We start from the raw sequence: 57671 nt of genomic DNA, 5'->3' as shown, positions 1-57671 counted from the left end.
GCATCCGGGTGTCTGAGGTAAATAATTTGGTAGGGGACAATTTAAACGGCAGTGCCACCATAACCGTTATTGGCAAGATGGGTGTAAATTATGTCAACGTATTTTGGGATACCACTGCTGGAAAGAAATCCATAAAATTGGGCAATTATGTGACGCTGGTTCCTTACACCGGTGATCCACAATATGTGGAATCTGTGGGTGGTCTTCACCTTGATATGACAGAGCCTGAGGTGGAAAACAGGTATGGTGCGGCCCAGCTGCTGGATGCATCCGCTACCAAGGCTTTGTGTGGTGTCAGTGATGAAAGCTGGTATTATCCGAATATCGGTCTGGTAGTAACCTTTGATCCTGTTACCTTTACCGCTGACCGCCTTATTCTGCTAAAGGGTGCTTCCTCTGCATTTGATATAAGCGTATTGAATGCTGATTCCCCACTTTATAAATACTCCGCCATTTATGGCTGGTCCTTTACACCGGCTCCGGGGGATATTGTAGATATGGGGTATGGACAGTCCATGAACTTTAAATACTATCCTCAGGCTGTAATGCTGCAGCTTAACTACGTGAATTAACAAGGCAATGGGGACTTGGCCCTGCCAATAGGAAATAAGAAAGGACAGCCCGCGGGCTGTCCTTTTTGCTGTAAAGATTTATTATGCTTATTATCGTTCTACCTCTGCCAGCTTCAGCTTTGGCAGGCGGGGGATAAGGCCCAGCTCATGGGCATATTTGTAGAATACCATGAGATTGTCCAGATATTCCTCCGTGAGATTCCACTTGATGACCTCCAGATATTCATCCAGCTGCTGGAAGGAAAATGGCTTGTCCTCCAAAATTGAATTGATGGCGTCAATCTTATGGGCGTAGCCGTGACGGAGCCCCTTGTACAGACGGTCATAGAGGAGCTGGAGGGCCTCCGGGTGGTCCTTGGCAAAATCCTTGTGTACTGCCCACACGGCATATACCATGCAGCGGCCTGTGAGCTTTTTCCATTCAACACCCATATCGTAATAATGGAACCTTGCCTTGTCCTTATGGTGATACACGTCTAGGGCATCGTCACCTATAAAGAGAGCTGCGGTGCAGTCATCAGGCACCGGCTTGTCCGGGGAGAGATGGCGCACACAGTATTCCGGGGCGGCATCATAGGATTTATTGAGTACAATCTTTACCAGAGCGTGGGAAGTGGCTGATTGGGCAGTCAGTGCGATTCTGTCCTGGTTAATATCCTCAATAGGCTTTTTGGATACCAGAATAATGCTGCGTACAGGACCGTCAGCCCGGACACACAGATCCGGCAGGATAAGAAGATTATCAAAGTTTTTGGCATAAACAATGGAGGATACCTCACTGGCATCCAGCCTGTTGTTTATAAGGTCGTTATTCATAACAGATGGGACACCGCCCTTGATGTCGATGCCTTCACCGTAGCCACACTGGGTCAGGCTGTAGGTTATAGGCAGGACATTCAGAAAGTGAATATGTCCCAGACGTGGTTTCTCCATAAATACCTCCTATGATACAGAGTACATGACAAAGACTATTATACCTTCAAAAGACAATTTTGTTTAGTGATTTGTCTTATGTTTTAATGTATACATGAAAAAGGGCACAAAAAAACTCCTGAGAATCAGGAGTTTTTATCAATTAATCGTCTTTATTGCTGTCCTTGTTCTTCAGCATGTTGATGACCTTGCTGCCGGTGTTATGAATACGGCGGAGAGGCGCAACCTTGGTCTTGGTCTTTGGCTTCATATCTGTATTGGTGCCAAAGTCACCACGCTTCAGGATAGTGGTCTTGGTCTTTTCCGGCTTAAACAGCTTTCTGATGGAGCTGAAAATTTCCTCAGGAGCAGCATCCTCCTCACAGATAAAGGCATCTGCGGAAACATACTGGAGGTCCGGGAAGGCGTGAACCGTAATATGGCCCTCGTCAAAAAGCAGAACAATGGCAATATGGTCATCTGACATAATCTGGCTGCTGGAGGACAGAATATCAAGATTGCTTTCCATCAGCAGGGTTTTTAATGTAGCCTGTAAGGCCTGCACATCATCAAAGCAGGAATTTTTGCACTTGTACATGTCAACTGTAAGGTGACGGGCGATTATACTCAAGTAAAATACCCCTTTCGAAACATATTTATCTACATAATTATACAATAGTTGACTTTTATAGTAAAGAAATTGTAAAGAATAGTTATAGTTTAAGCCTTATTTTCGGTGTCCCTTTTTCCCTTGACATGCAATGCAAGAAAACAGATAAGGGCAATGGTAAAGCCTACAATACTGGTCATCTGGGCGGAGGTAAAGGCCCACAGCACCGGATTTGCATAGTCCCCCCGGAGAAATTCCAGGCCAAATCTTACCAGACAGTAAAGCATAACGTAAAGGGAGAAGGCCTGTCCCTTTGCGTGAGGAAAGGCACGGAACAGCAGGAGCAGGGCAAAAATTACGAAGTCCAGCTGTCCCTCCCAGATTTCTGCCGGCCATAGGGGCTGATTGCCATAAGTGTGATGGGCAAGGGTAGTGGCCGGATAGAGAATACCAAAGTCTCCCCCCGTTGGTGCCCCAAAGGCATCACCGTTCAGCAAATTGGCACAGCGTCCCAGGCCCTGACCGAAGACAATAGCCGGTGCGGCAATGTCCATCATGGCCAGAATATCTATGTTGTGACGGCGGCAATACAATATGCCGGTGGTAACTCCCAGCACAATGCCCCCCTGAATGGCCATGCCGCCCTGCCATACGTTCAATATTTCCGTAAGATGCTGGCTGTAATATTCCCAGTCGAAAAAAAATACATCCCAGAGGCGGGCACCCAAAAGACCGCTTAAACCGCAGTAAATGCCCAGATCCACCACATGGCTGTGATAGCGGCCGTCCTGCCTGGCCAGAAAGTATCCTACTCCAGTGGCCAGAATGATGCTGAGACTGAGTACAAGCCCGTAGGCCCGCACGGGGAAATCACCTATATAAAACAAATACTGATGCATATTATCCTCCAAATAAATTCAGACTAATTATATTATACGCCAGTGGTCAAGGAAAATAGCCAAAACAGCCGTAATAATGTATAATCTACATATATTTGCGTAAAATAGATTGTCACACAAGGAGATTTTGTTCATGAAAATAATCGCCGGATTGGGTAATCCAGGTGCAGAATATGCCAGAAACCGCCATAATGTGGGCTGGATGATGGTGGATGCCCTGGCTGAGAAGCTGGGAGCTGATGGCTGGAAGGAAAAGGAAAAGGGACTGGTGGCAGAGGCCCGTATCGGTGCAGAAAAGGTGCTGCTGGTCAAGCCCCAGACCTATATGAATAACAGCGGTGAATGTATTGGCCCCCTTATGCGGTGGTACAAGCTGGAGCCGGAGGATTTAATCGTCTGCCATGATGATATGGACATTCCGGCGGGCACCATCCGCATCCGCAAAAAGGGCGGTGACGGCGGCCATAATGGCATTAAATCCATCCTTGCCCATATGGGGGATGAAAACTTTGGACGGGTCCGTATTGGCATAGGACGTCCATTGCCGGGCTGGACCGTGGTAAACCATGTACTGGCCAATTTCCCCGAGGAGGAAGTGCCAAAGATTCAGGAGGCCATTCAGTATCTTATTCCGGCCATTGAGTGTATGGTAAATGAAGATATTGATAATGCCATGAACAAATACAACCCGAAGAAACAGAAGAAGCCAAAGAAGAATTGGAAGGAGCAGTCCAATGAAGGAGCTGCTTCTGCAGATACAACAGATAATAATGAGGTAGCAGAAAAGGTGGCCGCAGATGGGAAAGAATAAAAATACCGATCAGATAATTGCGCTGTACGCCGATGAAAACGGGGAAATCTTTGATGCACCGGGCATTCTTGCTATGGGCCGTGAGGGGGATGAAATTCGCCCTCTGACTCCGGAGGATCTGATTCCTCTGCCGGAGAGTGCTGACCTAATGTTCCTGCCGGAACGCCAGGCCATAGGCATGACTCAGGAGGGGGAAGTGCTGGCCCTGACCGGAAATGCGGTATCAGCCATTTTGCCGGCGGGCTACACCCGGACCATGATGCCGGCCTTCCAGCTGGAGGAGGATGCCAGCCGCCTGCCTTTGTATGGTTACACTGCAGTGTGCGTTTATAAGGACCAGCTCTACGGGGCGGCCATTTATACCGACGAAAATCATAAGTGGGACCCGGAGCATTATAATACAAAGAATCTGAAGCGTCTTGTAAAACAGGTGAAGAAGGACCTGCCGGATAATCCTCTCATTGACCACTTGGCCAACTGCTCCCTGGAGTGGCATTGCTGCACGGCGGAAAATATTTTCTATCGCCGTTGGGAGTGTGGTATTCCTACCTCCCCTGTGTGCAACGCCAACTGCTTTGGCTGTATTTCCCTGCAGCCGGCAGAATGCTGTCCGTCACCCCAGAGCCGGATAAAGTTCCGCCCGACCCCGGAGCAGATTGCGGAGCTGGGCATTTATCATCTGGAAAGTGCCCCGGAGGGCATCATCAGCTTTGGACAGGGCTGTGAAGGAGAGCCGTCACTGGCGGCCAAGAATATTTCAGCCGGCATTAAGATAATTCGTTCCAAGACAGACAAGGGCCAGATTAATATTAATACAAATGCCGGTTATACTGAGGGCATCAAGAGCATTGTGGATGCGGGCCTCGATACCATGCGGGTCAGCATTATCAGCGCCATTCCGGAGAGCTACGATGCCTATTACCGCAGCAACTACAAGCTGGAGGATGTGAAGGCTTCCATTCGATATGCCCTGGACCATGGCATATATGTGTCCCTCAATATGCTGTATTTCCCTGGCTTTAACGACCGGGAGGAGGAGCTGGCGGCTTGGAAGGACTTCTTTAGGGAGCTGCCGGTGCAGATGATACAGGTGCGGAACCTTAATATTGATCCGGATGCCTTTTTGGAGATAATGCCGGAGCAGAAAACAAAATTTGTGGGCACCAGAAGGTTCCTCAAGGAGCTGAAGGAGGAATTTCCTCAGCTGGTTATAGGAAGCTTTAGCCATTATGTTGAAGGATAATAACTTATTTCAAAAAAAATAAAGGATTTTTGATTTTTTAGTGGAATAAGAATTAGTGAATACGTAGAACCGTTTGGAGGGATAGCTTATGACAGCAGAACAGGATTGGACTGAATTTAAAAGAAAGTTAAAGGCAAAGACTGAAATAGACCTGGATTTGTACAAGGCACCGCAGATGCAGCGCCGTATCATGAACCTGGCAAAGCGAAATGGTTATGATACCTATTCCGGGTACTTTGACAAGGTTGTTCAGGACCATGATGAGTTTGCAGCATTTATCGAGTATCTGACTATCAACGTGTCTGAGTTCTTCCGTACTCCTGACAAGTTTGCCAAGCTGGAGACAGATGTTATTCCTGACCTCCTGAAGCGCAGCAGTAAGCTGAACATTTGGAGTGCCGGCTGTTCTATCGGTGCTGAGCCTTATTCCTTGGCCATGATTATGAAGACACTGACTCCGAATATGCGTCATCGTATTTTGGCAACTGACCTTGATATTGAGATTTTGGGCAAGGCCAGAAAAGGTGAGTATACTGACAATGAGCTGAAGGCCATTGATCCGGAGCGCAAGAGAAAGTATTTCACTCAGGATGGGGATAAGTATCTGGTTTCCCAGGAGATTAAAGATTGCATTGAGTTCAAGCGCCATAATCTTCTTAAGGATAATTTTGAATCCGGCTTTGACCTTATTCTCTGCCGTAACGTGGTTATTTATTTCACCGAGGAAGCAAAGGATCAGCTGTATGCCAACTTCTTCAAGGCCTTGAAGCCGGGTGGAATTTTGTTTGTCGGTGCTACTGAGGCTATTTTGAATTTCCGTAAGTTGGGTTATACCAGCTTCCAGCCATTCTTCTATCAGAAGCCTCTTGCCTGATGTTGTAAGTTAACACGGGAGAAATGTGATTACAATGATTGCCAATCCAAAGATAGAGACTATGGACCGTTTCCAGCTGGAGGATTATCAGCTGGAAGCCCTGAAGAAGCGTGTGAAATGGGCTCATGAGAAAAGTGCCTATTATCAGCGGGCCTTTGAGGAGGCGGGAGTGAGTCCCCAGGACATACAGACCCTGGAGGATATCCAGAAGCTGCCTTTTACGGAGCGAAGTGTGCTGAAGGAAGTATCGGTTTTTGATCTGCTTACACTGCCTATGAGCGGTGTCCTGCGCATATCAAGACAGGGTGATGCGGAAACCTTTATTAAGATGTACACCAGCGGCGATGTGGCCCGTCAGATGGAAATGATGACCAGGGTGCTTATAGCCTATGGTATCAATGATACTACGGTGGTAGGCCTTCTGGGTGAGGCTTCGGACAGCCGCCTGATGGATGTACAGTATGCCCTTGAGGGTATCGGTGCTTCAGTTATGCTTATGGGCAGCAATATGGACAATATTGTGGAGCTCATGACAAGATGCCATGTGGATGTGCTGATTAGTGATTTCCGTCTGGTGACCCAGTTCATTGTAAAGCTGCAGGCTGATGGTGAGAATGCCCAGGACCTTTATCTTCCGTCCATAGTATGTTTGGAGGAGACCCTGCATAATCCTATGCGGGCCTATCTGGAGCGTCGAATGAATGTAAGGACCAACACGGTTTACAATTCACCTGGCTTCGGATGTGCCGGCATCATGTATCAGTGTCCGGAGGACAAGGGCTTCCACATTCAGGAGGATTATTTCTATCCGGAGATTGTGGAATTTGGCAGTAATCAGGTTATTACGGAGCCACACCGGGTAGGTGAGCTGGTGCTCACATCCCTCGCCAACGAGGCTATGCCGATTTTCCGCTTGCGTACCGGTCATGCGGTACTGCGGATAGATGATGAATGTGTATGTGGGCGCACAATGATGCGGGTGGCAGAGCCGACTGAGTATGAGGGCAATGCTTCAAATTAAAAAAAACAGAAATGAGGGCCAGTTGCTGGCCCTTTTTTTTGACGGCTAAATTTTACTGAGCTGTGTTGGACAGCTATAATATGATATATGATAATCACTTAAAACAGGGGGGCAGCGCAATATGCTGGAAATTATTACAGGCAGGGCCGGCAGCGGCAAGACGGCCTATGTTCTCGGGCAGATATACAAGGAGCTTATGGCAAGACCATTGGGGCCTGCCATTATTCTGCTGCTGCCGGAACACATGACATATAAGGTGGAGCGTCAGCTGGCAGCCATGATGGAAAAGCAGGGCAGGGGCTATATGCGGTGCCAGATCTATGGCTTTAAGCGGTTTGCCTACCATGTGCTGCAGGAAACCGGCGGTGCCCTGGAGCAGGGCATTACGGATATGGGGCGGCAGCTCCTTTTGAAAAGCATTTTGGATAAACGCTACAGCCAGCTGAAGGTTTTTGGCAGGGCATCCCGTCAGCGGGGCTTTGCCAATGTGCTCAGCAGCATTATCAATGAACTGAAGGGCTATGGTATTTCTCCTGAGCTGTTGCAGGAGGCCGGTGACAGCATTGATGATTCCCGGCTGGCCAACAAGCTGTCTGATTTGGCAATGCTATATGGCGACTATAATGATGCCATGGCAGGCCGATATAACGACGGCAAGGATATAATGAGCATTCTGGCGGAGCGGCTGCCTATGTCAAAGATGGTGGCAGGGGCTGAAATATGGCTGGACGGCTTTTTGTTTTTTAATCCTCTGGAGCTTAAGGTGCTGGAGGGCTTATTCACCTATGGAGCCAATGTACATGTGACCTTCAATATGGATGATATGGCTTCACCACAGGGGCAGTGGGCCAATCAGGAGGCCTCAGGCCTGTTTAACCGTGCCTATATCAGCCGCAACCGCCTTTTGCAGCTTGCCCAGAGACTGAATATTTCCGTGGAATACCGGCATTTTGCCGAGACAAAGCGGTTTGCTAATCCTGTGCTTAAGGCCCTTGAGGCCGGCTTTGACAAGCGTAGAATGGAGCCGGTGGCTGGGGCAGCGGACATATCCTTGGTGGAGGCGGCCACCTGCCGTCTGGAGGTAGAGGCTGCAGCGGCTGATATTATTCGGCTGGTCAAGGAAAAGGGCTATAAGTGGCGGGATATCGGTATTCTTATCCGGGATGAGGACTCCTATGGGGATATTCTCAATTTCGTATTCAAGGACTATGAAATCCCATTTTTTAGTGACAAAAAGCGTCAATGTGCCAATCATCCGGTGGCGGAGCTTATTCGCTCAGCTATTGCCATTACTGAGGGCTGGTCCTATGACGATATGTTTTGCTGCATAAAAACAGGGTTTTTCCGCCTTACGGCCCAGCAGACAGATTTGCTGGAAAATTATTGCCTGGAATTTAATTTGAAGGGCAAAAAGGTATGGCGGCGGCAGGAGCCTTGGGAGTATTTCTCACGTTATTCCATTGATGAGGAAAATGAGCAGGCGGACAGTAAGCAAATGCTGAGAGCTGCCACTGCGGACCAGCTGCGGCGTCAGGTGGCAGAGCCCTTGGGCAGGCTTCAGGATGCCCTTAAGGCTGCGGCTGATACTAGGGCCATGATACAGGCCATATATCAGTTTATGACGGATATTGAGGTTCCGAAGATTTTGCAGGAGTGGTCTGACCAGGCGGAGCAAAGTGGTGCACTGGATGTGGCAAGGGAGCATCAGCAGGTCTGGAATGACATAATGGAAATGCTGGACCAGCTGGTGGAGGTCAGTGGCGATACCAAAATGAGCATCAAGGAGCTTCGCCAGCTTTTGGAGGAGGGGCTTTCTTCTTTGGAAATGGCTCTGGTTCCCCCGGGGCTGGATTATGTCAATATTGCTTCCTTTGACCAGAATGCACTGGATAATATCAAGGCAGTGTATATTTTGGGAGCCAATGTGGGCATCATGCCGGGAAAATCCGTGGAGAATACGGTTCTTTCCGATGCTGACCGCATGCATATTAACCGGAACAATGTGATAGAGCTGTCTGTTTCGGGGGAAGAGGCCAGCTTTAATGAAAACTATCTCATTTACAAGGCCTTTACTCAGGCACGGGAATATATGTGGGTATCCTACTCCTTGTCCTCACCTGCCGGTGATGCCATGACCGGGTCGGAAATCGTTACCAAAATAAAGTCCCTGCTGCCGGAAAACAGCATTAAGACTATACCATTGGACTGGATTAGTAAATTTTCTGAGGATGACCAGCTGAAAATGCTGGCCAACAAACGGCAGACCCTGTCCTCTCTGGCCATTGCCCTTAGGGAGCTTCGGGATGCGGGGGAGCTTTCTGAATTGTGGCAGAGAGTATATAACTATCTGCTGGAGGATGAGGATGTAAAGGGAATGGTGGGGCTGATCCGCCGGGGTCTCTTTATGAATCCACGCCTTGATAAGCTGCCAAGGGATATTGCCAAGGAGCTTTATGCGGCCAGGGGAGTTCTCAGGGGCTCTGTTACCAAATTTGAGAGATATAACAATTGCCCATTCCAGTTCTTTGCCCAATACGGGCTCAATCTGAAGGAGCGGAAAATCAGCCGCTTCAGTAGTCCGGAGCTGGGAACCCTGCTTCATGCTGTTTTGAAGGAGTATGGGGAACGCCTAAATAAGGAAGGACGCCGCTGGGGGGATATTGCCCCGGCAGAGCGGGATGCTCTCTGCCATGAAATTCTTCACAGGCTGGCTCCACGCCTTAATAATGGCGTGCTTTACAACTCAAAGCAGATGGAAGCACAGCTCAGACGGCTGGAGTCTACAGCCAAATTTGCCCTGAAGCGTCTGGCTGAGTTTGACCATGTAAGCAAATTTCATCCTCAGCTGTTTGAACGTTCCTTTGGGGGGAATCATGGGCCGGAGGATACCCTGGAGCTGGTGTATAAGCTTCACGAAAATAACCGCCTTGAGCTGGTGGGGCAAATCGACCGCATAGATGTGAACGAGCAGGGGAGCCACTTCATGATTATGGATTACAAGACAGGCTATGCGGCCATTAATCTTGTGGATGTCTATTATGGACTGAAATTGCAGCTTCTCACCTACCTGCTGGTGGCCAATGAGCTGATGAAAAGGGGGCAGGACACCCCGATGATGCCGGCGGGTATGCTGTATTTCTTCCTGAAGCGGCCTGTGCTTACCATGAAAAATCACAGCCATGACCCGGAATTTATTCGTGCAGCTCTGGATGAGGAATTAAAAATGCCGGGGTGGGTGCTATTGGACAAGGATATTGCCGAGCAGATTGATAATACCCTGTATACCGACAATAAGAGCCGTTTTCTGAAGATATCCTACAAAAAGGATCTCAGCTTCAGCTTACCAAGCCTTAAAATGTTAAAGAGCCAGGAAGACTTTGCGGTGCTCATGGGATATATTGAGCTGATTTTGCAGGAAACAGGCGAACAAATCATGGATGGACGGATAGATATCCAACCGGTGAGGAAGGACAGTCAAACACCGTGCAAGTATTGCAAATATCATCCTCTTTGTGGCTTTGATGCCCGTCTGGAGGGTTATGATTATCGCCGAATCAGCGGCAGTGATGGGGAAATAATGGAAGCTATAACAAACAAGGTCAAGGGAGAAATTCAGGCCCAAAGTGAAAATAAGTCTGATGGAAAGGAGGAATAGGCGTGGAGTGGTCCAAGGAACAAAAACTGGCTATAAGCAATGATGAAAAAAATATTCTGGTATCGGCGGCGGCCGGCTCCGGCAAGACAGCGGTGCTGGTTGAGCGGGTGGTGTCCCACCTTCTGCGGGACCCGGAGCAGGATGCCAATGCCTGGGATGTGGACCGGCTGCTGGTGGTTACCTTTACCAAGGCGGCAGCGGATGAAATGAAGCAGCGTATCAAGAAGCGTCTGCAGGAAGCCATTGCCCAGGAGATGGACAAGAAAGAGGCGGATAAAAAAATGGTACGCCGGCTGGACCGTCAGCTTATCATGTTGTCCGGCGCTTCTATCTCCACCATTGATTCCTTCTGTCAGACGGTGGTGAAGAATAATTTTAATGCTATTGATATCGACCCTAAATTCCGTATTGCTGATGATAATGAGCTGATAATTCTCCAGCAGGATGTGCTGGAGGAGCTGTTTGAGGCCAGATACATGGCGGGGGATGAGGTGCTGGAGGGCTTTGCTGCCAAGTATGGCACTGATCGGGGGGATGGTGCCCTTTATGATATAGTGCTTAATCTTTATGAAAAATCCCAAAATCAGCCTTTTCCGGATTTGTGGCTGAACCGGCTGGCGGAAGACTATCTGCCGAATGGGAAGGAGATTTCCTCTATTGAGGAGACCAAATGGTGGCCGATAATGGACAGCGAGATAAGCTGTCGTTTGGCACCGGCCAAGGCCTGGTTGGCGGAACTGAAATCCATTGTGACAAATTTTGAAGCACCAAAGGTGCGGGGCAAATTTGAGGAAATAGTTGACGCCTACGATTTGGTGGTTACAGGCTTGGAAAACGCCATGGGACATGGCTGGCACCAAATGTTTGCGGCCATGTCTTTGATGAAAATACCTCGTACACCGGGGAATTTAAAGGACATGGAGCCGGAGGTCAAGGAGGCCTTTGTTGAAGTAGCCGGCAATTTGAAGGATATTTTGGGCCAGATTAATGCTCTGGTCCAGGATGATGAGGCTGTGCTGCTGGAGGAGCTGCGGGAGTCGGCCAAGGATGTTGCCTGCATTGTGCAAATAGTAAAGGATTTTGCTGTGGCCTACAGCAAGGCCAAAAGGGAGAAAAATATTGCAGACTTCAGTGATGTGGAGCACTTTGCCCTGGAAATTTTAAATTCTCCTGAGGCGTCTCCGGGTGAACTGAAGCCGTCGGATATTGCCCTGGAGCTTCGCCGCCGTTATCAGGAGATTATGGTGGACGAGTATCAGGATACCAATGAGGTTCAGGAATTTATCGTGCGGCTGATTTCCGGTGACGGCAATGCCAACACCTTCACCGTTGGCGATGTAAAGCAGAGTATTTACGGCTTCCGTTCTTCGGAGCCGGGGCTCTTCCTGAAAAAATACCATTCCTACGAAAAGGCGGACAACAACGACGGGGAGCTTATTACTCTGGGGCGGAATTTCCGCAGCCGGCGGGAGATTCTCTCTGCCATAAATTATGTATTTGCCCAGGTGATGACTCCCAATCCCAATGAGATTGAATATGATGAACGGGCCATGCTGAACGAAGGAGAGCCTTACGGTTATAAGGAGCCGGAGCATGGTGAAGTTTTCGGGGAAAATGTGGAGTTGGCACTGATAGATTTGGATGCCGAGAAGGAGGATGAGGATGAGAAAAAGCCTCTGGAATCCTTGGAAAATCCGGATGATGAAGGGGAGGAGCTGGAGGGCTTTGAGCTGGAGGCTCAATATATTGCCACCCGTCTGAAGGAGATAAAGGCCAGCGGCAAGATGGTCTTTGATAAGGATTGCCGGGAAAATAACGGCTATCGGCCGGTAACCTGGCGGGATATGGTAATACTTCTCAGAGCCACCCAAAATAAGGCGGATGTCCTGCAGGAGATTCTTCAGCAGAATGACATCCCGGTTTATGCCAATACCAGCGGTGGCTTCTTCCAGACTACGGAGATTCAGACCATGCATTCTTTGCTGTCGGTGATAGATAATGCCCAGCAGGATATTCATCTGGCAGCAGTACTGTTTTCACCAATAGTGGGGCTAAGTGCCACTGAATTGGCCAAGCTGAAGTCCTCCGCCAAGGGGGAGGATATGTATACTGCCCTGCTGGCGGCCAATACTCCTGAATCCCAGCTTGAGGCTGATATTAAGGAAAAGGTGGATGCCTTTTTAAACCAGCTCAGTGTCTGGCGGCAAATGGCAAGACAGATCAGTGTTCCGGAGCTTATATGGCAGATTTTCCGTGATACGGGCTATTATGATTATGTGGGGAGCCTTAAGGGCGGTATCCTTCGTCAGGCCAACCTTCGTATGCTGATAACCCGGGCCCAGGAGTTCCAGAACACGGATTATCAGGGGCTGTTCCGCTTTCTGCGGTTTATCCAGCGCATGACTGATATGGAAACCGACCTTTCCATGGCCAGAACCCTGGGTGAGGGGGAAGATGTTGTGCGGGTAATGACCATACATAAGAGCAAGGGACTTGAGTTCCCGGTGGTGGTCATTGCGGATATGTGCAAGTCATTTAATGACATGGATTTAAACAATAATGTGCTGATTCACAAGGAATTGGGCATGGGTATCAGATATGTGGACCCTGAATATATGACCAAATATGATACCTTCGCCCGGCAGGCGGTAAGGGTCAAGGGGAAGCGGGAGCTTCAGGCAGAGGAGCTTCGGGTGCTCTATGTAGCCATGACCCGTGCCAGAGAAAAGCTGATTATGGTAGGACGCAGCAAGGGCATGGCCAACAGAGCTGCCAAGTGGTGCCAGTATATTGATGCCACGGACAGGGTGTTGCCTGTTCACACCTTGCTGTCAGTAGATTCCTATGCAGACTGGGTAGCCAGGGCAGTGGCCCATCATCCTGATGGCTTGCCTCTGGTGGACTATTCCGGCACCACCAAAAATCGGGCAGCTATCCCCGATGCCATGGGGCAGGAATCCCAATGGAAGGTCACTGTGGTAAATGCCAATGATATTACTGGTGTCAATGAAATTAAGGACGTGGACAATGAGCTGATTCAGGCGGTGCGGGCAGGAAAGGAAATGCCGGTGACAGCAGCTGCTGAAGCGTTGTCCGCCCAGCTGCAGCTGGATTACGATTACAGAGGCACCCGGGAGGTTCCGGCAAAGCTGACCGTGTCTGAATTAAAGCGTCGCTTTGCAGAGGAGGCGGTGAAGGAAAATTCCATGGGAGACAGCCAGCAGCTGGCGGCTCAGCATCGTGAGTACATCTTCACCCGTCCGAGATTTATTCAGGAGGCTGAGGGCAAGGCAGGGCTGAAGGGCAATGAATATGGTACCCTTATGCACTCCGTAATGCAGCACCTGGATTTGAACGACAGTCTTGATTCTGATGATGTGAAAAAGCAGCTGGCAGGCATGGTGGCCAATGAAATCATGACTGAGGAGCAGGCTGGCTACATTAATGTGAAGGCCGTTGAATCCTTCTTTAAAACCGATATTGGCCGGCGGCTGAAAAATGCCTCGGAGCTTTGGCGTGAGCTTCCATTCAGCCGGATGCTGGATGCCGGGGAATACTATGACAACACGGAGGGAGAATACATTTTCAGCCAGGGCGTTATCGATGTGCTTTTTAAGGAGAATGATGGCAATTATGTGTTGCTGGACTACAAGACGGACAGCAATACGGAGCCGGAGGCAGTGAAAAAGCGGTACGCCCTGCAGCTGCAGCTTTATACGTCTGCTGCAGAAGCCATCTTGGGCATAAAGGTAGGAGAAAGATATCTCTACATGCTTCATGACAGCAGTTTGATATCCATGTAACAATTAAATGTTTTGAAAAGACTACAGTAAGTGCTTATTTTTACTGTAGTCTTTTTATTTTACCGAAAAATATCATAAAATTTAATAAAATATATTGAAAATATTTTGAGTAATGATAAAATAGTTAATAAAGATAGGTGCTATATTTAACAAACAAAAGGAAACAAAAATGAGAACGAAAAATAAGAAAGGATTAAAGGAATTATTTGATATTGCCCGACGAAGCAACACTTCCTATGGGAGCCCCATAGCCATTCCTGTGAAAACAGTCAATGACCGATCACCGGTGGTGGAGGTGGTGAACCACGTTATTCAGGATGCCCTGGAGCAAAACGCCTCTGATATTCATGTGGAGCCGGGAAGGACGGTGGGGCGGCTTCGCTACAGGATAGATGGCAGGCTGGAAACTCTTTATGAGGAGATTCCCATGGAGCTTTACGGCAATGTTATTTCTCGCATAAAGATAATGTGCCAGCTGAATATTGCAGAGAACCGCCTGCCCCAGGATGGACGCTTTTCCTATGACTTTAATGGTCAGGAAATTGATGTGCGGGTGTCCGTTGTGCCCCTTATCAACGGGGAAAAGGCAGTGCTTCGGCTGCTGAACCGGGCTGGGGGCTTTATGGATATTGACAGTCTGTATTTGCTCATGGAAAACAAGGAGAAATTTTTTGGGCTTTGTCATGAGGCAAGCGGTGCTGTTATTGTGGCCGGGCCCGTAAATTCCGGAAAAACCACGACACTGTACGGGGCACTTCATTATTTGAATGACAGCAAAAAGAACATTGTCACCATTGAGGACCCGGTGGAATATCAGATAGCGGGAATAAATCAGGTGCAGGTTAATCCCAAAATCAGGCTGGATTTTGAGGAGGCCTTAAAGGCGGTGTTAAGGCAGGATTATGATATTTTGGCCATCGGTGAGGTCCGCAGTGACGAGGTGGCAAATATGCTGGTAAAGAGCTCTCTGGCAGGTCATCTGGTATTTGCCACAATCCATACCTCCAGTGCGGCCAGGGTTATCTTTCGCCTTTTGGATATGGGGATAAAGCCCTTCCTGCTGGGTACGGCCCTAAAGGGGATTGTGGCCCAGCGGCTGGTTCCCAGGCTGTGTCCTCATTGCTGTGAGGCTTATGAGGTACTGGAAAAAAGCAGCATGGCCAAAACCCTGGGAGATGCCTATGAGCCGGGATTATGGCTTTATCACCGCCGGGGCTGCGATAAATGCAGGAGGCGTGGCGTTATGGGGAGAGTGGCAATACAGGAAATCCTTGTTATTGATAACCGGCTTCAGCAATGCATCAGCAACCGCCCCACCATAGGGGAGTTGGAGGAAGCTATAAGGGAGACCAATATGAGGTCCATGTGGCTTGACGGCGTAGAGAAGGCCAAGGCTGGACTGGTGGAAATAGAAGAGGTTATGCGGGTTTGCAGTGAATAGGGGTGGATAAAATGGGAGCTTTTGAAAAGGAATTTGAAAGGATACTGATCAGTTCGTCCCAGGAGGGAATATCCGATGTGTTTATAACCGAGGGGGCGCCAGTGTTTTGCCGCCGGGCAGGGCTGATGTTCAGGCTGGGGGATTATGAGATTACCAGGGATGATATCTGGTCAGTTTTTACAAGGATTACCCGCCGTGAGCATCAGGAGGATTTTCTGAAAAGAAAGGAGGCTGATTTTACATGGGAGCTTTCCGAATGGCGTTATCGGGTGCATATTTATCGTCAAAGGGGAAGGACGGCCTTTGCCTTTCGTGTGCTGCCAAAGGAAATTCCCCCGCTGGAGCGGCTGGGGCAGGCCGGGGCTGTTGAGCAGTTTATGGATTATGAGGATGGACTGCTGCTGATAACAGGGGCTACTGGCGCCGGCAAGACCACTACTGTGGCCTCCTTTTTGGCAGAAATGAGTACAAGGAAGGATTATCACATTCTTACTCTGGAGGACCCGGTGGAGTTTGTGTTTCCCCAGGGCAGATGTCTTTTCAGCCAGCAGGAGCTGGGAAGGGATTTTCTGGGGTATCCCGGGGGGATTATAAGTGCCATGCGGGAGAATCCCAATGTGATTATGATTGCGGAGCTGCGTGATGGGGAGTCCTGTGAGGCTGCTTTGAGTGCCGCGGCCTCCGGGCATTTCGTCATTGCCACCATGCACACTGGTGGTGTGGTGGAAACTGTGGAGCGCTTTATCAGCATGTTTTACGAGGAGAGGCAGAATTTGGCAAGGAGCATGCTGGCCTCGTCCTTAAGGGGGATATGTGCCCAAAAGCTGTTTGCGGGCCAGAGGGGACGTCAGTATTGCGGAGTGGAGGTATTGCATGGCAATAACGCGGCGGCCAATATTATCCGCAGGGGCAAATATGAGCAGCTTCAGTCTGTCATGCAGTCAGGGGGTGATCAGGGGATGCAGACCATGGAAATGGCCGTTGAAAGACTCAGGGGTGAGCAGCTCCGGGCTATGGACAGGGCTATATGAAAATATTTGAATATTCGGTGATAGACAATACAGGGAAACGGTCTGTGGGGATAATTCAGGCAGAGAGCAGAGAGGCGGCCTATGGAGAGCTGAAAAAGCAGAGTGTAGTTATTCTGGGGCTCAGTGAGAAAAAAAGGCCGCGGCTTATGGGAAAAATACGGGGGTCGGGGAAGGAGCATAAAATCAGGAAAAGCCATTTTTATCGTAAGGGGGCCCTGCTTATGAGGGCGGGGATTCCTATTGATGAGGTGGTGGGGCTGATGGAGGAGGAAAATGCCGGTGGCGGCAGGCTAAAGGAAAAGCTTGCCGGCGGCGTATCCCTGGCCGGTGCCATGTCAGCCTGTGGACGGCTGTTCAGCTCCCAGGAAATAGCCATGGTGGAGGCGGGGGAATATGGAGGCAATCTGGAATGGGTATTCAGCTCTTTGGCCAGTCATTTTGAACGAAGGGAAAAGCTTCAGCAGAACCTTAAAATGGCCATGGCTTATCCCCTGTTCCTAATATTTTTGAGCGTGTGCTCCCTGATATTTATTGTTACGGTAGTCCTGCCGGTGGTTCTGGATATATTTGTGGACTTATCCCTTGAGCTGCCCTGGCCCACACGCTTTCTCATGACAGTTTCCCATTTGTCATCTGGGGCGGCAGGATTGGTTTTGGCTGTTATTGTGCTGCTGGCTCTGGGGGTGACCCTTGCCCGCAGCAGGCCATGGGTGGCCCGGTGGCTGGATAAGGGGCTGTTGTCCTTTCCGTTTTTGGGCAGGTTGTGGTTGATGAAGGACATGAGTGTGTTGCTTGGTACCCTGTCCATGCTGCTGGACAGCGGAATCGTCATAGACAAGGCCATGGCCAATTGTGCTGCCCTGTGCAGCAACGGCTATCTGAGATACAGCTTTCAGCAGATGGCCAGCAGCCTGGCCCGGGGAAACAGCCTTCAAAGCTGTATGGCAGATGGGCTATATCCTGTGACAGTGCGAAGTATGGTGGCGGCCGGGGAGACCTCCGGGGAGCTTACGGCCATGCTGAGGCACGCCGGTGAATATTGCACGGAGGCAACTGAGAACAGGGTAAGGGTAATTGAAACCATGGCGGAGCCCGTAATTGTGTCTTTGTTGGGGATGGTCATAGGTTTTATAGTCATCAGCGTGGTATGGCCAATGCTGGAGCTGATGACAGGGTATATTTAAGGAGAGGTTTATGATGGGAAAAATAAGGGATGATTCGGGCTTTTCTATGCTGGAGCTGATAATTTATATCTCCATAGTGGGCATCATTATGGCAGTGGCAGTGCCCAAGTACAACAATGCCATTGCCATGGCCAATACGGCCAGAATACAGGCTGATCTGCAGGCACTGGACGGGGCCATTATGATGTACTACACGGATAATGGGTCGTATCCCGGTGAGGTCAGCGATTTGGGGGATTATGTGAAAAATGCCTCGGAGCTTCGTCCCCCCAAGGGAAAATATATGCTGAGAAATGGAGAGGTCGGGGAGTTGTCGGAGGGGGAATATACCATAGACAGTGAGGAAAATGAGGCCTTGTGTGACGGTCACAGACTGGCTGAGTTTGGCCGTCAGGACAGGCTGGCTGGTGGGACAGAGTGATGGAGATTTTGGATTTACTAAAAAAACACGCTTGGGAAATTATGGTGCTATATCTGGCAGTAACGTGGGTGGAGCTTTTCTTGTGCAGCTCACTGTTGGAGGATAAAGTCATGGGCCCCAGGTGGCTTCTCCCCTTGTTCAATATTGGCATAATTCCCCTGAGCGTCTTGGATTATCATTACAAACGGCTGTTTAACGGGCTGGTGTTCTTATTGGGTTTGCTGGGGATAATAGTTTGTGCAGTAGCCAGACATAATATGGTGGATTCCCTTATGGGGGCAATGACCTTTGGGGGCATTCTTTATCTCATACGCTGCCTTTCAGGGGGAAAGCTGGGGCTGGGGGATGTGAAGCTGGGGCTGGCTGTCGGTATATGGCTGGGGCCCCGGGCCTCTGTGGCAGCCCTTTATATCTCCTTTGCTTTGGGAGGCGTATACGCCATAGGTTATCTGTTAAAGATGGTGACAGCTGAAGGAGTGGAAGGCTTGTGGAAGGCAAGAGGAAGGGCTCTGCCCTTTGGTCCCTTTTTGGCTTTGGGAAGCTCAGTGGGACTGCTTTACGGGGAAAGCATTGCAGACATTTATATGAGTTTTTTTTGGCAGACAGTGGGAACAGCCTTATAGAGGTGCTTTTGGCCGCTGCCGTAATTGCCTTGGCTGTGGGTATAGCCATACCTTCATTGAAATATACAGACAGATTTAGGCTGGACTATGAAGCGGGTCTTTTGGCAAAGCGTCTGCAATATGTGAAGGAGGTATCCGGGGAGATGGATACTTTTACTGTGGATGGGCGTAAGGATTGCGCTTCTATGCCCGGATTTAATATAAAATCAGGCGGACAGGGCTATTACTATCACGTTAACAGTAAAGTCAAGGAGTCCTGGGAATTACCCCGGGATTTTCATATCACCTGCAACAGGGCGGAAACATTTTTTTATAAATCCGGTGAAGCCACCACCTGTACCTACATCCTGACCTTAAAGGATAAGAGTCGCAATGTGGTGGTGGACAGAGTGGGGCGGATACGGGTTGAGTAAGAATAATCACATTAATTTTGGGGAGCTTATCAGTGATATGGATGAGGGCTTCGTAATGATGGATATTTTGCTGCTGTCCCTGCTGCTGTTAGCCCTGTTGGGGATGGTCAGATACAGCTTTCTTGTACACGAGGATGCTGTCAGATTGGAGCAGCGGTTTATGGCAGAGGAGATTATGCAGGAATATATGGACAGGATGGAAATGGAAAATGACAGATGACAGGGGCTTTACCCTGCCGGAAATTCTGGTGTGCATGCCATTATGCCTTATGCTGATGACGGCACTGGTGGCGGCCTATGGGGTAATCAGCCAGAATTACATTAAGACTGCCAGCCAGTGGGCATATATTGAGGAGGTCAGGACCATAACGGATATTGTCCGTCAACGGGTTAGACGTGCCGATAATCTCAGCATCAGCAACAGCCATACCCTATGGGTCAAATACGAAGGCCTGACACAAGGGAACAATGACAGGCTCCAGTTTTATATCTCGCCGGGCAATAATAAAGGGGTATTCCTGCTGAATGGCCAGCCCGTTTCCAGTGACGACAGCAGGCGATACATAAATATCAGGGACATTGTTTTTGAACAGCCCCTGCCCCATAAGGTGATTATGAGGCTTACCCTGGAAAATAAGGCTACAGGCAGGATAAGCACAGTTGAAAGCAGTATGTATAGCCGGTTTATCTGGATGAAGGAGAGATATGGGGATGTTGGTGACGGGGAATGACAGGGGCAGTATTTCCGTAATGGCTGTTATTTTGGTGTTCACCGCCTCTGTTCTGGTGGCGGCAATGGAAAGCTACAACAGTATGGAGCACAGGCTGGTGGATAAAATCATAGCTCATAGAAGCCTCGGGCTGATGGCGGAGGAGGCACTTCGGCAGGAGTATGAACGACTGAGGTCGGACAGTGGGCTGATGACCGCCATCGTCAATGAACATAGACCCCTGCGGCCTTACGGAAATGTGCTGGCGGATGACAGGGGCCGCTGTGAGGTCTTTGTGGGTGAAAGGAAGGGCTATGTAATAATATGGGCAGTGGCAGAAAAGGGAAGGGACAGGGCACAGGCAGGCTGCTTTCAGGCCTTTGATGAGGCTGAAGAAAAATTTGTTTTAAAGGGAATGTTTTAATTGGCTCTGAGGGATGTATTTCGGAATAGTTATAGGGATATGGCAGCTGTTTTGTTTCAGGGGAATGCCGCTTATATGATGGGGCTGAGATGGCATGGGGGCGGTACTGTTTCCGTGCTATGGGCAGAAGCTCTGGAGGGAGAGGAAAGGGCAATTCATGACAGGCTGGTTGGCAGGCTTCTGAGCCGCAGTGAGGGCAGTAATGAGGTCATATTTTGCATAGGGGATGACAGACTGATAATGCAGACCCGGGAGCTGCCGGGGCTTACAGACAGGGAAGCGGAGCAGTCCGTTATGCTGGAGATGGAATATTCAGGGGAGGAATGCCAGTGGGCCCATAAATACCATGACGGAGTGCTGACCCTGAAGAAGCTGCCACTGGGTGATTATGGGGATTTGGTGGAGGCTTATAGGGGGGAGCTCACCATCTCCGGGGTAATGGCTGTGGAATATCCCGAGGATACTATTGATATTTCAGATGGAGAAATGCCGGAGGTGGAGTGGAGGACGCCTGTCACGGGGCAGCTTCAGGGGGAATATATGGCACTGCTGTATACTGCCTCCAGCTATATAAGGCGGCGGGGCTGCTGTTTTGAAAGAGTGCCTGATTTATTTTATCGATGGAACTGGCTTAGAATAGGCGCATTGCTTTTGCTGGTAAATGTTTTTGTGTCCTTGAGCATTGGCATAGGCGGCTTTTTAAAATGCCAGGAAATTGACGGGAAAATCCACGAATATAAGCAGCAGCTGGCCTTGCTGGAGAGTGTGAGGGATATGAAAAAGGATGCTGAGGACATGACGGGGGAAATCAGGAGCAGAGCCCGGATACTGGCTTCTGTAAGAGATAAGGGAACAGGCCTTTCCGGATATGCCTTTATGGTTAAATTATCCAGTGCAGCCGGCGGGGGAGTAACCCTCACGGAGGCAAGGGTTGAGGCGGATAAGCAGATTATGCTGAAGGGCAGGGCAGGTAATGTGGGAGAGCTGGTTAAATACATAAATGGATTTGGTGGGGAAATATCCATAGAGAAAACTCAGCAGGGTGAAAAAGGCGATGTGGAATTTGTTTGCAGGGGACAGCTATAAAGGACTGCCGGTAAAGGTTTATATTTGCGGAGCGATATTTGCCCTTAGTATCTTGCTTCTGCTGTTTAATATTTTTGTCCTGTTTCCCCGTACGGCAATGGAGATTGAGAAGGAACAGGGTGACTTGGAAAAATTGGGCAGGCAGGTGGATGAAATCAATTCCTTTCAGGGGATCCATGGCGATATGGAGGTGTATCTGGCCAATCTGTCCAGGGAATACAACCGCATGGAGGGGCTGCTGCCGGGTGATGAGTCCATTGCCGGTGTTGTTGGCGAGCTGCAGACTCAGGCAGAAGCAAGCCGTTTGGAATTAATACTGTTAAAGCCGGGAAAGAAAATCAGCCACGACAAGTACGGGGAGCGGGATATTGAGCTGGGAGTGCGTGGGGAATATTTCTCCATTATGGATTTTTTGCAGGCCCTGCAGCAGGGGACACGCTTCAACAAAACCAATTCCATCAGCATAAAATACTCGCCACAAGGACTTGAGTGTCATATTAATATCTCAATATTTTACTTAATAGGTGAAAAATAGGGATAAAATCTTGCTTTATGTAAACACTTATCATAGAATTAAAAAGTACATGTTTTTCAAAGAATAAAGGTTATGGGGTGTTTTATGAGCAATTTCAGATTTTTGACCTCCGGTGAATCACATGGCCAGTGTCTTACGGCTATTGTGGAGGGGATTCCCGCAGGACTGAAGATAGATATTGAGAAAATCAACCGGGATTTGGCCCGCCGTCAGCAGGGCTATGGCCGGGGGGGCCGTATGAAAATTGAAACGGACAAGGCGGATGTGGTTTCCGGTGTACGCTTCGGGGAGACCATGGGGGATCCTGTTACCCTGCGGGTGGTGAACCGGGACTGGCAGAACTGGACCGACCGCATGTCTGTATTTGGTCCTGAGTTTGGTGACAAGGTTACAGCAGTCCGTCCGGGTCATGCGGATTTGACTGGTGTACTTAAATATGACAGAAACGATGCCAGGGATATTTTGGAGCGGGCCAGTGCCAGAGAGACGGCAGCCCGGGTGGCTGTAGGCGGTCTGTGCAAGGAGTTCTTGAAGGCCTGCGGCATTGAGGTGGTATCCCACGTAACCAAAATAGGCGGTGTTTCCGTCGATGAAGCAAATATTGACAGAAGCAAAATCGGCAGCGGTGATTCTGAGCTTAATTGCTATGACTCTGAGGCCGAGGAAAGAATGAAGCTGAAGATTCAGGAGGCCATGAAGGCCGGGGATACCCTGGGAGGCGTTTTCGAGGTCATTGTCCGTGGGGCACCTCTTGGTTTGGGAAGCCACATCCAGTGGGACAAGCGTCTTGATGGCAAGCTGGCCTGGGCCATGATGGCCATTCAGGCAATCAAGGGCGTGGAAATCGGAGCCGGGTTCCAGTGCGGTGAGCTGCCGGGAAGCCAGATTCACGATGAAATGTTCCTGGACAAGGACAACAAGGTATACAGAAAGACCAATAGGGCCGGTGGCCTTGAGGGCGGCATGACAAATGGTGAGGAAATTTGTATCAAGGCCTGCATGAAGCCGATTCCAACCCTGATGCAGCCACTTAATTCCGTAGATATTGGCTCAAAAACGGAGGTTGCTGCCTGCAAGGAACGCAGTGACTGCTGTGCTGTTTCCGCTGCATCGGTGGTGGGCGAGGCAATGACAGCTATTGTTATTGCTGAAGCTGTACTGGACAAATTCGGCGGGGATGCCATGGTGGATTTGTTAAGTGCATTGAATAATTACAGGGACAGGGTTCAGGGTGGCTTATGATAAAAAATGTTGTGCTGATTGGCTTTATGGGAGTAGGCAAGTCCAGCACCGGCCGTATGCTGGCCAATATGCTGGGATTCAAGTTTATCGACATGGACAAGGCCATTGAGAAAAAATATCGCATGACCATTCCTGAGATGTTTGAGAAGCATGGTGAGGCGTATTTCCGTGAAAAGGAAAAGGAAATGTGCCGGGAGGTATCCGCCAGAAAAAGTGTGGTAATTGCCACTGGTGGCGGTACAGTCAAGGATCCTGAAAATGTGGCGATTTTAAAGCGCACCGGTAAAATAGTATGTCTGTCCGCCAGTGTGGATTCTATTTTGGAGCGCACCTCGGCCAGAGGTACAAGACCTCTTTTGGATGCCATGGAGGACAGGCGGCAGGGGATAATTGACTTGCTGGCAGAGCGTCAGCCCATGTACGCCCAGGCGGATTATACCCTGGATACCACGGGTTTATCACCTTTGCAGGTGTCCAAGGATATTATTGCTTATATGAAACGGCGCTAAGATGATTTACGATAACAAGGAGACAATGGCATGATTTCTATTGATCTTGAAAATATGCTGGTGTGCCGCAGTATTTTAAAGGACAAGCTGGTGCAGGAGCTGATGGCGGCCAGCCGGGAGCCTAAAAATTTGGCCCTCAGCCATGCCTTTGCCGGCCATCTGGTGGAAAAGGCGGAAAATGAGGGCTGGAGCGGTAATCTTATACGGGCCTTGTTCCTTCACCTGCTCAGCCAGGAGGGCTGTCTGGCGGCCAAGATGGCCGAGGCCTCCAAGGGGTCCGTGGGGGAAAGCCTGAAAAAGGCCTTTGTGCATGATGTGACCAAGCTGATGCCCCTGCTGTTCAACCGGGCCAGCAGCATTGTCAACATAAGTATTCTGGATGATTATATTCCATCTATTCCATATACCTTGGAGGCTACCGGCTTTCTCGAGAAGCAGCTTGTGGGCTGCAAAACTCCGGAAAAAGTGGCGGAGGCCTTTTTGGCCTTTTACCAAAAGTATGGCTATGGGGAAATTGCTTCCCATCAGGCCTTTGCCTGGGACAGCAAGCACCAGAAGCTGCAGGGTATCCGCCATTTTGAGGCCATGGATTTTGAGGATATTATTGCCTACAAGCGCCAGAAGGAGCAGCTTATCAATAATACGGTGGCCTTCATTAATAAGAAGCCGGCCAACAATGTGCTGCTGGTGGGAGCCAGGGGCACCGGCAAATCCTCCGGGGTGAAGGCTTTGGCCAAGACATATTACAGCCAGGGGCTGCGGCTTCTCCAGATGCAGAAGACCCAGCTGAACGAGCTGCCGAAAATCATGGCTACCCTGCGTCAGTACGCCAGCAAGCGGTTCATTATCTTTTTTGATGATCTGTCCTTTGAGGAATCCGACAGCGATTACAAGTATTTAAAATCTGCCATTGAGGGCGGTGTTGAATCCTGTCCGGAAAATGTGCTGATTTATGCCACCTCCAACCGCCGTCATCTCATCCGTGAGACATGGAGGGACAGGGCAGATGGTCAGGACGAGCTGTTCAGAAATGACAGTATAAATGAAACCATATCTCTGTCAGACCGTTTCGGGCTGATTATTACATATCTGGAGCCAACCCAGGATGAATATCTGGATATAATCGACCACTTCCTTGGTCAGGAGGGAATTCATCTGGAACGTGAGGAATTAAGAATTTTGGGGCATAGATGGAATCTGGAGCATTCCGGCAGAAGCGGCCGAAGTGCCCGCCAGTTTGTGACCCATTACTTGGGACAGATGAAATAGCATTTAAAAACCAAATAAAAAAGGCTTTGATTGTGCGTTGCCGCATAGTCAAAGCCTTTTGTTATGCTTGAGTGATATGTAACAGAGTAGTGCTGCTTAATGATGCTCATTAAGGGTATTTTTGCAGAAATCAATGAAGGATTGGGCTGCCTTTGATATATAGCGTTCCTTCTTCCAGGCCAGACCCAAATCTACATATATTGGATCCTCGAAAGGCAGAATCTTGATGCCCGGTGAACCCTTAACAATGAAGTCCAGCAGGAAGGAAATGCCCACATTGCTGCTGACCAGACCCTTGATGGTTTCTATCTGGTTGGACTCCAGTACAATGTTAGGGGATATATTTGCCATTTTCAGCTTGTTCAATACCATGTAACGCAGGAAGGAGCCTTCCTTCAGCATTATGAGATCCGCCTCACTAATGTCGTTAATGTTAATTGATTTCTTGCTGGCCAGGGGATGGTCCTCAGGCACGCAGGCCACGATCTGGTTTCGGGCCATAGGCAGCAGCTGAAGGCTGGAGGAAGCATCTGACAGGATAACGATGCCAAAATCAAGCTCGTCCCGTTCCAGCTGTTCGCGGATGGTCATGGAGCCTTCCTCATAAAGATAAATGTCAAGATGAGGGTAGAGGTGCTGGAAGCTGGAGAAAATTCTTGGGAAAAGGTAAGCGCCGATCATGGAAGGAATACCAATCTTGATGGTGCCCTTCTGCAGCTGCTTGTAGTCGTTTACCTCCAGTACGGCATCCTGAATGTTTCTCAGGGCCAGCTCAATGCGGTTGAGAAAAATAGTGCCCTCAGGAGTGAGTGAAAGCTGCTTCTGGCTCCGGTCAAAGAGCTGTATGCCCAGCTCCGCTTCAAGCTTCTTGATGGCTACGGTAATGTTTGGCTGGGATACATTCAGGCGCTCCGCAGCCCTGGTTATATTTTTTAACCGGCTGGCCATCTGAAAATATTCCAATTGTCTTAATTCCATTAGTAATCACTCCGATATAATACATAAGGATATTTCTGTGCGATAAATCAAAATTATCCGCTGATTATTATATCATATATTTTGCAAATATTAAATACTTCTTATATTAGTATAAGGAATATTTATTATTCTGTAATATTTACCAATATTTAGGCATTTAGTTTTTTGGTTTTTTGGAAAATTTGGTGTATAATGAATATATATTTATCGGTAGAGGTAGGATTTTTTTTACTTTTATTGAATATACACATTGTAAAGTATATTTGTTTTCTCTTATACGTATTATGTAGGGATAGAAACGGAAAAATGCAATCTATATATGTTTGTCCAGTTAGCAGCATGTAATGGGTTGAATGGGGGGAATTATTTTGGAATTAGCTACAATAGTTGGCTTGGTTATGGGTCTTATATCCGTATTCGTAGGTATGGTAATTAAGGGTGCTCCTATTTCGGCGTTGAATAACCCTGCGGCATTCCTTATCATCATAGGTGGTACGGCGTCATGTATTTTTATCGGCTTCCGTATGGATCAGGTGGTTAGATTCCCGAAGCTGATAGGCATGACCTTTAAGAAAAATAATCTGCAATCTTCCAGCGAGCTCCTGCAGCTGTTTATTGAGTTGTCCCAGTTGGCCCGTCGTGAAGGTATTCTGGCCCTGGAAAGTAAGGTTCAGGAGATTGAGGACCCATTCTTCCGCACTGGCCTTGGTATGGTTATCGATGGTATGGAGCCGGAATTCGTAAGTGATGTACTTGATGCGGAGCTGTCAATTATGCAGGCCCGTCATACAGAGAACCGTTCCATGTTTTCACAGGCCGGTACCTACGCACCGACACTGGGCGTACTTGGTGCCGTAGTAGGTCTGATTGCAGCACTTGGTAACCTGAACGATATCGATAAGCTGGGTCATTCCATCGCGGCGGCATTCGTTGCTACAATACTTGGTATATTCACCGGTTACGTATTGTGGCTCCCATTCTGTAATAAGCTGAAGATTTTGTCTGAGCAGGAAATTAATCAGAAACGTATGATTATCGAGGGTATATTGTCCTTGCAGGCAGGTGACTCTCCTACAGCAATAGAAGCTAAACTGATGGTATTTATTCCTCAGACGGCTCGTGAAGGCTTGAAGAAGGAGGAATAGTTCATGGCGAAGAAAAAAAGACCAAAGCCTCATGAAGAAGAAGCATCCGAGGCGTGGCTTCTGCCTTATTCTGACCTGATGACACTGCTCCTGGCCTTGTTTATCTGCTTGTTCGCAATTTCCCAGACTGATGAAACCAAGCTGACTCAGATGGCTCAGGCCTTCAGCTCGGCCTTTAATCTGGGCGGTCCGTCCTTCTTCCAGGGCGCCGGCCCGTCATCCACCAGCTCCCGTGATTATCTGTCCGATGAGGATGGCGGTGCTGAGGCATATCTGGCGGAGAATAATCAGCTGGAGGCTGTCAAGAGAAGTCTGGACCAGTATATTGATCAAAACGAATTACAGGAAGATTTAAGCACCACCCTTACAGAGGATGGGCTTATGATAAGAATCAAGGAGAAGGCTCTGTTCCCATCCGGATCAGCTGACCTGGTTCCGGGGGTACAGCGCATTGGTCCTGCCATTGCAGCATTGATAGCACCTATCCCTCAGCGTATTCTGATTTCCGGACATACGGATGATGTTCCTATCAACACTGCTCAGTTCCCTTCCAACTGGGAGCTCAGCTCTGCCCGTGCCCTGAATTTTATGAAGTACATTCTGGCCCAGGATTCCCGCATGAATCCGGCCCGGTTCAGTGCATTGGGCTGCAGCCAGTACAGGCCGATAGCTGATAATGTTACTGAAGAGGGGCGCACCCAAAACCGTCGGGTTGAAGTGCTCATTGAACGTGCAGTTCACCTTGACAGATCGGCAATGCAGTCAATTCGTTAAAAGTAAAAGGGCTCTGAGGGAGCCCTTTTTTGCTAGGTTTTTTTATTGCGTTTTAGGGAGAAATAGTATGATTATAGGCATTGGTGTGGATATTATAGAGCTGGATAGGGTGAAAAAGGCCATTTCCAGTGACGCCTTTATAAAGCGGGTTTACAGTCCGGGGGAAATAGAATACTGCCAGGCCCGGGGGAAAAGCAGTGTTCAATCCTTTGCGGGACGCTTTGCGGCCAAGGAGGCTATATTAAAGGCCTTTGGCACCGGACTTCGTGGGGGAGAGCTGGTGGATATTAATATATATAATGATGATTTGGGCTGTCCCAAGGTAAAGCTGACAGGCTGGTTCGGGGAATATGCCGAAAAAAAGGGCGTAAAAAATATCTGGATTAGCATCAGCCATTCAAAAAACAGTGCAGTGGCCCAATGTGTTTTAGAGGGATAAGGCGAATAAGAGGCGATTTTTATGAAGGAGTTAATCCCTATTGATAAGGCTTTGGTAAAGGAAATTTTAATGCCCCGCCCCAAGGAATGCCATAAGGGGACCTGCGGCCGGGTTTTGGTAATTGCCGGTTCCACAGGCCTGACTGGGGCGGCTGTCATGGCCTCCCAGGCTGCCATGCGGGCCGGGGCCGGTATCGTTAGCCTGGCCTGTGCCAAGAGTCTGAACGATATCTTTGAAATTAAGCTGACGGAGGTTATGACCATTCCCGTGGAAGAGGCCGATACAGGCTGTATAGGTATGGGTGCATTGGATACCTTGCTGGACAAGGCGGAGGAGTACGATGTGGCGCTCATCGGACCGGGGCTGGGCCGCCATGAAAGCACCATAAAGCTGGTGCGGGAATTTGTCCGTCAGACAGAAACCCAGCTTGTTATTGATGCCGATGCCCTGTATGCCTTTCGGGGGCAGGGCCTGCGCCTGAAGGAATGTAAAAAGGCACCGATTCTGACTCCCCATGTGGGTGAGCTGGCAGGACTGTTAAATTTGTCCGTAAACCAGTTACAGGCAAATTATCTGGATATAATCCGCAGGGCCGCCATGGGCTATCATGCCATATTTGTGGCCAAGAGTGAGGAGACTATTGTGGTTTATCCTGATGGACGGGCTTATGCAACAACCGTGGGAAATCCGGGGATGGCTACAGCCGGCAGCGGTGACGTTTTGGCGGGAACCATTGCCGGTTTATATGTACAGACCAGGAAAGGTGGGGCACCTCTGGCGGGGGTATATGTCCATGGACGGGCCGGTGATTTGTCCTATGCCGATAACGGCAATGGCCTTATCGCCACGGACATGATTGGCAAAATCGGTCCGGTACTGCTGGAGCTGGCAGAATCGTAGTTGCCTATCTGTAGACAGGAGTTTACAAAAAACACATCTTTTATACTAAAAATGCTTGATTTATTACAGTTAAAAGAATATAATTTTTTATTATATGTTTACACAAGTGCGTGGTTCACGTACAAAAAGTTAGGAGATGTATATTTATGGCAGACGTTCGTTTTGTGAAAGCGGATACTTTAAAGGCCAAGCCTGATGTAACAAAAATCGGCTTTGGTACTCACTTTACAGATTACATGTTTGTAATGGATTACGAGGAAGGAAAAGGCTGGTATGATCCACGTATTGTCCCTTATGAGGATATTAAGGTAAGCCCGGCCAACACTACTCTCCATTATGGCCAGGCTATTTTCGAGGGCTGCAAGGCATACCGCTATAAGGGCAACAAGGCAGTCGTATTCCGTGCCAAGGACCATATTGCAAGACTGAATAAATCTGCCAAGATTTTGGATATTCCTCAGGTGGATGAGAAGCTGGTTTATGATGCACTCATGCAGCTTATTGACCTTGAAAAGGAGTGGATTCCTGATGGCCCTGGCCAGAGCCTTTACATCCGCCCATTTATTTTCGCCAATGACCCATATCTGGGGGTTAGCGTCAGCAAGTGCTACAAGCTCATGATTATCCTGTCTCCAGTAGCAGCCTATTACGCTCATGGCTTTGCTCCGGTTAAGATTATGGTGGAGGATACCTATGTAAGAGCTGTTCGCGGTGGCCTGGGTGCTGCCAAGACTCCTGCCAACTACGCTGCTTCCCTTCATGCTGGACTGGTTGCCCATGAGAAGGGCTATGACCAGACCCTGTGGCTGGATGGCGTAGAGCGCAAGTATATCGGCGAAGTTGGTTCCATGAACATTCTCTTCAAGATTGACAATAAGATTGTTACTCCTGAGCTGGATGGAACAATTCTGGACGGTATCACCAGACGCACCGTGCTGCAGGTGGCCAAGGCTTGGGGCTATGAGGTGGAGGAGCGCAAGATTTCCACTGATGAGCTGCTGAAGGCTTACAAGGACGGCAAGCTGGAGGAGGTATTTGGCTCCGGTACTGCGGCAGTTATTTCTCCTGTCGGCGAGCTGGGCTATGACAATGCTGATACCAAAATGGTGTTCAATGACGGCAAAATCGGTCCGTTTGCCCAGAAGATGTATGATTATATCGACGGGCTTCATACCGGTGAGGTGGAGGATACCTTCGGCTTCATCGATGTGGCTGGTCAGTATTAACAGCAAAAGCAACGAAGGCGTTTCTCTTTTGGAGGAACGCCTTTTATTTACCTGTAATCACCTTGTTTTCATAAAAAACTGCTATTATAATTAATATAGTTGCAAAGTAACGAATTTTTGAGAATAATAGTACAATTTATTAATAGTTTTCTTAAAATTCATAGCAGGATTTTTTTTACTGATGATAGAATAAAAAATATATATAGTTGTGTGTAGGAACTACAAGGAGATTTTGATATGCCGTTTAATTTGCCAATTCCGTCCCAGATACACGGGCTGCTTAGAACTGTGGGGTTTTGGGATGTAATCGATATATTGATTGTAGCCGTAATCCTGTATAAGGTTTACGAGATGCTGCAGGATACACGGGCCATCACCTTGGTGAAGGGCCTTATTGTGCTGATGGTTGTTACTCTTGTGGCCAGCTTCCTGGAGCTCCATGTTATTTCCTGGCTGCTGCAGAAAACTGTAACCCTGCTGTTTGTGGCGTTGCCGATCGTATTTCAGCCGGAGCTGCGCCGGGCCCTTGAACGTCTGGGGCAGGGGCGCTTCCTGGGGTTGGATCAGTATCTTGATGTGGAGGAAGCCAATTCTCTGACAAATGAAATTGACAAGGCCGTATTCAATATGGCTGATAAGAAAATTGGTGCCCTGCTGGTTATCGAAAAAAATGTAGGTATCAATGAAATAATTGATACGGGAATCAAAATTGAGGGTCTCATAACTACTGAGTTCCTTATGAATGTATTTATTCCAAACACGCCTCTCCATGATGGTGCGGCGGTTATCCGCGGCAAGCGGCTGGTGGCTGCCGGCTGTTATCTGCCCCTTACGGAGAACCGCTCCCTCAGCAGTGAGCTGGGAACCCGTCACAGGGCGGCTATTGGCCTGTCAGAGCAGTGCGACGCGGTTATCATCATTGTCAGTGAGGAAACCGGTGTGGTTTCTGTGGCGGAAAATGGCCGTATTGAGCGCTATATGACCCATGACAGCCTGAGACAGCGGATTCGTCCGTTGTTTGTGAAGGAAAAGCCAAGCATGAAGTTTAAGGATATTATCGCAAATTGGAGGAAGAAAGATGATGAATAGAATTCAAAATTTATTCAGGCGTAATCTTCCTGCCAAGATACTGGCCATATTGGGGGCAGTGGTTTTGTGGTTTTTCGTAATGAATGAGCAGAATCCGGCGGTTAATTCCACCTTTACCGTGCCAGTGGGCATCGTTAATGAGCCTGCCAACCACAAGGTAACCCTCAGTACCCACGAGGTAAACATTGAGGTGAGGGCCCCAAGGGCTTCCTTTACTTCCGCCAAGGCAGAGGATTTTAAGGCCTATGTTGATTTGTCAGAGGCTGTTGACGGTACCAATAATGTAAAGGTGCGGACAGTGGTCCCTCAAGGCTTTGAGGTAGTAGACGTTTCCTCTGATGTCATAGAGGTTACCATGGAGGCCATCATAGACAAGGTGGTGCCTGTAGATATTCAGGTGACCGGAAATACCGGGGCCCACAGTGCATTGGAGAAGGTTACGCCGGCAAAGGGCCATGTCAGGGTATCGGGCACAAGAAGCAGTGTGGACCGGGTGAACCGGATAGTGGGATATATCAATCTGGCCAACAATACGGCCGATTTTGCCAACAAGGTTAAATTGACTCCGGTTGACTCGGCGGGCAATATGGTGGAATCTGTATCACTGGATTTCTCGGAAATGACGGTTACGGTCAAGATAATGAGCGGCGTCGATAAGAAGCTGGTACCAATAAAGCCGGTTTACAGCGGGAAACCGGGGTATAAGCTGATAGTGGGCGATACCACGACCCAGCCGGACAAGGTGGAAATCACCGGCAAGACTGAGCTGCTGGAAAAAATCAACGATATTGCCACTGAAACCATAGATGTCAGTGGGGCCACCGAAGATATTGTAAAAGACGTGAATCTTGTCCTGCCAGATGGTATAATATCTCCAAGCAGGAAAGTAACTGTAAAGATATTTTTTAAAAAAGTAAATTAAGGATTATGCAATAAGAGAGGTAAGCTGCTGTGATCAGGATTCAGAATTTCAATGTTTCCTTTGACGATACGACACCGCTTACTGTTCTGGCTGAAAAACGATTGGAATTACCACCTCACTCTGTCAGTGAGGTGGTAATTGTGCGTAAAGCCATAGATGCCAGACGCTACAAGGGTGCCAAAATAAAATTTGTATATATTCTGGATGTTGCTGTAACGGGCAACGAAAAAAAGATTATTAACCGCTTTCGGAAGGACAGGAATGTTGACTGGGCCCCGGACAAGGTGAAGCCAAAGCAATATCCTGCCCCGGAGGGCACGGACCAGCCACCTGTTATCGTGGGCTTTGGCCCTGCTGGAATGTTTGCGGCCCTGACCCTGGCCCGGGCCGGCTATAACCCTATAGTGGTGGAGCGGGGACGGGATGTGGACCGTCGCCATGAGGATATTCAAAGCTTCTGGGCGGGAGGCGCATTGTGTACCCAGTCCAATGTTCAGTTTGGTGAAGGGGGAGCGGGAACCTTTTCTGATGGCAAGCTGACCACCCGTGTCAATGACCCGCTGATAACCGCCGTGCTGGATGACTTTGTTGCAGCCGGAGCCCCTGAGGATATCAAGTATCTCCACAAGCCTCATATCGGTACGGATATGCTGCGGACAGTGGTTAAAAATATCCGGCTGGAGGTTATCCGTCTGGGGGGCAGGGTGCTGTTTGAAAGCCAGGTTACCGGTATCGAGAAGAACAGCGACGGCTCCTTAAAGGCTGTTATTGTCAATGACAGTGAACGTATAAACACCGGGGCGGCCTTTTTCGGCATTGGTCATTCTGCCCGGGATACTTATAAAATGCTGTATGAAAGCGGTCTCAGCATGGAGGCCAAGCCCTTTGCCGTGGGAGTCCGCATCGAGCATCCCCAGGAGCTGATTGACCGCAATCAGTACGGGGAGGACACGGGCCATGAGCGCCTGCCTGTGGCGGATTATGCCGTTACATACAATGATAAGGAAAAGGGCCGGGGTGCCTATTCCTTCTGTATGTGTCCCGGGGGCCAGGTGGTGGCCGCAACCTCAGAGGAGGGCGGCGTAGTAACCAATGGCATGAGCAATTATAAGCGGGATTCCGGGGTAGCCAATTCCGCCTTGCTGGTAACGGTCAATACCAAGGATTTTGCAGACCATGTGCTGGGGGGCATCGAGTTCCAGCGGAAATGGGAAAGGGCAGCCTTTAAGGCCGGCGGTGGCGAGTATTATGCACCGGTTCAGACAGTAGGGGACTTCCTTGGAGGAAAATCCGGCTCCACTGATTTTCTCATCCGTCCGTCCTATCAGCCGGGGTTCAAGGCAGTGGATTTGCATGAGTGCCTGCCGGATTTTGTCAGTGGCATGCTTACGGATGCCCTGCCATATTTTGGACGGAAAATTGCCGGCTTCGATGACCCGGGAGCAGTGATGACCGGCATTGAATCCCGTTCCTCGGCCCCATGCCGGATTATTCGCAATAAGGAGTCCTTTGAGTCCGAGAGCGTGGCCGGCTTCTACCCTATCGGCGAAGGAGCAGGCTATGCCGGGGGCATTATGAGTGCGGCCCTGGATGGAATGAATGCGGCACTTGCTTTTTTGGATAAAAAGGCTCATACTAAGAGAATGTGAATTTGAAATTACTCATTATGGAGGTTATTGATTTATGGCTAGATTATTTGGTACTGATGGTGTGCGTGGAGAGGCAAATGTTGAATTGACTCCGGAGCTGGCATATCGTCTGGGCAGAGCGGCAACTCTGTATTTTGGTGAAAATTCTGAGGCTATGCCAAAGATTCTCATTGGCCGCGATACCCGTATTTCTGGTCAGATGTTTGAGGCGGCCCTTTGTGCCGGTATTTGTTCCGCCGGTGGCCGGGCAATTATTGTGGGTGTTATCCCTACTCCGGCTATTGCATACCTTACCAAGAAAAAGAATGCCAACTGCGGTATCGTGATTTCCGCATCCCACAACCCATTCCATGATAACGGCATCAAGTTCTTTGGCGGCAATGGCTACAAGCTGCCGGATTCCGTGGAGGATGAGCTGGAGGCAATCGTAAGAAAGATTGAGGCGGGCAACGATGACTTCCCACGTTCCACCGGGGCCAAGATGGGCTATATTGATTACCGCCATAACTATATCAACGAATACAAGGACTTCATTCTGTCCACCTGCAAGGAGCGTTTTGACGGCATGAAGATTGTGCTGGATTGCTCCAATGGTGCAGCCTATGAGGTAATGCCAATGGTATTGAACAGCCTGGGTGCTGATGTTATCGTGCTGAACAATGCACCAAATGGCCGCAATATCAATGATAACTGCGGTTCCACCCACATGGACCGCCTGCAGAATGCTGTAGTCGGCCTGGGGGCTGATTTTGGTATTGCCCATGATGGTGATGCCGACCGTTGCCTCTGTGTGGATGAAAAGGGCAACATTATTGACGGTGACCACATTCTGGTAATGTGTGCCAAGGAAATGATGGCAGCAGGCACCCTTACCCACAACACTGTTGTAACTACTGTAATGGCCAATATCGGCTTCCACAAGGCTGTCAAGGAGCTGGGTGGTCGTGCGGAAATCACCAAGGTTGGTGACCGCTATGTACTGGAAAATATGCTGGCCAATGGCTACAAGCTGGGTGGCGAGCAGTCCGGCCATATTATTTTCACTGATTACAATACCACCGGTGATGGCCCTGTAACGGCTATCCAGGTATTGTCTGCCATTAAGCGCAGCGGCAAGAAGGCCTCTGAGCTCAATGAAATGATGGTAAGCTATCCGCAGCTTCTGGTTAATGTTGCTGTAAAGACCAAGGAGGGCTGGGAGGAAAACGCCAATATTAAGGCGGCTATCAAGGTCGGCGAGGAAAAGCTGGGCTCCGAGGGCCGTATTCTCGTTCGTCCTTCCGGTACTGAGCCACTTATCCGTGTAATGGCTGAGGGCCCGGATCAGGCCCAGCTGGATGTTATCTGTCATGAAATCGCTGATGTTGTCGTTGCAGAGCAGGGAGCAAGATAATGAAAAAGGCAATTGTTGTAACTACCTTTGGGGTAGGGGATAAGAACGTAAAAAAGAAGTGTATCGATACCCTTATTGCGGATATCCGTGAAGCTTTTCCGGATTATGATGTCTTTGAGGCCTGGACCAGCCGTTTTTTGATTAAAAAGCTGGCGGCCCAGGGGACAAATTATGAGACTCTGGAGGAGGTTCTGGGAGACCTTGAGGAGGCCGGCTACGAGAAGGTTGTGGTGGCGCCTACTCATTTGACACCGGGTCAGGAGTTTGACAACAAGGTCGTCAAAGTGGTGGAAGAGGTAAAGGACAAGTTTACGGAGGTCCATGTGGCAGAGCCGGCTTTGGCTGGGAAGGGCCCGGAGGATTATGAAGGAATTGCCGATATACTCTTTTATCTGGATTCCTTGGAGCCGGGTGAGGAGCTGCTCCTTATGGGTCACGGTTCACCACAGCGTCACAACCCTGTTTATGAGTGGGTACAGCAGTATGCTGACAAAAAGCATTTGCCGGTGCATATCGGTGTCCTGGAGGCGGAGGACCATCCAAATCTGGATGATGTATTGGAACGCCTTAAATCCAAGGGCGTTAAAAAAGTATTTATGCGGCCTATGCTGCTGACCGGCGGCGACCACGCTACCAAGGATATGGCGGGGGATGAGCCTGATTCCTGGAAAAACGTGGTAAGCGCGGCAGGCATCGAGGTGCGGTTTTCCACCAAGGGCTTGGGTGAGAACAATCTGTACCGTTCCATCTACATAAAACGCATCAAAAATGCCCTGTAATTCCATTAAGTTATAAAATTATGCCAAAATGGTTAATAAAAGTCTGTTATAACGGGACAAAAGCTGTTTTTTGTCCCGTTAAAACACTAAAATGAATATTTTTCCATTTAGAAATGGAAAAAATTGGGCAAGTGCGTTATAATAAGCAGTGTATCAAATGTGTTAAAAGGGGGGCACTGCTTCACCCTGAATAATTTTTATTCAAATTGAGGCGGTGACAGTTTTAAATTTTTTATAAGGCGGTGTATTTATGGAAACTCAGAATCCTATTGTCATTATGCTTATCAACATGACAATCGTATTCGCGGTGCTGTTTGTGTTAAGCCTTTACATCAGATTGATCCACAAGATTGATCCGACTGCAAAAGCAGCAGCAGCTCCAAAGGCAGCTCCGAAGGCAGCCCCAGCTCCTAAGACTGCGGCACCTGCTCCTGTTGTGGAGAAGGGGATTGCAGATGAGACCGTAGCAGCTATTGCGGCAGCTTTGGCGACTATGGGCGTGGGCTTTTCTCGTGTTAAGGCTATCAGGGTGGCTGATCGTCCTCAGTGGGGCGGCGCAGCTCGTCATGAAGGTCTTACCAGCTTAAAGATGAGATGATAAGGAGAAGTCATTAGAGTATGGATATATTAAGCGCATTTTTAACATCTATTCAGTCAGTATGGCTGGACAGCGGTTTTGCTTCCTTTACCTTTGGTAATTTTATTATGATTCTCGTTGGCCTGTTGCTTCTGTACATGGCCATCGGTAAAGAATTTGAGCCGCTTCTTTTGGCTCCGATTGCTTTTGGTTGTATCATGGCCAACTTCCCATGCACTGGTTTCCTCGAAGAACCGGGTGTTATGAAGATGATTAACTATGGTATTCAGTTTGAGATTTTCCCTCCACTGATTTTCCTTGGTGTAGGTGCCATGACGGACTTTGGACCGCTGCTTGCAAACCCTAACACCCTGTTCTTGGGTGCAGCTGCCCAGTTTGGTGTATTTATTTCCCTGGCTGGTGCAATGGCCTTGGGCTTCACCGCCCAGGAGGCTTCCGCTATCGGTATTATCGGTGGTGCTGATGGCCCTACTGCTATTTACATGGCATCCAAGATGGCTCCAAACCTTCTTGGTGCAATCGCCGTAGCAGCTTATTCTTATATGTCTCTGGTACCTCTCATTCAGCCTCCTATTATGAAGCTGATGACTTCCAAGGAAGAGAGAGCTATCAAGATGGAACAGCTCCGCAATGTTACTAAGTTTGAGAGACTGGTATTCCCAGTATCTGCTGCTATTATCATTTCTTTGCTGCTTCCACCTGTAGCCGCTCTTATCAGCATGCTGATGCTTGGTAATCTGTTCCGTGAGTCTGGCGTAACTGACCGTCTGTCTGATACTTCCCAGAATGCACTGTGCAACATCGTTACCATCTTCCTGGCAACCGGTACTGGTATGACTATGAGTGCCGAGCACTTCCTGACTGTACAGACTATTGAGATTATCCTCCTTGGTCTCCTGGCATTCGCTGGTGGTACTGCTGCCGGTGTACTGCTTGGTAAGGTTATGTGCCGTCTCTCCGGTGGCAAGATTAATCCGCTCATTGGTTCCGCTGGTGTATCCGCAGTTCCAATGGCAGCCCGTGTATCTCAGATGGTAGGCCAGAAGGCAAACCCTTCCAACTTCCTGCTGATGCATGCAATGGGCCCTAACGTAGCCGGCGTAATCGGTACTGCAGTTGCTGCAGGTACCATGATGGCTATGTTGGCTAAATAAAATCGTATATTCCTGCAAGCTGGTGTGCTTTTGTACACCAGCTTTTTTATGTGGAAAACCGTCTTCAAATTCGCATTAGCAGGTGAATTGTGATAGAATTATATCTTGAGAAAAAATGATTAGGCTGGTGTATTTTATTGCAGTTAAAAAGGCTGGAGGCTTATGGATTCAAATCCTTTGCCGATAAAATAGAAGTTGATTTTGATAAGGGAATAACCGCCATTGTTGGTCCTAACGGCAGTGGCAAGAGCAATATTTCCGATGCCATAAAATGGGTGCTGGGTGAGCAGAATGTCCGCAATATCCGCGGTACCAAGGCTGAGGATATTATCTTCAACGGCAGTGCGGCCCGTCGGGCCATGGGTGTGGCTGAGGTTTCCTTGGTATTTGACAATGATGGTACCCTGCCGGTGGATTTTCAGGAGGTTACTATCACAAGACGGTTGTTCCGCAACGGGGACAGTGAGTTTTATATTAACAAGGCCCGTTGCCGCCTGAAGGATATAACCAATCTCTTTGCCGATACGGGTATTGGCCATGATAGCATGGGCATTATCAGTCAGAATAAGATAGATGATGTGCTGAATGCCCGGCCGGAGGAGCGCCGGCTGTTTTTTGAAGAAGCGGCTGGAATTACCAAATACCGTAACCGCAAGCGGGAGTCCATGCGGAAGCTGGAGGACACCGAGGCCAATCTGCTCCGTGTGCAGGATATTATTGGCGAGATAGAGAACCAGCTGGAGCCGTTGAAGCTCAGTGCAGAAAAGACCGAGAAGTACAACGGCCTGCAGGAGGAGCTGAAAAAGTTCAATCTGGCAGGTATTTATCTCAATTATCTGGATTTGAACAAAAAGATGGCCAAGCATTCTGCGGCCATTACTGCCAAGAAGGACCAGGAAATTGCGGCCAGAACTGCGCTGCAGCTGTCCGAAAACCGCAAGGAGCAGTTTGACAAGGCTGTATTGGAGCTGGAAAAGGAGCAGGAAACCATTTCCCAGAAGCGAAATGAGCTCCACAGCCAGCTGGAGGCGGCAGAGAGTGACATCAAGGTGCTGGAGGAGCGTCGCCGTCAAGGCAAGGGTGCCCGACAGATGCTGAGCCAGCAGCTGAAGGAATTAAAGGCAGCAGCCCAGGAAGCGCAGCAGGATATTGAGGCGGCGCAAAAAAGCGGGGACGAGTCCCAGAATGCTTTGACAGAAGCCACCGAAAAAATCAAAAAGTGCCGTGAGCAGGCCAAGGAGCTGCGGGCTGCTTTACAGAATAAACGTGAGGAACGGGCCAGACTGGAAAAACAGGTACAGGATGGCACCGAGGAATACAACGCCAAGCACAGCCAGCTGTTGGTGCTGGAGCGTGACTTGGAAAATGACAGCCAGAACCGGGGAGATCAACAGGCACAGCTGGATGCCCTGCGGGGAGACATTGCCGGCATGGAACAGGAGTTGACCCAGCTGGCTGCTGTCATGGAAGGAACTGCTCAAGATAAGAGGAATAAGCAGGCTTCCATGGAAGCTGATGAACAGCAAATCAACGCTGATACCCAGACCTTGGGCGACCTTAACAGGGAAAAGAACCAGCTGGATGGTACCTTGCAGAAAATGGCCAGCCGTCTGCAGATTATGGAAAATCTGCAGCACTCCTATGAGGGCTTTGGCAAGGCCGTAAAGGCGGTGCTTAAGAGCAATGCACCATGGCGTCAGCAGGTGTGCGGTACCGTGGCGGAGCTTATGGATGTGCCGGGCAAGTATGTTACGGCCATTGAAACTGCTCTGGGGGGCAGTTTGCAGAATATTGTTACCCGGGATACGGATACCGCCAAGGCGGCCATTGAGTATTTGAAGCGGGACCGCTTGGGACGGGTTACTTTCCTTCCATTGTCCTCCATTACTCCGAGGGGCAACCGGGAAAGCCTGTCATCTGATGCTGCCGGTGTTATTGGCTGGGCCAATGATATTGTGACCACTGATGCGGATTACAGCAGGGTAATGGAATTTTTGCTGGGCCGTACTTTGGTGGTTGATACCATGGATAACGCCATTGGCCTTAACCGCAAGATGGGCCAGCGGCTTCGTATCGTGACCTTGGAGGGTGAGCTCCTCAGCCCGGGTGGTGCCATGACTGGTGGCAGCCATCAGCATAGGGAAAGCAGCTTCCTCAATCGTCAGGATGAAATCAAGCAGCTGCGGGACAAGCTGACCGCTGACCGGCAGCATTTTGAGGAATTAAAGCAAAGGACCGCTGACTTAAAACAGCAGCTGGAAGATAAACAGGCGGAGCTGGTTCAGCTTCGCAACGATCTGCACGCTCTGGAAATGCAGGAGCAGGAGCAGCAGCTTAACGAGGCGGCTCTTAAGGAAAAGCTGGACAGTGCCCGCAGTGATTTCACGTTACTGGAGCAGAATCTGGCCAATGCCCAGGCGAACTTCACCGCCATTCAGGAGCAGGTGAATGAACTGAGAAATCAGACCCGTCAGCTGGATGATAATAACCAGTCCCTGAAGAACCAGCTTCAGGAGGTTATTGAGGATTACGGGGACATGGATCAGGATGCGGAGGATTTGTCCGTATTCACCAACCAGCTGGAGCATGACAAGACCGTGCTGGAACAGAGTATCCTGCGCATGAAGGAAAAATCCCTGCTCCGTCAGCGGGAATTGACCCGCAACGAGGAAACCATCAGCCAGAATGAGCAGGAAATCCGCCGTCTGGACAATGAGCTGGAGGAAAGCCAGAATAAGATCGGTGGCCTGATCACCCGTACCCAGCATTTGCAGGCGGATTATGCCACTGTGCAGACAGAATACAAGGAAGTTCACCAGCGCCGCATGGACAAGCTGGTGGAAAGCCAGAAAAATGAAAAGGAAACCAAGGCAGCCCAGCAGCGGCTCAATGCTATTCAGGACGAGCTGCACCAGCTGGAGCTGAATGCTTCCCATACAGAGTATGACTTGGAGCAGCTGCAGGATCGGATGCTGTCTGAATACGGTATTGTGCCGGAGCGGGCAGCAGAAATGGTACCGGAAATGGAGCCGACGGCCCTGAAGCGGGAGCTGAAACGGCTGGAGCGGGAAATTGAGTCCCTGGGGGCAGTAAATCCAAATGCTCCGACGGAGTATCGGGAGCTGCTGGAACGTCACAGCTTCCTGTCCGGCAATGCAGAGGACTTGAATGCCGCCAAGGCGGATTTGCTGAAGATAATCGGCGAAATGGATGCCACCATGACCAAGCAGTTCAAGGAGGCCTTTAACAGCATTAATCTGTTCTTCAAGGACATTTTCGTGCGGCTCTTTGGCGGTGGTGAGGCCAGGATTATTCTTATAGATAAGGACAATGTGCTGGAATCCGGCGTGGATATTGTGGTCCAGATTCCGGACAAGAAGCAGCAGAATCTGGCGGTACTGTCCGGCGGTGAACGTGCCTTGACGGTAGTAGCCCTGCTGTTCTCCTTCCTGCGGTATCGCCCGGCACCGTTCTCACTGCTGGACGAGGTGGATGCACCACTGGATGAGGCCAATATCGGCCGCTTCGGCAGCTTCCTGGAGGAATACGCCGACAATACCCAGTTTATTGTGGTGACCCACCGTAAGGGTACCATGGAGTCAGCTGATTCCATGTATGGCGTAACTGTGGAGGATGCCGGTGTGTCCAAGATTCTGTCCGTGAAGCTGAAGGAAGCAGAGTCTATGATAGATAATTAACATCTTTGGAGGTTTGAAATGGGATTTTTTGATAAATTAAAGAAGGGCCTGACCAAGACCCGGGAAACTATTACGGAGAAGATTGAAAAGCTGGTTATCGGCTATGCAGATATTGATGATGATTTGCTGGATGATCTGGAGGAAATCCTTATCATGGCAGATGTGGGTGTCAATACCACTGAGCATCTCATGGGAGAAGTCCGCAAGGGCATCAAGAAGAAGGAAATCAACACTCCGGAGGATTTGAAGCCATTCTTGGCCGGAAAAATCTCCGAGCTTTTGACCAAGGATTCTGATGAGACCCGCATGGCCCAGAGCGGTCCGACGGTTATTCTGGTAATCGGCGTCAATGGTGTAGGCAAGACTACCACTATTGGCAAGCTCAGTAATTATTATAAGCAGCAGGGCAAGAGTGTTATGCTGGCAGCGGCCGATACCTTTAGGGCAGCGGCTATCGACCAGCTGGAGATCTGGGGTCAGCGTACTGATGCCAAGGTCATCCGCCATGAGGAAAACTCCGACCCGGCAGCGGTGGCCTTTGATGCAGTAAAGGCCGCAGTGGCCAGAAATGTGGATGTGCTCCTCATTGATACTGCCGGCCGTCTGCAGACCAAGTCCAACCTTATGGAGGAGCTGAAGAAAATCAATCGGGTTATTCAGCGGGAGATTCCTGATGCACCTCATGAGACCCTGCTGGTGCTGGATGCCACCACCGGCCAGAATGCCATCAGCCAGGCCAAGCTCTTTACTGAGGCTGCACCAATTTCCGGCGTGGTTCTCACCAAGCTGGATGGCACCGCCAAGGGCGGCGTGGTAATCGGCATCAAGGCAGAGCTGTCCATGCCAGTAAAATGGATTGGTGTCGGCGAGGGCGTAGACGACCTTCGTCCGTTCGTGGCCGAGGACTTCGCCAAGGCATTGTTTGAAGGGAAATAATATAAGTGGTAATATGTTGGCCATTGATTGTCTAACTTCATAATTTAGACTGGCACTATGATAATTTTAGTTTTTACGTCAGGACTGCGAAAGCAGTCCTTTTTCTTTGCACCGTATTGCGTTATGACTCGTTACAACTCGTCGCGACGCGAAGCTAGTGGCATTGGCAAAACGCTAAGAGGTATATTTTCCCATATTAAATGGGAAAATTTGAATAATTGCGTTATAATAAAATATAACTGTAAGTTATCGTGTTATTAAGGAGAAAAAATGGCCAAGGAGCTTAGGGGCGGGTATACCACCGGGGCCTGTGTGGCGGCCGGGGTGAAGGCGGCGGCTCTGTTTATGCAGGGCAGCAGTGCGGATTATGTGGAAATAAACGCCCTTGATGGAACAAAACTGCATATACCAGTTAAGGCTGTTGAGCCTGTTGGGGATGGCATTCGGGTGGAAATCGTCAAGGATTCCGGGGATGACCCGGATATTACCAATGGCGTGTCCATTTTGACCACCCTCACCATGGATAAGTCCCACGAAGGGATTGAGCTGGTGGCCGGGGAAGGGGTAGGCACCATTACCAAGCCGGGCTTGGCAGTGCCGCCGGGAGAGCCTTCCATTAATCCGGGGCCAAGGCAGCTTATTCGCCAGTCACTGCAGGAGGTTTTCGGCACCATTCCGGGCTGTCAGGTCAGAGTGGATGTGCCGGGAGGCGAGGAGCTGGCCAAGAAAACCCTTAACTCAGTTCTGGGAGTAGTGGGTGGTATATCCATCATTGGAACCACAGGGGTTCTGCGGCCTATGTCGGAGGAGGCCTTTAAGGATTCTCTGGTGCCCCAGATAAGCGTAGCACTGGCGGCCGGCTACAAAACCCAGATTTTTGTGCCGGGGAAAATCGGCGAGCGTATTGCCGGTGAGTGGGGACTTCCTGTGGAGGCCATGGCCCAAACCAGCAACTTTATTGGTCATATGCTGGAAAAAGCGGCTGATATGGGAGTGGAGCGGGTTCTGCTCTTTGGGCATATTGGCAAGCTGGCCAAGGTGGCGGCCGGGGTATTTCATACCCATAACCGTATGGGAGACGGGCGCATGGAAACCATGGCAGCCTATAGCGCGGCGGCAGGAATGCCTCCGGAGGGGGTTCAGGAAATTCTGTCTGCTGTAACTACGGAGGAAGCATTGCCGGTTATTGAACGCTACAAGCTGGAAGCTGTTTACGATACCATTGCGGCCAGAGCAAGCCTGAGGGCCCAGCGTTATGTATTTGAAAAAATGCAGGTGGGCACCGTTATGGTTACCTTGAAGGGCAAGCTGTTGGGCATGGATGATATGGCAAAAAAGATTGGCGGAGATTTTGGATGGAACATAAGATAATTGTTGTGGGCATTGGCCCCGGAAGTGCAGATTATATGATACCGGCAGCCCTTAAGACTATTACTGAAGCCAAGGTGCTGGTAGGTGGCAGCAGGGCCATAGAGCAGTACGGCCAGGAAAAGGGGCAGAAACAGTGTGTCATTCGGGCTGATATCTCATCAGTAATGGATTTTATTGCCCGTGAGCTGCAATACCACGATGTGGTGGTAATGGTTTCCGGCGACCCTGGATATTATTCTCTGCTGGATGCAGTAAAGCGCAGCTTTGAGGACAGCCAGATAGAGGTAATTCCCGGCTTGAGTGCCATGCAGGTGGCTTTTTGCAAGCTGGGCCTGCCTTGGCATAATGCGGAATTAATGAGTATGCACGGACGCACGGTGGCAAAGGAAAAACTCCGTTATAAGCCTGGCCGGACTATTGGCTTCCTGACAGACGGGAAAAACAATTCCAAGACCATTCCGGCATTACTGTTGTCACTGGGATGGCCGGCAGATACCATGCTGGGGATTTGCAGCCGCCTTTCCTATGAGGATGAATTGATTATAAAAACTACATTGGGCGAAGCAGAAGACTTGAAAAAGACGTTTTTAAGCTGTGTATTGGTGGTGAAAGCAAAATGATTCCATTGGGAATTCCAGATGAGGAATTTATTCGGGGCAAGGTGCCCATGACCAAGCAGGAAATCAGGGTACTGACTGTTGCCAAGGCTGGTATTAAGCCGGACAGCGTAATATGTGATGTGGGGGCCGGTACCGGCTCCATTTCCATTGAAGCGGCCATCCAAGCCAAGGACGGTATGGTGTATGCCATTGAACGCAACCCCGAGGGCATAGAGCTTATTAAGAAGAATGCTGAAAAGTTTGGCGTATACAATCTGAAGGTTATTGAGGCTTATGCTCCTGAGGGGATGGATGAGCTGCCACAGCTGGATGCTGCTATTATTGGCGGCAGCGGGAAGAATTTGCCCATCATCCTTGACGAGATAGACAAGAAACTGGTCAATGGGGGCAGAATAGTTATAAACTGTATTACAATACAGACCATTGCCAAGTGTCTGGAATATATGAGGAAACGTGAGGATTATTCCTATGAGGCCATTCAGGTGCAGGTGAATCTGCTGGAGCAGGTGGGTCCTTATGACATGGCCAAGGCCAATAATCCGATTTATATAGTTACGTGCGTAAAGCAGGGAGGTAAATAATGGCAATTGTTAGCATTGTTGGAGCAGGTCCTGGGGACCCGGAGCTGATTACTGTAAAGGGAAGACGTTTACTGGAGGAGGCCGATGTAATTATTTACGCCGGTTCTCTGGTTCCGGAGGCATTGTTGGGATATGCAAAAGAGGGATGTGAGATTCATAATTCCGCATCCATGTCCCTGCCTGAGGTGCTGGAGGTTATTGAAAAATCTGTGGCCGCTGACAAGAAGGTGGTACGTCTCCATACTGGTGACCCGGCCATTTATGGTGCCATTCAGGAGCAGATGGATGCCCTTAGTAAGAAGGGCATTGAATTCCAGGTTATTCCTGGCGTCAGCAGCTTTTTGGCCACGGCGGCTGCCTTGAAGCAGGAATATACATTGCCAGGGGTAACCCAGACGGTTATTATTACCCGTAATGAGGGACGGACTCCAGTGCCGGATCGGGAGAAGTTGCGCTCTCTGGCAGCTCACAAGGCTACCATGTGTATCTTCCTGAGTATTTCCATGCTTGAGGATGTCGTTAAGGAGCTTATTGAGGGCGGCTATGAGCCGAATACACCTATTGCTATTGTTCAGAGAGCCAGCTGGCCTGAGCAGCGAATTTTCCGTGGCACCTTGGAGACCATTTGCAAGGAAATCGAGGGCAAGGGTGTGGACCGCACCTCCATGATAGTTGTAAGTCATGTTTTGGGCAGTGATTATGAGCTCTCAAGGCTTTATGCCCCTGAGTTCAGTCACGGATTTAGGGAAGCGAGCGTATGAGATATGCCATCTTTACTTCATCGGAAAACGGATTGAATGTTGCCGGGCGCATTAAGAAAAATATAAAGGATTCTGTGGATATTTACGTCCATGAAGGTTTAGGGGAACAGTCTGAGGCTATTTCCTACAGCCGGTTGTCAGATGCCGTAAAGGAAGAATTTTCCAGATATGGGGCGTTGATTTTTATTATGGCTGCAGGCATAGTGGTGCGTACCATTGCGCCGTTTTTGAACAGCAAGCTGACAGACCCGGCTGTGGTGGTAATGGATGAACAGGCCAAGAATATTATTAGCCTGCTATCCGGACACATGGGCGGGGCAAATGAGCTCACCTTGGAGTTGGCTGAAATTCTACACAGCAATCCTGTTATTACCACGGCAACAGATGTGAACAACAAGCTGGCCCCGGACCTGCTGGCGTCACGCCTGGGACTGGTGCCATATCCAAAGAAGAATATCCTTCACCTCAATAATGCAGTGCTTGGTGAAGTGCAGCCGGAATATCTGATAGATGAAAATATACCGTGTCTTGATGAGTATCTGGAAAAGATGAAGGAAAATGGCATTGAGGTTACGGTATGTAACGACGGGGAAATTACCAAAAGAGCTGTTGAAAGCGGGAAATACAAGGTAATTGTTTCCGCAGAGCAATATCCTGTTAATGAGTGGGTGCTGTACCTTAGACCAAGACGCCTGATAGCCGGCGTTGGCTGTCGCAGGGGTGTGGGGGCGGATTTAATCCGCGGAGCCCTGGAGGAATCTTGCAAGAGAATCGGGTGGAGCATAGACCGTATAGACGAGCTGGCCAGCACTACCTTCAAGGCTGATGAGAAGGGGCTTTTGGATATTGCCAAGGAATTGAACAAGAAAATTACTTTTTGGGATAACAGCAAGCTGAAGGAACAGATAGAATACTACAATTTGGCAGAGTCGGAATTTGTGAGGAAGGCCATTGGCGTGGGAAATGTGGCCGAAGCGGCGGCATTTTGCTGTGTCAACCACGGAGTAGAGGCCCTTTTGAAAACTAAGTATGAGAAAGTGACGGTGGCGTTAATATGGGAAAAATAACAGTAATCGGAATTGGTCCTGGCAGTATGGATGATATGACTCCAAGAGCCAGAAAGGCCATAGAGGCAGCTGAGGTAGTAGCTGGTTACACCACATATATTGATTTGATCAAGCCAATGCTGGAGGGCAAGGAAGTAATCGGCACCGGCATGATGCAGGAGGTGGACCGCTGCAAGATGGCAGTGGAGTCTGCGGCTTCCGGCAAGGATACCATTGTGGTATCCAGTGGTGATGCCGGGGTATATGGCATGGCCGGCCTGGTATTGGAGCTGGTGCTTCAGTGCCCGGAGGACAAGCGTCCGGAATATGGTGGCACCATTGCCGGAGTTTCTGCAGTAAATGCAGCAGCCTCCATTTTGGGTGCCCCTCTGATGCATGATTTTGCCGTAATCAGCCTCAGCGACTGGATGACCCCTTGGGATTTAATCCAAAAGCGGGTTAAGCTGGCAGGAGAAGGGGATTTTGTTATTGCCCTTTATAATCCAAAGAGCAAGGCCCGTCCTGATTATATTGATGTGGTTCAAGAGATTCTCCTGAAGTGCCGTGATCCAAAGACCCCGGTTGGTATTGTAACCAGTGCCAGCCGTGAGCAGGAGGATTGTGTGATTTCTGATCTGGCCCATTTCACTGAGGAAGAAATCGGCATGTTCTCCATTGTCATCATTGGTAACAGTCACACTTATGTAAAGGACGGTTACATGGTAACGCCAAGAGGTTATAAGGTATGATTTTTGTTGCGGCAGGGACCCAGGATGGCCGGGAGCTGGCGGGATATATCCTGTCCAGAGGCTATGAGGTAGTGGCCTCCGTGGTGAGCCAGTATGGTCAGGAGCTTTTGCAGTCCTATAAGGGAATTAAGGTTAATGACAGGCCTCTGGATGAGGCTGGTTTTGTGGAGTATTTCCGTGAAAATGACGTAAAATGCTTCGTGGATGCCAGCCATCCTTATGCTGCCAATATTTCCACCAATGCCATGAAGGCCTGTGAGCAGGCTGGGGTGCCTTATATTCGCTATGAGCGGGCTATGAGTCACCTGGACTATGATAAGGCGTATTACGTTAATGGCTACGAGGAAGCAGCCGTGAAGGCCGGGGAGCTGGGCAAAAATGTGTTTTTGACCACCGGCAGCCGCAGTCTGCCTATATTTGCCAAGTCCGAGGCTCTGGGTGATGCCCGCATAGTATGCCGCATACTGCCGGAGTCCGGGGTGGTAAAGGAAGCCCGGGAGCTGGGTTTTACCCCTGATAACATCATTGCCATGCAGGGGCCGTTTTCCAAGGAACTGAACAAGGAACTGTTTATTAAGTACAACGCTGATGTGGTGGTAACCAAAAACAGCGGCAGTCTGGGTGGAGCAGATACCAAGTTCGACGCCGTAAAGGAGCTGGGTCTGCCACTGGTCATCATCGACCGGCCAAAAATCCAGTACAGCAATGTAACAGACAGCTTTGATGGGGTTTTGGATTTCCTGGAAGCACAATTGAAGAAATAAAAATAAGGGACTGCATTGCAGTCCCTATTTTAGTGGTTTTACTCATGGTTCAGGAGTTGTTCTTCATTGTTTTGGGATTTTTTAAAAGGAAAGTACCGAGAATGGCGGTGTTCCTTGGATTTTTTGAATAACTGCGATATAATTAACCTATGTATTTCAGTATAACTTAGAGGCATTAATGATTAGCTTATAGGAGGTTTTGGAATGGATTTTATTAAGAAACCTATGGAAATAGAAAATAAGAGCATGGAAATCATTGCACCCCATTTGGCCGGGCTGAATCTTAACGAGGAGGAAACCAAGGTTTATTCCCGCATGATTCATGCGGCGGGGGATGTGGAGTATGCACCAATAATCAGGCTGCATCCAAATGCCATTGAGTCCGGCAAAAAGGCTATTTTGTCCGGATGCAATATTTATACAGATGTGGAAATGGTCCGCACCGGCATAAACAAGCGGAAGCTGGCCACCTTTGGTGGTGAGGTGTTCTGTCGGGTGGCGGATTCGGAGATTGCCAGGATAGCCAAGGAGAAGGGAATTACCCGGTCCATGGCGGCCATGCAGAGCTTTGGCAAGGATCTGGAGGGCTCTATTATCGCTGTGGGAAATGCGCCAACAGCATTGTTTGAGGTACTGCGCATGGTAGAGGAGGAAGGCCTGCGCCCGGCCCTGATTGTGGGTATCCCCGTGGGCTTTGTTGGGGCGGCTGATTCTAAGGAGGCCTTGGCCAAGAATACCCTTGTTCCTTATGTAACCGTAGAGGGAACCAAGGGGGGCAGCCCTATTGCGGCTTCCGTTATTAATGCCATTATGTATATTATTGATAATGAGCGGGTTTGAATGTAAGGGGCGTTATAGATGGAATGTAACATTCCAAGAGTTGTAATTGCGGCCACCAAAAGCGGTTCCGGGAAGACGACTATAGTTACGGGCCTTTTGGCGGCACTGAAGCAAAAGGGACTGAAGGTCCAGCCCTACAAGGTTGGTCCCGACTATATAGATCCGGGCTATCATCGGCTGGCCAGCGGTCAGCCATCCCATAATCTGGATTCTTGGCTTATGCCCAAGGAAACCATGAAGGAGGTCTTTGCCTTGTCGGCGGCCCGGTCGGAGCTGGCTGTTATTGAAGGGGTTATGGGCCTTTATGACGGCGGCAGCAAGGGCATAAGCTCCACGGCGGAGATAGCCAGGCTGCTGGAAGCTCCGGTGGTTCTGGTTATTGACTGCAAATCCATGGGGGCTTCCGCGGCGGCGTTGGCCCTTGGCTTTAAGATGTATGACAAGGATGTAAAGCTGGCGGGAGTAATTCTCAACCGTCTGGGGTCTGATAATCATGAAAGGATTATTCGTGAGGCCCTGGAGCAATTGGACATACCCGTATTGGGCGCGGTTCGTCGCAACGATGAGCTGATTATGCCGGAGCGTCATTTGGGGCTGCTGCCGGTGGAGGAAAATCAGGAGCAGGAAATCATTGACCGCATGGGTGAGGCCATGGCATCACAAATTGATGTGGAGGCTGTTATCAATATTGGCCGCCAGGCACCACCAATGCAGGTTCCGGAGCATCAAGCAGATGATGGGGACCTTTCAAGGGTGCGTATTGGTATCGCCCGGGACGAAGCCTTTTCCTTTTATTATCCCGAAAGCATTCGGATTTTAGAGGAAAAGGGGGCGGAGATAGTGGAGTTCAGCCCTTTGAATGATAGCAGTCTGCCTCAGGTGGATGGCCTTATTTTCGGTGGCGGCTTTCCGGAAATGTTTGCGGAGCAGCTCAGCAACAATAAGGAGCTGATAGCAGACATAAGGGAGGCAGCGGCCAAAGGAATGCCTGTTTATGCTGAGTGCGGCGGTTTTATGTTCCTCAGCAAAGCCATGGAGGACTTTGATGGCAAGGTATTTCCAATGTGCGATATTTTGCCATGTCGGGTGAAGATGAATAAGAAGCTGCAGATGGTGGGCTATGTATCAGCCCAGCTGCAGGGGGACAGTATTCTTGGCAAACAGGGCACGGTTATTAAAGGCCACGAATTCCATTTTTCCACGGAGGATGAAGATGGGGGCAAAACGGATGCCCAGCGGGCCTTTTTATTTACCCGTTCCCGTAATGGGGCCCAGTATTTGGGCGGATACAGCAAGGGCAATGTGCTGGGGTCTTACCTGCATTTGCATTTTGCCGGATGTCCTGAGGCGGTGGCCAGCTTTGTGGCAAGGTGCCGTGAATATAATTTGAAGATAAGTAAGGAATAGTAATGGGGAAGATAATCTTGGTAACCGGGGGTGCCCGCAGCGGCAAAAGCTCCTTTGCGGAGCGGTTTGTGGCCAAGCATGGCAGGAATATAGGCTATATTGCCACCTCCCAGGTTTGTGACGAAGAAATGGAATATCGGGTCAAGCTCCATCAGGAGCGGCGCCCGGCGGAATGGAAAACCTTTGAGGCTCCTTTTGATGCATACAAGGTCCTTGAGGAGCAGGGGAAGAATTACGATATGTTTCTCTTTGACTGCGTTACCATATACATCAGCAATGTAATGAGTACACTGGCGGATCTGGACGATTTTGACGGAAATTACCAGCATGTAACCAAAGCGTTGCAGCAGCTGATAGATTCTATTTTGAACTCCGATGCCACGGTTGTAATGGTGACCAACGAGGTGGGCTCCGGCATTGTGCCCAATAACCGTTTGGCCCGTGAATACCGTGATTTGGCGGGGCTGGCCAACCAGATGCTGGCCGAGGCGGCAGAAAAGGTCTATCTTGTGGTGTCCGGAATACCGGTGGATATCAAGAAGCTGGAGGAAAAAATCTGATGGCAAAAAAGATTATGTGCATGGGGACCTCATCCCATGTGGGGAAGAGTATACTGACCACGGCTCTTTGCCGTATTTTCTATAGACAGGGCCAGATGGTAGTGCCTTTCAAGGCCCAGAATATGGCCCTTAATTCTTATGTTACCCGGGATGGGGACGAAATGGGCCGGGCCCAGGTGGCCCAGGCGGAGGCTGCCGGTTTGGAGCCTATGGTGGACATGAACCCGGTTCTCTTAAAGCCTACGGGCAATTCCTGCTCCCAGGTGGTGATTATGGGCAAGCCGGTGGGCAATATGTCCGCCCGGGAGTATCATCAGGGCTATTCACTGAAAGCCTTTGGGGCGGTAAAGGAAGCCCTGGGACGGTTGGACCGGGATTTTGATACCATTGTTATTGAAGGTGCCGGCAGTCCGGCGGAGATTAACTTAAAGGCCAATGATATCGTGAATATGCGGGTGGCCAAGTATTTGAATGCTCCTGTTCTCCTTATTGCGGACATTGATCGGGGCGGTGCATTGGCTTCCCTTGTAGGCACACTGGAGCTTTTGGACGAGGAAGAAAGAGCTTTGGTAAAAGGCCTGGTTATTAATAAATTCCGTGGTGATGTTACCCTTCTGACTCCAGCCATAGAGTTTTTGGAGGAAAAGACCGGCAAACCGGTGCTGGGGGTGGTGCCTCATATTGAAAGGATGGGCATTGATGACGAGGATTCCGTGTCCCTTCAGGATAAGCAGGCAGCTCCTGTGGACGGGGATATAAAAATTGCCGTTATCCAGACACCAAAGATTTCCAATTTTACGGATTTTGATGCCCTTTCCGGCGAGGGGGATGTGTCCCTTTACTATGTGCAGAATGCAGCAGATTTTGGCACTCCTGATATAGTGATACTGCCCGGCAGTAAAAATACCACCGAGGATATGCTTTATCTTGAGAAATCCGGCATTGGCGGGCTGATTAAGAAGCATGCAGCGGCTGGCAAGGCGGTTATTGGTATTTGTGGCGGGTATCAGATGCTGGGCGAAAGGATTATGGACCCACATCATACGGAGTCGGACAATGATGAGGTCGAGGGTCTTGGCCTTCTGGGCATGACTACATTGTTTGCGGAAAAGAAGCTTACCAGCCAGGTGAAGGCGGACTGCAACGGCTTGAAGTTTATGAAGCAGTCCATCAGTGCAAGGGATTTGCTGGGCTATGAGATTCACATGGGTCAGACTGATTTTACCCGAGAAGCAGACAGCCATCCGTTTGTCATCAAGGAGCGGAGCCGTAAGGCCTGTGATACTGTGGAGGGCACGGCCTGTGCCCAGGAGAATGTATTTGGCACCTATATTCATGGTGTATTTGATAACGATGAATTCCGAAGAAGTATTTTAAATGCAGTTCGTCTCACCAAGGGCCTTGAGCCTTTGGCCAATACCAGAAATGTCATGGCAGAAAAGCAGCAGAGCTATGAACGGCTGGCGGATATTGTGGAACAGCATTTGGATATGGACAAGCTGAGAGAAATTATGGGTGAGCAGGATTAATGATAACAGGAATATTGGCCTTCTTTATTGACGCTGTGGTGGGAGATCCAAGGAGCAAGCTGCATCCCGTGGTGCTTATTGGCAACCTCATAGCCGGCATTGAAGGAATGCTCTATGGTAAAGAGGACAGTGACAGAAAAAAATTAATACTGGGCGGCTTTCTGGTTGTTTTGGTTTTACTATTCACCTTTGCAGTGGTAAATGGTATAATGAATTTAGTAGAAAAAATAGATAATACTTACGTTGTAACCATTATAGAAGCTTTTTTTCTTAGCTTTACCATTTCACCCAAAAGTCTGGCAGCGGCCGGCAAGGAGCTTTATGGCTATCTGCAGGCCGAGGATCTGGAACAGGCCAGATATAAGGTGGGCTGGATAGTAGGCCGTGACACGGAGGAGCTGACTCCTGGTGAGGTTTCCCGGGCAACCATTGAAACCATAGCGGAAAATACCGTGGATGGCATTATTGCCCCCCTGTTTTACTTTGCCTTGGGCGGCGTGCCGCTGGCTTTTCTGTATCGTGCAGTTAATACCATGGACTCCATGGTAGGCTACAAGAACGACAGATATCTGTATTTTGGCCGGGTGGCGGCCAGGGCGGATGACATTTTGGGATATATTCCTGCCAGAATTACTGGTATCTTGTTTGTGGCTTCTGCCTTTATACTGGGATTTGACGGCAAAAAGGCCTGGAAGATTTTACGTAGAGATGCGGCCAAGCATCCAAGTCCCAATGGTGGCTGGGCTGAGGCAACAGTGGCCGGAGCCCTGCATATAAGGCTGGGTGGCTATAATTCATATTTTGGCAAGGTGCATTTCCGGGAATATATGGGTGACCCCATTGAGGAGATTGACCTTGAACACATTATGAAGACAATTCGTATGATGTATACGGATACAATTTTATTTTTGATAATTTGTCATATAATTTTTGTGATTTGTAGTATGGGAGTGCTGTAAATGCAGCAATTTTTAATCGGGCTGCAGTTTTTGACCCGAATTCAAGTAGTGACGCAGACCGTTTGGACCGAAGAGGATTTTGGCAAAAGCGTCCGTTACTTTCCATTGGTTGGAGCAGTGTTGGGAGCTATATACGGACTGGTGGCCTGGGGGGCCACATATCTGCTTCCACAGGTGGGAGTGGTTTTGCCCCATCATCTGCTGCTGGCTGTCATGGTGGCATTGCCCATTATTCTTACTGGTGGTATCCACTGTGATGGCTTTATGGATACAGTGGATGGCATCTTTTCCGGCCGGGAGAGAGAACGCATGCTGGAAATAATGAAGGACAGCCGGGTAGGTGCCTTTGGCGTTGTGGCCTTCGTTCTGCTGGTGATGTTTCAGTATTCTGCCCTGGCAGATGTGCCGGAGGTGGATTTGCCGGCAGCCATGTTCGTTATGCCGATTATTTCCAGAATGATGATGGTAATGGCCATATCTCTATATCCTTATGCAAGAAAAGAAGGAATGGGAAAGGCCTTTAGCGAATATAGTAGTAAGAAAACCTTTATACTTGTTTTCATATATGGACTGGCATTGGTGCTGCCATGGGGAGTAAAGGCACTGATAGCAGTCCTGGTATCACTTTTGTTTACAGCATGTTTCTGCAATTATGTGACTAAAAAATTAGGGGGAGTCACCGGTGACGTTTATGGTGCTGTATGCACCCTGTGCGAGTTGCTGGTTTTAATTGCATTCACATGTAAAATACCTTTTTAAGAGGGGGAGATATATATGTTGTTAGAAGTATTAGTGCCTGGGTCCTGCGGCGAGATTGCCCAGGGTTGGAGAGATGGTCAGCCATTTATGGTTACCTGCCCAATAGGTCTATATTCTAGAGCATTAGTAACAGAAAGAACCTCTGCAAAAACGGGTCTGGGGAAGAAAGCTCGTGCAGCGCTGAAAAACACGGTGGGATACATGGGGTTCACGGATTTTCCATTGGGCCTGGCCCTGGAATCACAGCTTCCTACCGGCAAGGGGATGGCCGCCAGCACCGCAGATATTGTGGCGGTAATTCAGGCAGTGGCTACGGCTATTGATGATGAGCTGGATCCAGAGGAGGTTGCAACACTGGCCGCCGGGATTGAGCCAACTGATGGCGTGTTCTATCCAGGTGTAGTGCAGATGGATTACATGACTGGCAAGCTCATTGAGTCCTATGAACCGGTTCCAAAGATGATAATTGCCATGTTTGATACTGGTGGGGAAATCAATACCGTTGAGTTCCACTCGGATTATTCAGAAAATCATGGTAATGAAAACAGCCCGGCTGAATTGCTGGATGCAGTGGATTCTCTCAGCAAGGACTTTTCACCGGAAAATATTGCCCGGGTGGCTACACTGAGTGCCCGTGCCAACCAGAAGGTGGTGGAAAAGCCACAGCTGGAGGAGATTATTGAATTTGCCAAGTGCAAGGGGGCTCTTGGAGTCAATGTGGCCCATAGCGGCACCATGATGGGGATTCTCTTTAAGCCTGACGAGTCCATGCGCAAGGTTTTGGACATTTCCAAGGAGATTGAGGCAAAGTTCCCGCACATGGAATATTTTGAAACAGAGCGTCTGATTTCAGGCGGCTGTATTATCAGACAGAGATGATTTAAGGGTGTTTTTTAAAGCATGAAGCCTTTTGAACATGGTGGTAATGTGTATAGCGCTGGGGTCCGCAATGATGAATGGCTGGACTTCAGCGCTAATATTAATCCACTGGGATTATCAGACAGTATTAAAAACTCAATAATAGATAACATGGAGAGCCTGGTTCACTACCCTGATCCAACGGGTACGTTATTGAAGCAGGCTATTTCAGTGCATTATGGCGTAGAACCGGATAACATCATTTTGGGTAATGGTGCAGTGGAGCTGATGTACATTTATTTTCATACCCGTCAGCCCCGCAGGGTGCTAATCCCGGTACCATCCTTCAGTGAATATGAACGGGGAGCCAAGGCGGCCGGCTGCCAGATAGAAATGCTCTATATGGATAAGGAGCAGGGCTTCGTTCTGGACAAGGCCCGGCTGCTGGAGCGATTGCCTGATGTGGACGCAGTAATTTTGGGCAATCCCAATAATCCAACGGGAGAATTGATTTTACGTAGAGATTTGCTGAAAATCCTTTCCAAGGCGAAGGAAGCAGGCACGGATATTATGGTGGATGAATCCTTTTTGGATTTTCTTGCCACGGACAAGGAATATACTGTATTGGATATGATAAAGGATTATCCTAATCTGCTGGTGCTCCGTTCCATGACCAAATTCTTTGCTGTTCCGGGGCTGCGTTTGGGCTTTGGGGTGGCAAATGCGGAGCTGGTGCAGAAAATGGAGCTGTCCAAGGACCCGTGGAATGTGAATCTGCTGGCCCAGATGGCAGGCGTGGCGGCCTTGAAGGATAAAACCTATCAGATGGACTCCCGGCAGATTATTACGGGATGTATAAATTATCTATATAATGCATTGTCGGCTATTGATGGGCTGAAGGTATATGCTCCATCGGTGAACTTTATTCTGCTCAGCGTAGAAGCCTGTGGCATGACCAGCAGCGAATTTGTGCAGGCCATGCGGGAAAAGGGGATACTGGTGAGGGATTGCTGCAATTATCCGGGGATGGACCAATATCATGTGCGGGTTGCGGTTCGGCTGATGGAAGAAAACCAAAAGCTGGTGGAAGCTATAAAAAGCCTGTTGGCAGAAAGGTAAAATGGTGAGTCTATGACAAAGATTGTTTTGGTGCGACACGGCCAGACAGTATGGAATAAGCTGGGAAAATACCAGGGGCAGGCTGATATTGATTTAAGCGAGGTGGGCAAGGAGCAGGCAAAGCTGCTGGGAGAAAGCTTTCCGGTGGAAGGTGTGGATGCTGTTTTTTCCAGCCCGCTGGTTCGTGCCATGGAAACAGCGGAGGCCATTGCTGCACCATTAAATTTACCAGTTACATCCTGCCAGGAGTTTTGTGAGATTAGCTTTGGCAAATGGGAAGGACTGACCTATGATGAAATTCACGCATCCTGGCCCAAGGAGCACGACCTTTTATTTACCCGTCCCGATGAATTAATCTGTCCGGAGGGGGAGGGCTTTGTCCAGGTTCAGCAACGGGCAGCGGCGAAAATGGAGTCTCTTATAAAGGAAAATCCGGATAAAACTATAGTTATAGTGGCTCATGGCGGTGTTATAAGAACCCTTCTTTGCCATGCTCTGGGGATGCCATTGAAAAATATGTGGCGTATCCGTCAGGATAACACGGCCGTAAGCATTGTCACTGCTTACAATGAGGGAATGACAGTGGAATTGATGAACTCTACAGTACACCTAACCGGCAGCAAATTTAACCCAAATATTAATAATTGGGTAAAAAAGAGTTGACAAGATGCTCTGAAAATAGTAATATTATCGATGTTGTCGCTGACAGTGCTTTGGATAGCCAAGCAGCGGGCAGCAAAAAGAAAATATCAAAAAGTGCTTGACATTACAGTGACTTCG

General features: G+C 49.3%; 55 protein-coding genes (1 of these 55 running past the window's edge). 51 read left to right on the top strand and 4 right to left on the bottom strand.

Features of this window, described 5'->3' with window-relative positions:
* On the top strand, positions 1-572 hold the 3' portion of the coding sequence (locus D081_RS08830) for a hypothetical protein (RefSeq protein WP_085023834.1). The gene continues 175 nt to the left of window position 1, outside the view; the window shows 572 of its 747 coding nt (coding positions 176-747); its start codon lies beyond the left edge, outside the window; its stop codon occupies positions 570-572.
* A gap of 90 nt (positions 573-662) precedes the next feature.
* On the opposite strand, the gene D081_RS08825 is transcribed toward D081_RS08830, so the two are convergent.
* The 3 genes from D081_RS08825 to lgt all read right to left on the bottom strand — a co-directional run bounded on the left by D081_RS08825 (position 663) and on the right by lgt (position 2993).
* Positions 663-1505 carry a menaquinone biosynthetic enzyme MqnA/MqnD family protein gene (locus D081_RS08825; protein ID WP_085023833.1) on the bottom strand — a complete coding sequence of 281 codons (843 nt, stop codon included), beginning with the start codon at positions 1503-1505 and terminating at the stop codon, positions 663-665.
* A 142-nt stretch (positions 1506-1647) separates the two neighbouring features.
* Positions 1648-2115: an adenosylmethionine decarboxylase gene (speD, locus tag D081_RS08820; protein ID WP_085023832.1), complete on the bottom strand. Its 468-nt coding sequence runs from the start codon at positions 2113-2115 to the stop codon at positions 1648-1650.
* Positions 2116-2204: 89 nt separating this feature from the next.
* Positions 2205-2993 carry a prolipoprotein diacylglyceryl transferase gene (gene lgt, locus D081_RS08815; RefSeq protein ID WP_085023831.1) on the bottom strand — a complete coding sequence of 263 codons (789 nt, stop codon included), beginning with the start codon at positions 2991-2993 and terminating at the stop codon, positions 2205-2207.
* Between the two features lie 133 nt (positions 2994-3126).
* Between lgt and pth the strand changes: the two genes are divergently transcribed.
* From pth to D081_RS08715, 20 genes are all read left to right on the top strand, one after another.
* Positions 3127-3804, top strand: a complete 678-nt coding sequence (pth, locus tag D081_RS08810) for an aminoacyl-tRNA hydrolase (RefSeq protein ID WP_085023830.1) — start codon at positions 3127-3129, stop codon at positions 3802-3804.
* Positions 3791-5047: a radical SAM protein gene (locus D081_RS08805; protein ID WP_085023829.1), complete on the top strand. Its 1257-nt coding sequence runs from the start codon at positions 3791-3793 to the stop codon at positions 5045-5047. The genes pth and D081_RS08805 overlap by 14 nt, the downstream gene beginning before the upstream one ends.
* Positions 5048-5135: 88 nt before the next feature.
* Positions 5136-5921, top strand: a complete 786-nt coding sequence (locus D081_RS08800; RefSeq protein ID WP_085023828.1) for a protein-glutamate O-methyltransferase CheR — start codon at positions 5136-5138, stop codon at positions 5919-5921.
* A gap of 25 nt (positions 5922-5946) precedes the next feature.
* Positions 5947-6942, top strand: a complete 996-nt coding sequence (locus D081_RS08795; protein WP_143272179.1) for a phenylacetate--CoA ligase family protein — start codon at positions 5947-5949, stop codon at positions 6940-6942.
* A 121-nt stretch (positions 6943-7063) separates the two neighbouring features.
* Entirely contained in the window at positions 7064-10597 is a 3534-nt protein-coding gene (addB, locus tag D081_RS08790; protein WP_085023826.1) for a helicase-exonuclease AddAB subunit AddB, read from the top strand.
* A gap of 2 nt (positions 10598-10599) precedes the next feature.
* Complete coding sequence (addA, locus tag D081_RS08785; protein WP_158087617.1) at positions 10600-14400, top strand: helicase-exonuclease AddAB subunit AddA; 3801 nt, start codon at positions 10600-10602, stop codon at positions 14398-14400.
* Positions 14401-14569: 169 nt separating this feature from the next.
* Positions 14570-15841 carry a GspE/PulE family protein gene (locus D081_RS08780; protein WP_085023824.1) on the top strand — a complete coding sequence of 424 codons (1272 nt, stop codon included), beginning with the start codon at positions 14570-14572 and terminating at the stop codon, positions 15839-15841.
* Between the two features lie 11 nt (positions 15842-15852).
* A complete protein-coding gene (locus D081_RS08775; RefSeq protein WP_085023823.1) occupies positions 15853-16872 on the top strand; it encodes a type IV pilus twitching motility protein PilT in 1020 nt (339 codons plus the stop codon).
* Positions 16869-18056: a type II secretion system F family protein gene (locus D081_RS08770; RefSeq protein ID WP_085023822.1), complete on the top strand. Its 1188-nt coding sequence runs from the start codon at positions 16869-16871 to the stop codon at positions 18054-18056. Before D081_RS08775 ends, D081_RS08770 begins: the two co-directional genes overlap by 4 nt.
* A gap of 10 nt (positions 18057-18066) precedes the next feature.
* Complete coding sequence (locus tag D081_RS08765) at positions 18067-18477, top strand: prepilin-type N-terminal cleavage/methylation domain-containing protein (protein WP_085023821.1); 411 nt, start codon at positions 18067-18069, stop codon at positions 18475-18477.
* Positions 18477-19100 (top strand): A24 family peptidase, encoded by a 624-nt coding sequence (locus D081_RS08760; RefSeq protein ID WP_085023820.1) that lies wholly within the window; start codon positions 18477-18479, stop codon positions 19098-19100. Before D081_RS08765 ends, D081_RS08760 begins: the two co-directional genes overlap by 1 nt.
* Positions 19073-19513: a hypothetical protein gene (locus D081_RS08755; protein WP_085023819.1), complete on the top strand. Its 441-nt coding sequence runs from the start codon at positions 19073-19075 to the stop codon at positions 19511-19513. The genes D081_RS08760 and D081_RS08755 overlap by 28 nt, the downstream gene beginning before the upstream one ends.
* Positions 19506-19733: a hypothetical protein gene (locus D081_RS08750; RefSeq protein WP_085023818.1), complete on the top strand. Its 228-nt coding sequence runs from the start codon at positions 19506-19508 to the stop codon at positions 19731-19733. The genes D081_RS08755 and D081_RS08750 overlap by 8 nt, the downstream gene beginning before the upstream one ends.
* Positions 19723-20244 (top strand): type II secretion system protein J, encoded by a 522-nt coding sequence (locus D081_RS08745; protein WP_085023817.1) that lies wholly within the window; start codon positions 19723-19725, stop codon positions 20242-20244. The genes D081_RS08750 and D081_RS08745 overlap by 11 nt, the downstream gene beginning before the upstream one ends.
* Positions 20225-20647: a hypothetical protein gene (locus D081_RS08740; protein WP_085023816.1), complete on the top strand. Its 423-nt coding sequence runs from the start codon at positions 20225-20227 to the stop codon at positions 20645-20647. Before D081_RS08745 ends, D081_RS08740 begins: the two co-directional genes overlap by 20 nt.
* A gap of 75 nt (positions 20648-20722) precedes the next feature.
* Positions 20723-21733: a hypothetical protein gene (locus D081_RS08735; RefSeq protein ID WP_143272177.1), complete on the top strand. Its 1011-nt coding sequence runs from the start codon at positions 20723-20725 to the stop codon at positions 21731-21733.
* Positions 21702-22268 carry a type 4a pilus biogenesis protein PilO gene (locus D081_RS08730; RefSeq protein ID WP_085023814.1) on the top strand — a complete coding sequence of 189 codons (567 nt, stop codon included), beginning with the start codon at positions 21702-21704 and terminating at the stop codon, positions 22266-22268. Before D081_RS08735 ends, D081_RS08730 begins: the two co-directional genes overlap by 32 nt.
* 84 nt (positions 22269-22352) lie before the next feature.
* Positions 22353-23510, top strand: coding sequence for a chorismate synthase (gene aroC / locus D081_RS08725; RefSeq protein ID WP_085023813.1), 1158 nt, complete (start codon positions 22353-22355; stop codon positions 23508-23510).
* Complete coding sequence (locus tag D081_RS08720) at positions 23510-24019, top strand: shikimate kinase (protein ID WP_085023925.1); 510 nt, start codon at positions 23510-23512, stop codon at positions 24017-24019. Before aroC ends, D081_RS08720 begins: the two co-directional genes overlap by 1 nt.
* 30 nt (positions 24020-24049) lie before the next feature.
* Positions 24050-25288 carry an ATP-binding protein gene (locus D081_RS08715; protein WP_085023812.1) on the top strand — a complete coding sequence of 413 codons (1239 nt, stop codon included), beginning with the start codon at positions 24050-24052 and terminating at the stop codon, positions 25286-25288.
* A 96-nt stretch (positions 25289-25384) separates the two neighbouring features.
* On the opposite strand, the gene D081_RS08710 is transcribed toward D081_RS08715, so the two are convergent.
* Positions 25385-26266, bottom strand: a complete 882-nt coding sequence (locus tag D081_RS08710; protein WP_085023811.1) for a LysR family transcriptional regulator — start codon at positions 26264-26266, stop codon at positions 25385-25387.
* 353 nt (positions 26267-26619) lie between these two features.
* On the opposite strand from D081_RS08710, the gene motA reads away from it, so the two are divergent.
* From motA to cobC, 30 genes are all read left to right on the top strand, one after another.
* Complete coding sequence (gene motA / locus D081_RS08705; protein ID WP_085023810.1) at positions 26620-27411, top strand: flagellar motor stator protein MotA; 792 nt, start codon at positions 26620-26622, stop codon at positions 27409-27411.
* Between the two features lie 3 nt (positions 27412-27414).
* Complete coding sequence (locus tag D081_RS08700; RefSeq protein WP_085023809.1) at positions 27415-28185, top strand: flagellar motor protein MotB; 771 nt, start codon at positions 27415-27417, stop codon at positions 28183-28185.
* Positions 28186-28252: 67 nt separating this feature from the next.
* Complete coding sequence (acpS, locus tag D081_RS08695; RefSeq protein WP_085023808.1) at positions 28253-28624, top strand: holo-ACP synthase; 372 nt, start codon at positions 28253-28255, stop codon at positions 28622-28624.
* A 21-nt stretch (positions 28625-28645) separates the two neighbouring features.
* Positions 28646-29524, top strand: coding sequence for an NAD(P)H-hydrate dehydratase (locus tag D081_RS08690; RefSeq protein ID WP_085023807.1), 879 nt, complete (start codon positions 28646-28648; stop codon positions 29522-29524).
* Positions 29525-29670: 146 nt separating this feature from the next.
* Entirely contained in the window at positions 29671-30750 is a 1080-nt protein-coding gene (locus tag D081_RS08685) for a branched-chain amino acid aminotransferase (RefSeq protein ID WP_085023806.1), read from the top strand.
* Positions 30751-30987: 237 nt separating this feature from the next.
* Entirely contained in the window at positions 30988-31839 is an 852-nt protein-coding gene (cdaA, locus tag D081_RS08680; RefSeq protein WP_085023805.1) for a diadenylate cyclase CdaA, read from the top strand.
* Positions 31829-32761, top strand: coding sequence for a YbbR-like domain-containing protein (locus D081_RS08675; protein WP_085023804.1), 933 nt, complete (start codon positions 31829-31831; stop codon positions 32759-32761). Before cdaA ends, D081_RS08675 begins: the two co-directional genes overlap by 11 nt.
* A 29-nt stretch (positions 32762-32790) precedes the next feature.
* Complete coding sequence (locus D081_RS08670; RefSeq protein ID WP_085023803.1) at positions 32791-34410, top strand: NAD(P)/FAD-dependent oxidoreductase; 1620 nt, start codon at positions 32791-32793, stop codon at positions 34408-34410.
* A gap of 34 nt (positions 34411-34444) precedes the next feature.
* Positions 34445-35803, top strand: coding sequence for a phosphoglucosamine mutase (glmM, locus tag D081_RS08665; protein ID WP_085023802.1), 1359 nt, complete (start codon positions 34445-34447; stop codon positions 35801-35803).
* Entirely contained in the window at positions 35803-36582 is a 780-nt protein-coding gene (locus tag D081_RS08660) for a sirohydrochlorin cobaltochelatase (protein ID WP_085023801.1), read from the top strand. The genes glmM and D081_RS08660 overlap by 1 nt, the downstream gene beginning before the upstream one ends.
* Positions 36583-36832: 250 nt before the next feature.
* The gene (locus tag D081_RS08655) at positions 36833-37180 is read left to right on the top strand and encodes an OadG family protein (RefSeq protein ID WP_085023800.1); all 348 of its coding nucleotides are present in this window, start codon (positions 36833-36835) and stop codon (positions 37178-37180) included.
* A gap of 20 nt (positions 37181-37200) precedes the next feature.
* Positions 37201-38334: a sodium ion-translocating decarboxylase subunit beta gene (locus D081_RS08650; protein ID WP_085023799.1), complete on the top strand. Its 1134-nt coding sequence runs from the start codon at positions 37201-37203 to the stop codon at positions 38332-38334.
* Positions 38335-38471: 137 nt separating this feature from the next.
* On the top strand, positions 38472-42032 hold the full coding sequence (smc, locus tag D081_RS08645; protein WP_085023798.1) for a chromosome segregation protein SMC: 3561 nt from the start codon (positions 38472-38474) through the stop codon (positions 42030-42032).
* An 18-nt stretch (positions 42033-42050) separates the two neighbouring features.
* On the top strand, positions 42051-42968 hold the full coding sequence (ftsY, locus tag D081_RS08640; protein ID WP_085023797.1) for a signal recognition particle-docking protein FtsY: 918 nt from the start codon (positions 42051-42053) through the stop codon (positions 42966-42968).
* A 270-nt stretch (positions 42969-43238) separates the two neighbouring features.
* The gene (cbiD, locus tag D081_RS08635) at positions 43239-44339 is read left to right on the top strand and encodes a cobalt-precorrin-5B (C(1))-methyltransferase CbiD (protein ID WP_085023796.1); all 1101 of its coding nucleotides are present in this window, start codon (positions 43239-43241) and stop codon (positions 44337-44339) included.
* Positions 44324-44959 (top strand): precorrin-6y C5,15-methyltransferase (decarboxylating) subunit CbiE, encoded by a 636-nt coding sequence (gene cbiE, locus D081_RS08630; RefSeq protein ID WP_085023795.1) that lies wholly within the window; start codon positions 44324-44326, stop codon positions 44957-44959. Before cbiD ends, cbiE begins: the two co-directional genes overlap by 16 nt.
* A complete protein-coding gene (gene cbiT / locus D081_RS08625) occupies positions 44959-45540 on the top strand; it encodes a precorrin-6Y C5,15-methyltransferase (decarboxylating) subunit CbiT (protein WP_085023924.1) in 582 nt (193 codons plus the stop codon). Before cbiE ends, cbiT begins: the two co-directional genes overlap by 1 nt.
* Before the next feature lie 5 nt (positions 45541-45545).
* Entirely contained in the window at positions 45546-46301 is a 756-nt protein-coding gene (cobM, locus tag D081_RS08620; protein WP_085023923.1) for a precorrin-4 C(11)-methyltransferase, read from the top strand.
* Positions 46298-47368, top strand: coding sequence for a cobalt-precorrin 5A hydrolase (locus D081_RS08615; RefSeq protein ID WP_085023794.1), 1071 nt, complete (start codon positions 46298-46300; stop codon positions 47366-47368). Before cobM ends, D081_RS08615 begins: the two co-directional genes overlap by 4 nt.
* Positions 47356-48096 (top strand): precorrin-3B C(17)-methyltransferase, encoded by a 741-nt coding sequence (cobJ, locus tag D081_RS08610; protein ID WP_085023793.1) that lies wholly within the window; start codon positions 47356-47358, stop codon positions 48094-48096. Before D081_RS08615 ends, cobJ begins: the two co-directional genes overlap by 13 nt.
* Positions 48093-48860 (top strand): precorrin-6A reductase, encoded by a 768-nt coding sequence (gene cobK, locus D081_RS08605; protein WP_085023792.1) that lies wholly within the window; start codon positions 48093-48095, stop codon positions 48858-48860. Before cobJ ends, cobK begins: the two co-directional genes overlap by 4 nt.
* Positions 48861-49064: 204 nt before the next feature.
* Positions 49065-49700: a precorrin-8X methylmutase gene (locus D081_RS08600; RefSeq protein ID WP_085023791.1), complete on the top strand. Its 636-nt coding sequence runs from the start codon at positions 49065-49067 to the stop codon at positions 49698-49700.
* An 18-nt stretch (positions 49701-49718) separates the two neighbouring features.
* Complete coding sequence (locus tag D081_RS08595) at positions 49719-51107, top strand: cobyrinate a,c-diamide synthase (RefSeq protein WP_085023790.1); 1389 nt, start codon at positions 49719-49721, stop codon at positions 51105-51107.
* A 2-nt stretch (positions 51108-51109) separates the two neighbouring features.
* A complete protein-coding gene (gene cobU / locus D081_RS08590) occupies positions 51110-51667 on the top strand; it encodes a bifunctional adenosylcobinamide kinase/adenosylcobinamide-phosphate guanylyltransferase (protein ID WP_085023789.1) in 558 nt (185 codons plus the stop codon).
* Positions 51667-53196 carry a cobyric acid synthase gene (locus D081_RS08585; RefSeq protein WP_085023788.1) on the top strand — a complete coding sequence of 510 codons (1530 nt, stop codon included), beginning with the start codon at positions 51667-51669 and terminating at the stop codon, positions 53194-53196. The genes cobU and D081_RS08585 overlap by 1 nt, the downstream gene beginning before the upstream one ends.
* Positions 53196-54155 (top strand): adenosylcobinamide-phosphate synthase CbiB, encoded by a 960-nt coding sequence (cbiB, locus tag D081_RS08580; RefSeq protein WP_085023787.1) that lies wholly within the window; start codon positions 53196-53198, stop codon positions 54153-54155. Before D081_RS08585 ends, cbiB begins: the two co-directional genes overlap by 1 nt.
* Complete coding sequence (gene cobS, locus D081_RS08575; RefSeq protein ID WP_085023786.1) at positions 54156-54914, top strand: adenosylcobinamide-GDP ribazoletransferase; 759 nt, start codon at positions 54156-54158, stop codon at positions 54912-54914.
* A 15-nt stretch (positions 54915-54929) separates the two neighbouring features.
* Positions 54930-55793, top strand: coding sequence for a hypothetical protein (locus tag D081_RS08570; RefSeq protein WP_085023785.1), 864 nt, complete (start codon positions 54930-54932; stop codon positions 55791-55793).
* Positions 55794-55814: 21 nt separating this feature from the next.
* A complete protein-coding gene (cobD, locus tag D081_RS08565) occupies positions 55815-56891 on the top strand; it encodes a threonine-phosphate decarboxylase CobD (RefSeq protein ID WP_085023784.1) in 1077 nt (358 codons plus the stop codon).
* 12 nt (positions 56892-56903) lie between these two features.
* A complete protein-coding gene (gene cobC / locus D081_RS08560) occupies positions 56904-57554 on the top strand; it encodes an alpha-ribazole phosphatase (protein ID WP_085023783.1) in 651 nt (216 codons plus the stop codon).
* The last annotated feature ends 117 nt before the right edge of the window (positions 57555-57671 follow it).

Origin of the sequence: Anaerovibrio sp. JC8 (assembly GCF_002100115.1) — a bacterium.
Classification (GTDB): Bacteria; Bacillota; Negativicutes; order Selenomonadales; family Selenomonadaceae; genus Anaerovibrio.
Note: the sequence above shows the minus strand (reverse complement) of the source record. Positions and strands in the feature narration are given on the sequence as shown.

Bases quoted from the DNA above. Each gene is read 5' to 3' on its own strand.
- D081_RS08825 (WP_085023833.1), bottom strand. From the start codon at position 1,505: ATGGAGAAACCACGTCTGGGACATATTCACTTTCTGAATGTCCTGCCT.
- lgt (WP_085023831.1), bottom strand. From the start codon at position 2,993: ATGCATCAGTATTTGTTTTATATAGGTGATTTCCCCGTGCGGGCCTAC.
- pth (WP_085023830.1), top strand. From the start codon at position 3,127: ATGAAAATAATCGCCGGATTGGGTAATCCAGGTGCAGAATATGCCAGA.
- D081_RS08805 (WP_085023829.1), top strand. From the start codon at position 3,791: ATGGGAAAGAATAAAAATACCGATCAGATAATTGCGCTGTACGCCGAT.
- D081_RS08800 (WP_085023828.1), top strand. From the start codon at position 5,136: ATGACAGCAGAACAGGATTGGACTGAATTTAAAAGAAAGTTAAAGGCA.
- addB (WP_085023826.1), top strand. From the start codon at position 7,064: ATGCTGGAAATTATTACAGGCAGGGCCGGCAGCGGCAAGACGGCCTAT.
- D081_RS08780 (WP_085023824.1), top strand. From the start codon at position 14,570: ATGAGAACGAAAAATAAGAAAGGATTAAAGGAATTATTTGATATTGCC.
- D081_RS08775 (WP_085023823.1), top strand. From the start codon at position 15,853: ATGGGAGCTTTTGAAAAGGAATTTGAAAGGATACTGATCAGTTCGTCC.
- D081_RS08770 (WP_085023822.1), top strand. From the start codon at position 16,869: ATGAAAATATTTGAATATTCGGTGATAGACAATACAGGGAAACGGTCT.
- D081_RS08765 (WP_085023821.1), top strand. From the start codon at position 18,067: ATGATGGGAAAAATAAGGGATGATTCGGGCTTTTCTATGCTGGAGCTG.
- D081_RS08760 (WP_085023820.1), top strand. From the start codon at position 18,477: ATGGAGATTTTGGATTTACTAAAAAAACACGCTTGGGAAATTATGGTG.
- D081_RS08745 (WP_085023817.1), top strand. From the start codon at position 19,723: ATGACAGATGACAGGGGCTTTACCCTGCCGGAAATTCTGGTGTGCATG.
- D081_RS08740 (WP_085023816.1), top strand. From the start codon at position 20,225: ATGTTGGTGACGGGGAATGACAGGGGCAGTATTTCCGTAATGGCTGTT.
- D081_RS08735 (WP_143272177.1), top strand. From the start codon at position 20,723: ATGATGGGGCTGAGATGGCATGGGGGCGGTACTGTTTCCGTGCTATGG.
- D081_RS08730 (WP_085023814.1), top strand. From the start codon at position 21,702: ATGTGGAATTTGTTTGCAGGGGACAGCTATAAAGGACTGCCGGTAAAG.
- aroC (WP_085023813.1), top strand. From the start codon at position 22,353: ATGAGCAATTTCAGATTTTTGACCTCCGGTGAATCACATGGCCAGTGT.
- D081_RS08715 (WP_085023812.1), top strand. From the start codon at position 24,050: ATGATTTCTATTGATCTTGAAAATATGCTGGTGTGCCGCAGTATTTTA.
- D081_RS08710 (WP_085023811.1), bottom strand. From the start codon at position 26,266: ATGGAATTAAGACAATTGGAATATTTTCAGATGGCCAGCCGGTTAAAA.
- motA (WP_085023810.1), top strand. From the start codon at position 26,620: ATGGGGGGAATTATTTTGGAATTAGCTACAATAGTTGGCTTGGTTATG.
- D081_RS08700 (WP_085023809.1), top strand. From the start codon at position 27,415: ATGGCGAAGAAAAAAAGACCAAAGCCTCATGAAGAAGAAGCATCCGAG.
- acpS (WP_085023808.1), top strand. From the start codon at position 28,253: ATGATTATAGGCATTGGTGTGGATATTATAGAGCTGGATAGGGTGAAA.
- D081_RS08690 (WP_085023807.1), top strand. From the start codon at position 28,646: ATGAAGGAGTTAATCCCTATTGATAAGGCTTTGGTAAAGGAAATTTTA.
- D081_RS08685 (WP_085023806.1), top strand. From the start codon at position 29,671: ATGGCAGACGTTCGTTTTGTGAAAGCGGATACTTTAAAGGCCAAGCCT.
- cdaA (WP_085023805.1), top strand. From the start codon at position 30,988: ATGCCGTTTAATTTGCCAATTCCGTCCCAGATACACGGGCTGCTTAGA.
- D081_RS08675 (WP_085023804.1), top strand. From the start codon at position 31,829: ATGATGAATAGAATTCAAAATTTATTCAGGCGTAATCTTCCTGCCAAG.
- glmM (WP_085023802.1), top strand. From the start codon at position 34,445: ATGGCTAGATTATTTGGTACTGATGGTGTGCGTGGAGAGGCAAATGTT.
- D081_RS08660 (WP_085023801.1), top strand. From the start codon at position 35,803: ATGAAAAAGGCAATTGTTGTAACTACCTTTGGGGTAGGGGATAAGAAC.
- D081_RS08655 (WP_085023800.1), top strand. From the start codon at position 36,833: ATGGAAACTCAGAATCCTATTGTCATTATGCTTATCAACATGACAATC.
- D081_RS08650 (WP_085023799.1), top strand. From the start codon at position 37,201: ATGGATATATTAAGCGCATTTTTAACATCTATTCAGTCAGTATGGCTG.
- ftsY (WP_085023797.1), top strand. From the start codon at position 42,051: ATGGGATTTTTTGATAAATTAAAGAAGGGCCTGACCAAGACCCGGGAA.
- cbiD (WP_085023796.1), top strand. From the start codon at position 43,239: ATGGCCAAGGAGCTTAGGGGCGGGTATACCACCGGGGCCTGTGTGGCG.
- cbiE (WP_085023795.1), top strand. From the start codon at position 44,324: ATGGAACATAAGATAATTGTTGTGGGCATTGGCCCCGGAAGTGCAGAT.
- D081_RS08615 (WP_085023794.1), top strand. From the start codon at position 46,298: ATGAGATATGCCATCTTTACTTCATCGGAAAACGGATTGAATGTTGCC.
- cobJ (WP_085023793.1), top strand. From the start codon at position 47,356: ATGGGAAAAATAACAGTAATCGGAATTGGTCCTGGCAGTATGGATGAT.
- cobK (WP_085023792.1), top strand. From the start codon at position 48,093: ATGATTTTTGTTGCGGCAGGGACCCAGGATGGCCGGGAGCTGGCGGGA.
- D081_RS08600 (WP_085023791.1), top strand. From the start codon at position 49,065: ATGGATTTTATTAAGAAACCTATGGAAATAGAAAATAAGAGCATGGAA.
- D081_RS08595 (WP_085023790.1), top strand. From the start codon at position 49,719: ATGGAATGTAACATTCCAAGAGTTGTAATTGCGGCCACCAAAAGCGGT.
- cobU (WP_085023789.1), top strand. From the start codon at position 51,110: ATGGGGAAGATAATCTTGGTAACCGGGGGTGCCCGCAGCGGCAAAAGC.
- D081_RS08585 (WP_085023788.1), top strand. From the start codon at position 51,667: ATGGCAAAAAAGATTATGTGCATGGGGACCTCATCCCATGTGGGGAAG.
- cbiB (WP_085023787.1), top strand. From the start codon at position 53,196: ATGATAACAGGAATATTGGCCTTCTTTATTGACGCTGTGGTGGGAGAT.
- cobS (WP_085023786.1), top strand. From the start codon at position 54,156: ATGCAGCAATTTTTAATCGGGCTGCAGTTTTTGACCCGAATTCAAGTA.
- D081_RS08570 (WP_085023785.1), top strand. From the start codon at position 54,930: ATGTTGTTAGAAGTATTAGTGCCTGGGTCCTGCGGCGAGATTGCCCAG.
- cobD (WP_085023784.1), top strand. From the start codon at position 55,815: ATGAAGCCTTTTGAACATGGTGGTAATGTGTATAGCGCTGGGGTCCGC.
- cobC (WP_085023783.1), top strand. From the start codon at position 56,904: ATGACAAAGATTGTTTTGGTGCGACACGGCCAGACAGTATGGAATAAG.